We start from the raw sequence: 43,945 nt of genomic DNA on the forward strand, positions 1-43,945 counted from the left end.
CAGGCGCTCATGATTCAAACGATGCTTACTTAGATTTACAATCTGGCTCAGGCGGCACCGAAGCACAAGACTGGTGCAACATGTTGCTGCGTATGTATTTACGCTGGGGTGAAGCAAAAGGCTTTAAAGTCGAGTTAGTAGAAGCCACTGACGGTGATGTTGCTGGTATTAAAGGCGCCACTGTACGCTTTGTTGGTGAATACGCTTATGGTTGGTTGCGCACTGAAACAGGTGTTCATCGCTTGGTACGTAAGAGCCCATTTGATTCAAGTGGCCGCCGTCACACATCTTTTGCTTCAGCATTCGTATACCCAGAGATAGACGATAATATCGAAATTGATATTAACCCATCTGATTTACGAATTGACGTATACCGTGCATCAGGCGCGGGTGGTCAGCACGTAAATACCACAGAATCTGCGGTACGTATTACCCACGTGCCAACAAATACGGTTGTGCAGTGTCAAAATGAACGTTCTCAGCATAAAAATAAAGCGCAAGCGATGAAGCAGTTAAAAGCAAAATTATTTGAGCTTGAACTGCAACAACAAAATGCTGAAAAACAAAGCCAAGAAGACGCTAAATCTGATATCGGTTGGGGTAGTCAAATTCGTTCATACGTACTTGATGACGCCCGTATTAAAGATTTACGTACTGGCGTTGAAAACCGCAATACCCAATCGGTACTTGACGGTAACTTAGACAAATTTATTGAAGCCAGCCTAAAATCTGGTTTATAACCACCAAGCTAAAAAAGAGCTAAAAAATGACTGATCAAATCCAAGACGAAAATAAGTTAATCGCTGAGCGTCGTGGCAAGTTAGACGCTATTCGCGAAAATTGCCCAGCCAACGGTCATCCAAACCAATTCCGTCGTGAGCATTACACGGCAGATTTGCAGGCTGAGTTTGGTGATAAATCGAAAGAAGAGCTAATAGAGCTTCAGCATGTAGTATCAATTGCGGGACGTATCCTTGCTAAGCGTGGTCCGTTTATGTCTATTCAAGATATGAAGGGCCGTGTACAAGCGTATGCATCTAAAGATGTACAAAAAGATTTAAAAGCAAAATACGGTCAACTTGATATCGGTGACATCATTGGTGTTAAAGGTGCACTTAATAAATCAGGTAAAGGCGATTTATACGTAGAAATGACAGAGTATGAATTACTTACTAAGTCATTACGTCCACTTCCTGAAAAATTCCATGGTCTATCGGATCAAGAAACTAAGTACCGCCAACGTTATGTTGATTTGATCACCAACGAAGCAACCCGTGAAACGTTCCGTATTCGCTCACAAGTGGTTGAAGGTATTCGTCGTTTCTTAGCTGACCGTGATTTCATGGAAGTAGAAACACCGATGCTACAGGTTATTCCTGGTGGCGCAACGGCGCGTCCATTTGTGACTCACCACAACGCCCTTGATATCGACATGTACTTACGTATTGCCCCAGAACTTTACTTAAAGCGCTTGGTAGTAGGTGGTTTTGACCGCGTATTTGAAATTAACCGTAACTTCCGTAACGAAGGGTTATCAACGCGTCATAACCCAGAATTCACCATGATTGAGTTCTACCAAGCATACGCTGATTACATCGACTTAATGAATATTACCGAAGACATGTTACGTACAGTGGCAACAAACGTACTTGGCAGCCCAATTGTTGTTAATACAACGAAAGATGAAAACGGTGAAGTGATTGACTCAGTAGAGTACGACTTTGGTCAACCGTTTACTCGTTTAAGCATGGCAGATGCTATCTTGAAGTATAACCCTGAGTTTGATGCTGCGGTATTTAACGACCCAGAAAACCACTTTGAAGAATTAAAAGCGTACGCTAAACAAGTACACGTTAAAATCCCTGAAAACTGTGTTTGGGGTCCTGGTAAATTCCTGTGTGAAATATTTGAAGGAACGGCTGAGCACATGCTTATCCAACCGACATTTATTACTGGCTACCCGTGGGAAGTATCGCCACTTGCACGTCGTAACGATGAAAACCCATTTGTTACTGACCGTTTTGAGTTCTTTGTTGGCGGCCGCGAGCTTGCAAATGGCTTCTCTGAGCTTAACGATGCACAAGACCAAGCAGAGCGTTTCACGCGTCAGGTTGAAGAAAAAGACGCTGGTGATGATGAAGCAATGCATTACGATGAAGACTATATTCGCGCACTAGAGTATGGCCTGCCGCCAACTGCAGGTGAGGGCATTGGTATCGACCGTTTAGTTATGTTGTTTACTGACTCATCAACAATCAAAGACGTTATCTTGTTCCCGCACATGCGCCCGCAAGCTGACTAATACTATTTTATTTAATAGTAGATAAACGCCGCTTTAATGCGGCGTTTTTGTGTACGATATATCTGCAAGGCAAGTGCGCTATATCGGGATGTTAAGCTGAGGGGAGTCAAAAATTACCTTTTCAGTACTGTAATTAACTGATTTTTATTAAGTTAGAGAATTAGTTAGATATAATTTAATAAAAAAACGCAAAGTTATAATTTTAGGCTAGACTATTCAGTGTAAATACAGCGTAAAGTATGTATCTTGATTTAAAAGTTAACCCTAAAGTGTTTATAGATAAATGGATTTAGATATGAAAGATAAAAAACAGCCAAAGCCAAGCTCTTTGGATAGCTTCACAGATGAACAACAAAGACAAAACTACTATCGTGCGTGTATCGCTGAGTTTCAACAATTAGGTTATCAAGATCAGTATTTAGAACAACTAGGTGATGATCTCGTTCCTTTAATGGGTGTAGAAACGGCTCTCAAAAAAAACTAAACTGCTTAATCAACAAGCTTAAAACGCTCTTTTTTTACACTAATGTGTATTCTCTAACCGAACAGCCACTTTTAACAAGAAAAGTGTTTGACATATTTTCTGAAATCTTTATTATACGCCCCACAAGACGGAGAGGTGGCCGAGTGGCCGAAGGCGCTCCCCTGCTAAGGGAGTATAGGGTTTGTAGCTCTATCGAGGGTTCGAATCCCTCCTTCTCCGCCATTTATTTTTATAAATGGTATCTTGTAAAGTAAAGAATGGGCGCATAGCTCAGCTGGATAGAGTACCTGGCTACGAACCAGGCGGTCGGAGGTTCGAATCCTCCTGCGCCCACCATCCTTTACCTGCTTTGTTAAAAGCAAGCTCTGCTTAGAGTCTAAATAAGAAATAAAAAGTGGGCGCATAGCTCAGCTGGATAGAGTACCTGGCTACGAACCAGGCGGTCGGAGGTTCGAATCCTCCTGCGCCCACCACTTTTAAACTAGTTATTGCAAGCTAGCAGGTCAGACAAGACTTTAAAATCAAAATAGAATGTGGGCGCATAGCTCAGCTGGATAGAGTACCTGGCTACGAACCAGGCGGTCGGAGGTTCGAATCCTCCTGCGCCCACCACTTTCTATAGACTAACCTTTATAGAAAAAGTAACCGACGAGTGTCGGTTTTTTTATGCTTCAAAGCAGGTGTAAAAGTCAGATAAGACCTTAAAATCAAAAATAGAATGTGGGCGCATAGCTCAGCTGGATAGAGTACCTGGCTACGAACCAGGCGGTCGGAGGTTCGAATCCTCCTGCGCCCACCACTTTCTATACATTTACAGAACGATGTAAGAAAGCTACAACCGACGAAAGTCGGTTTTTTATGTCTGAAATAAAGTGAAATTAAAAGAGTAGTAGGCTGCGAACCAGACTATCAGAGGTTCACTCTTACAAGCTACGTCCTGCGCCCAGCACTTTCTATTACTATTAAAGTTAATAGAAAAGCAACCGACGAAAGTCGGTTTTTTTATGTCTGAAATAAAGTGAAATTAAAAAGAGTAGTAGGCAGCGAACCAGACTATCAGGGGTTCACTCTTACAAGATACGTCCTGCGCCCACCACTTTCTATACATTTACAGAACGATGTAAGAAAGCTACAACCGACGAGAGTCGGTTTTTTTATGTCTAAAATTTGGTATTTCCATAAATATGCCATACTAGCGGACAGGCAGTCGAAGGTTCACTCTTACAAGATACGTCCTGCGCCCACCACTTTTTATATCATTTAGTTGTTATGGCTTATGTTTAGTGAAGTTAAAACAGCTGATAATGCTCTATGGCTCAATAGATTTGAGCCATATTAAGATTATCAATTAAAACAATAAACTCACATTAAGGCGTATGGTACGCGGTTCAATAGGGTGGAAATGGTTATCCTCAACTCCTTCGCTTGGCTCACCTGCTAACCGAGAGGCATAGTAGTAATCAATGTCATGATCGGTGCTGTCAAACATATTTAATAGCTCCAAGCCAACCTTCCAATGAGTTTGTTGATAGCTAACTAAACCGTTTACGACTGTAAGAGGTTCTGAGCGCTTACTGCCATCATCGTTAAGTGTACGTTTACCAATGTGACGAACGCGAATTGAACTCTGCCATTGCTCATCTAAGTGCCAGTTAATACCTGCACTTGCTACCACTGGCACGGCGCCTTCAACACGATCGTTGTCACCACTAATATCTAATCTTGAATGTGTAAATGACGCCTCTGCATCAAGGCTAACAGCTTCGTCTAACCAATAATAAGCACTTACTTCAAGACCATAGCGGTTAGATGCATCACTGGCTTCTGTATTACCCGCATCGCCGACAAATAATAATTCGGAGTCTAATTGCAGCCACCACAGTGCAGCCGAGATATTAAAACGTTTTTCATCAAAATACCGAACACCCAACTCCCCACCTTCGCTCTGTACAAGAAGATCAACTTTATCGGTTGGTGCAAAGCTAACGGGATCTTGTGTAATAGTTGCGCCGCGAGCATCATTAGAGTGAAATGATTGGCCCCAATTTGCATAACCTGCCAAGTTATCAGTAAACACATAGCTAAGGCTTGCTTTAAAGCTAACTAAGTCGTCATTGGCATCACCTGAGTTTAAGCGGTTATCGCCACTTACTTGGGCATCAAGGTAATCGTAACGAGCACCTAGAGTAGCCTCTAAGCGTTCAGTTAAGCTCAATACGCTTTGCCAATAGGCTGAGTAGCTTGTTTCACTTATATCATCTTCTCTCACTGTTGATAGATACTCCCTCGCTTGGGTATTGTATAAACCAACCTTATCAATATTGTCATTGCGAAGGTCTACGCCTACAGTGTGAGCAACAGGTATTTGGCTAATCTGTTGGGCAAATTGATAACTAATTGCAGCGCCTGAAATAGTACGGCTATCACGCTGTCTAAACTGATCGCCGTTGAGTGGATCATTTAAAAAGTAAGAGAAATTTGAATATAAGCTTAGGTCGTAATCAATCACATAAGCGTTAGCTGAGAGGTTTTGTCCTTGCCAGTTTGCCGATAAGCTATAGCGACTAGAGCTGCCGCCGAGAGTTTTATCGAGTGAACCAAGCTGTGAAATAATGCCTCGATCAACAGCACGCTGCGGAATTTGATCTGCTGAGTTCCATTGATTATCGTAAGCCATGGCCGTGATTGATAAGTTGCCATTTGCCAGGCTACCAGCATAACGCAGAAGTGCATTTTTTTTATTCACATCTTCATCTATATCTTGCCAAGGGCCGTCATAGCCTTGCCATTCTACCGCACCTATCAACTTTCCTTGCCCGACATTGGTGTGGCCCAGTGACATGCCTCTGAGGTAATTGTCTTCACCAAGGGTAAAATCAAGTTGCTGGTGTTTAGGGTTATCGACTAAATTAAAATACGCACTACCAGCGGCAGAAAAATCGCCTTGAGATGCATTGTAACTGCCTTTTTTATAGCTTACTGTTGCAATTGTTTCTGGAATAATAAAGTTTAAATCAGTGTAACCTTGACCATGCCCGTGACTGCGCATGTTAATCGGCATGCCATCAATGTTAGTAGCAAAGTCAGTACCGTGATCAAGATTAAAGCCTCGGATAAAATATTGATTCGCCTTACCAGAGCCGCTGTGCTGGGTAACAGCCATGCCGGGAATAAGTTCCAGCATTTCAGTGCTGCGCAGCATTGGGCGGTCTTCAATTTCACCTTGACCAATAATGCCACTTGATGCGCTTATTGACTCACCAATTAAGCCTGTACGATGACCATAAACAGTTATTTTTTCGATATTTGCCAACGCTTGCTCGTGACAAAAAATGCAGCTAGTTAATAAAAGCAGCTTTTTCATTTTATCAGTCCTTATGTAATTATACTCAAGTAACGATTGGCCAAGCCATTTGGATGCAATAAAATTTAATAAACTCAAGTTTGAATAAACTTTTTGTACCTTTGAGCAGAAAAACCAAAACCTTAAGCAGCTCTTTAAACTGGGCTGTGTTAATTTAAACATCTTGTTTAAAAGGAACTTGTTGTATGTTTCAAGTTAAATTTTTTATCGTACTTTTTATTCTAAATGTCTTGATTACCCTTACCGCTCAGGCTAATGATGGCAAAAATGCTATTTCAGTAGGTGCGCAGCAATTTGCTTTGTACTTACCGCAATTAAAAGATAAACGTGTTGGGTTGGTGGTTAATCAAACTTCTGTGGTGGGGCGCACACATTTAGCTGATAGTTTATTAGCTAAAAATGTAAGCATAACTAAAATTTTTGCACCTGAGCATGGCTTTCGCGGTGATTATGACGCCGGAGCGCATGTTAAAAATACCGTTGACAATAAAACAGGTATCCCACTCATTTCTATTTACGGTAAAAACAAAAAGCCAAGCGCAGCCCAATTAAGCGGCCTAGATGTAATTATTTTTGATATTCAAGATGTTGGTGTACGGTTTTATACGTATATTAGCTCCATGCATTACATGATGGAGGCTGCTGCGGAGCATGGCATAGAGTTTATTGTGCTTGATCGCCCTAACCCAAATATTAGCCATATTGATGGGCCAATTTTAAAGCCACAATTTAAATCCTTTGTGGGTATGCACCCAATTCCTGTTTTACATGGTATGACGGTCGGTGAGCTTGCTAAAATGATAAAGGGCGAGAAGTGGATTAGTAATGCTGCTGATCTAAAATTAAGTATCGTTCCCGTCGCTAATTATACGCGCACCAGCCGGTATAGTTTACCAATTAACCCGAGTCCTAATTTACCAAACGATCAAGCTATTAGGCTGTATCCTTCGTTGTGTTTTTTTGAAGCTACCCCCATTTCAATTGGCCGCGGTACCGATTTCCCGTTTCAAGTACTTGGCTTTTCGCCACTACCACTAGGTGAATTTAATTTTACTCCTCGTTCAATCAAGGGAGCAGCAATGAATCCTAAGTTTAAAGGCATTGAGGTATCTGGATTAGATTTACGCCAAAGTGATATTAAGGGGCTAGAGTTAGGGCTTTTTATCTCGGCTTATAAACAATTAAAAGCTAAAAATATAACTTTTTTTGAACGAGAAAGTTTTATGGATAAGCTTGCAGGCACAGATAAATTACGTTTGGCGATTGCTGCTGGGCACTCAGAGGAGCGAATTAAGCAAAGTTGGCAGCCAGAGCTTAGCCGTTTTAAGTTACAGCGAGCACCTTATTTATTATATCGGTAGGCTAGTTAATCGGCCTCAATAAAAGTACTGAGGCTGCAGAATGCTTAACGAATTGACTGGGTGAGTGATATAAATAACATATCAATCACAAAATCTTGTGCTGTACGCGTCAATATAGACTGAAGCCGAGCCGACTTCTCATCTGCAATAGTATACAGTTGCACATGAGCTGCATTTGCAACGGGGTTACTGCCATACTTAGTTAAAGATATTACATTGCAGTTGTTTTGTTTTGCATGTTTGATGACATTCACAATGTTTGGTGTGCAGCCAGATTCAGTAATCGCAATAACTAAATCTTTGTTATCAAATGTTTTTACAAAAGGAAGTTGCACTGCATGGTCTAATTCTGCGATCGCAGGCATGCCAAGTTGTTGCAGTTTATATGAAAAACCTTTTGCAATGAGTGCTGAATCATCTTCACCGCAAATTAAAATACGTTTAGACCCTTTAATTAACGCAACCGCGTGTTCAAATGCCGCTATTTCATTAAGGTTTTTAGTTTCGCTGAGTACAGCATGTTGGTTGCTAATTAGTTTTTCACTTAATTGTTCAATGGTATCACTACGCGAGATTTTGCCCTGAGGTTTAGGCTCAGACGATTCACCATTTAACGCATCAATAACAGCTAACTTAAACGCTGGGAAGCCTTTGTAACCAAGCTTTTGAGAAAACTTTACAACGCTTGATTGGCTAACACCTACCGCTTTAGCTAGCTCTATTGAGGAAAGGTTCCTAATGGTATTCGCTGAAGTTAATGTGAAGTCTGCTAGTTTTGCTTCACTGCTCGAAAGAGACTGACGTAACGCTTTGATTTTAACAAAAGTGGACATACTACTCACTTATTAAGGTATTTGTCGTATTTATAGCATTAAACAGAATGATTTTGTACTTGTTTTGGGTTCAAATGTTGCCACCTGTAAATTGAAAACACAACCCGATATATAGATTATTCCAGTTTTATCTTAGTAATATGCAGCATTTGTTCTCAGTTATTAGCATTTTACCTGATAAATGTTATTTGAATTAATAATTCTCAATTGTTTATTGAATAAAGTATTTTTTTTACTCATGTTTAATCAGCAGTACTTATGATTTGCTCCTTTTATAGCGTTCTTGATTATTGTGTTTAACGCTGAATTAACTCTCAGTTATAAAAATAGAAAAGCACCTAAATTGGCGTTATGCTTATCGGGCTGTATATATAAAGTCACCACATAAATTAGGTGGTAATTCGTTGTTTTTATAATGAGAAAGCTATGACGTTTGTCTCTTGGTTTAAGAAAATCAGTTTATTTATCATCGTACTTTTTTTGATGAGCTGCGCTTCTTCACTCTATGAGTATTCACAATCTGAAAATTACAGCCATCGCGTTAAGTTTTTGGTAATGCATTACACAGGAACAGATTTCAACTCATCATTGACTCGGTTAACGCAAAAGGGCGAGGAAAGTGCACATTACTTATTACCCGCTCTTAATGATCCAAGTTACCCCAACGACAAACTTAAAATAATTCAGTTAGTTGATGAGCAACATAGAGCCTTGCATGCTGGCCCGAGTTTTTGGCAAGGGCGAAATGAACTCAACGATCATGCCATTGGTATTGAAATTGTGAACACGCCAACATGTCATGCCCCAGAGTTAAATACAGCCCTTCAGCAGCATAACAGTGCATCCAAGCTATGTATTTATCCTGATTATGATGCAGAACAAATTGCCTTATTAATTGAACTTAGTAAGGCAATTTTAGTACGCAACCCTGATATAGGGCCTACACAGGTTGTTGGCCATGCTGATATTGCGCCGAGCAGAGAAAATGACCCAGGCCCTCGCTTTCCATGGTATCAACTATACCAAGCAGGTATTGGTGCTTGGTATGACAACGAGACTGTTGAAAAATATTGGCAGCACTTTAGCGTTGTTAAGCCTTCAATTGTGTTAATGCAAAAAGCGTTACGAGATTATGGCTATAATGTGCAGCCAAGTAACCAATTAACCCCTCAAACGCTCGATACCTTAAACGCGTTTCAAATGCATTTTTTACCTTGGCATGTCAGTGGCGATGCAGATGCGCGCACTGCATCAGTGTTATTTGCTTTGCTTGAGAAGTACTTTCCTGAAAAAGTAGCGCTATTAATGCAGCAATATCACCAAGCGCAAAAGCACAGGACTAAGCCAATAAAGCCTCTAGCGAATGCGCAAGTTATTGCCAGAGTTCCCGCTGTAAACCCAAGCAGTCGAGCATTAGTGAATGACCGAGGGACATTTAAAGCGTATCGCGGGCATGGTGAATTAATCATTGAAAATGATGATGCAATCAGCGCTGATATTTATATCAACGGTGAAAAAATCAATATTGCCAACCCGCTTACTCATCAGCAGCTTTACCGATACAGTTTAGCTAAACGCACGCGCAATGGAGTGAATACCTTTAAAGTTGAAAACGTAATGCCAGAGGGCGCGGGTTTAACGTTGCGTTTCCCTTACCCAACTTTGAGTAATAGGCAAAGCACACACATTAACTTTGATGCTGTTGATGAACTAATAAATGACGAGATAAACAATGGCTTTCCAGGTGCTGTATTAGCAGTGGTAAAACATGGTCAAATAATCAAGTTGAGCGAGTATGGTGATGCTAAAAAGTACCACAGTGATGGCACTTTATTAGCTAGGCCACAAAAAATGCAAGCCGATACGCTATTTGATATTGCCTCTAACTCAAAAATGTTTGCCACTAATTTTGCACTCATGAGGCTAGCAAGTGAAGGCAAGTTAGATGTTGGAAAACCGCTTATTAATTACTTACCAGAGTTTAGAGGAAATGGGCGAGAGCAGCGGACCGTTAAAGATTTGTTGACTCATCGAGCAGGCTACCCTGCTGTGGTTGATTTTCATCGTAAAGATAATAAGTTAGGTGGGCAATTTTTTTCACAAAATAGCACGCGTACTAAAAACTTATTGTTAACGGGTGTGCCGTTTATAGCTGGGCGCAACGTGGCTCATATATACTCAGATATTGATTATATGCTGTTGGGTATACTGGTTGAGCGTTTATCGGGGCAATCATTAGATAGCTACGTTGAAAGTCATATTTATCAACCTTTGGGGTTAATGAATACCGTTTTTAACCCATTGCAAAAAGGGTTTGTTAAACAGCAAATTGCTGCCACTGAACTACAAGGCAATACCCGTGGTGGCCGTATTGAGTTTGATAATATACGCAAAGATGTTCTTCAAGGCCAAGTGCATGATGAAAAAGCCTACTACTCCTTTGATGGCGTAGCAGGGCACGCAGGTTTGTTTAGCACAGCGAATGATTTGAGCGTGCTTGCACAGGTGTTACTAAATGGTGGCGGTTACGCTAATAAGCAACTATTTACCGCCAAAGTGCTTGAGCAGTTTATTGCGCCGCAACCGACCAACCAAACCTATGGTCTTGGTTGGCGCCGGGCAGGCCATCAAGCGCGTAAATGGCACTTTGGCCCTTATGCAAGCCCGCAAGCTTATGGGCACACAGGGTGGACGGGTACGGTTACTGTGATAGACCCGACTTATGATTTAGCCATAATTTTACTCACCAATGTTCGGCATACGCCTGTTGAAGGCGGTGATATCCATTATGAATTTGCCGGGAAAAAGTTTGAAACCGGTAAATATGGCTCCGTGATCTCACTTATCTATGAAGCGATATTAAATCATTAGTCGAATTAAGTTGAGTTTATTACACAACCGATTAAGCTACTGGGTCTGTTGGTCTTTCAAGATTGAAATTTGTTCAATTTGGAGATGCTAAAGCGCGGCGCTAGGTTTTTAAGCTACTGGACTAGGTAAAAATTGGGCCACTAAGAGCTAATCGCCCTTAGGCCTAATAATCCTTCGAGCAACGTAAGTTTGGCGTTAATGCTGCGTTATTGTCTATTTATGCGGTACACCACACTGCATACACTCTGTCTTGTCTAATAACTAAACATGCGGCTGCAAATTTAATCTCAAAGATAAACAGGCCCTAGGTTTGTTCTACCCTTCATCATATAATTGAAGGCACATAACTATAAGAGTGGGCACGACTCACTAATTATTAAGGTTAACGTTTTATGCATTGGTATTCTATTTTACCGCCGCTGATCGCGATTGCTATCGTGTTTTGGCGAAAAGAAGTGATTATGGCATTGCTTGTTGCGGTGGCATCTTCAGAGTTCTTACTCGCTTTGCAAGGCGATGGGAATAGCGTATTTACGACATTTTTAAATACCATTGAGCGTATTATTTCGGTGGCAAGCTCGCCGGGTAACACCCGTATACTCATATTCAGTATTTTAATCGGGGCGTTACTTGCCTATATTCGCGAATCAGGTGGTGTTGCCGCCACAGTAAACATGTTGATGAATAAAGGCATCGCTAAAAACAAACGCCAAGTGGGCTTTTTAACCATGTTTACCGGTGTGGCGGTGTTTATTGAATCAAACTTAAGCGTACTTACCTCGGGTATTGTGTCACGGGGGTTATTTGATAAATTTAAAATGAGCCGCGCGCGTTTGGCTTACATCATTGATAGTACCAGTGCACCTGTCTGTATTTTGATATTGCTTAATGGTTGGGGCGCATTTGTGCTTGGCTTATTAGGCAACTACGAACTGGGTGAGTCAGCCGTTTCTGTGCTGTGGGGCAGTGTTGGGTTTAACTTTTATGCCATCATAACCTTGGTTATCGTATTTTACACGATTGCGTTTGACAAAGTTCACGGCCCAATGAAAGAGGCTGAGCAAAAACTAGAATTACAAAAAAATGAGCTAAAAGAAGAAGTTAAAGGCTCTAAAGCGCGCTTTATGCTAGTGCCTTTGTTAACGTTGATTGTTAGCATGGTTGGCTTTATGCTGTACACGGGTAATGGGGTACTGGCAGAGGGCAGCGGCTCTAAATCGGTATTGTATGCCACGGTACTAGCGATTGTTGTCGCTTATTGCTTAATGATTAGCTCACGCCAATTTACCCACCATCAATTAGTTGATACCGGCTTTAAAGGCATGGGTGAACTGCTGCCATTGGTGAGTATTGTTTTGCTGTCGTTAACACTAGGTGCAAGCCTAAAAGAGCTAGGTACAGGTGTGTTTGTGGCATCACTGGTTGGTGATTACTTGCCTATCTACTTAATTGTGCCGGTGCTGTTTTTAACGGGGGCTGTGATGTCGTTTACCACAGGCACATCATGGGGCACGTTTGCGATATTGATTCCTATCGGCGTACCGCTTATTCAAGCGCTTGGTTTACCGCCATCGCTGGTGGTAGGGGCTATTTTAGGTGGCGGTATTTTTGGTGATCACTGCTCGCCAATATCAGACACCAGTGCAGTATCTGCGCTGGCGTCAGGGTGTGATTTACTGACGCACGTTAAAACACAAATGCCGTATGCACTATTCGCTGGTGGCTTAACGTTTGTGGCTTACCTCATTACCAGTATTATTGTGTTGTAGGTTGGGTAGAGCGTAGCGAAACCCAACACGGTAACAGATAAAAGCCTGCAGTGATGCAGGCTTTTTTGTAGTTTGCGGCCAGCTAAGTGGTTAAATAGCAGTTTATTGATGGCTTGCTCCTTGCTGATAAATCAAAAAATTTTTATCGCAAACAGTGAGCCTTAATCGGATTGTGAGTGTATAACCGTATTAAATCTAACTAGCTCAAGGAAATAAGAATGAAAAAAACAAACCTCATGTTGCCTCTGGCTTTACTTGTAAGCGCAGCGATGCCATTAAGTGCACTGGCTGATGGTCATGGTAAACACCATGTAGATCATAAACACCGCAGTGACGCAAATCAGCAGCGTGATGAATTTCGCAAACCATATCAAACACTCGCATTTTTTGGTGTTAAACCATCAGACAAAGTCATCGAAATCATGCCAGGTGGTGGGTGGTACACGGAAGTTTTAGCGCCAATGCTAAAAGAAAAAGGTGAGTTAGTCGCTGCGCATTACCCGATGAGTACACCTTCAGAATACCGCAAGCGTTCACGCGTGAAGTTTGAAGAAAAGCTCGCTGATAATAAAGGCGTGTATGGCAACGTGACGATGGCAGATTTTGACCCTAAAGCAGCAGTTGATGCCAAAGCGATGAATGCAGACGTCGTGTTAACGTTTAGAGGGCTGCACGGCCTGCAAAATGGTAATGATTTAGCGGCTTCATTTAGCCAGTTCAATCAAATGCTTAAAAAAGGCGGTACCTTGGGTGTGGTGCAACATCAGGCGCCAGAAGGGGTTGACGCTGTTGCAACGGCTAAAAAAGGGTATTTACCTAAATCACACGTGGTTGCTGTTGCAAAAGCGGCTGGTTTTGATTTAGACGCCGAAGCGTATTTTCACAATAATAGCTTAGACCGCATTATTGTAGATGGCGTTGAGCGTGGCGTATGGGCACTACCACCTTCATTAAATGTTGAATCAGACACAGATAAAGAAAAGTTTAAAAAAGTGGGTGAATCAAACCGCATGACGTTGTTATTTAAAAAGCGTTAATACATAAAGTAATTAAAAAAGCCGGGACTTAAAACTAAGTCCCGGCTTTTTTGTTTATATCAGCAAAGTGATGCTGTTGGTTAAATTAGCTTTTTGGCACAATTTTGAAGATACCCATGCCATCAATGCCTAAGTATAAATCACCATTCGGGTGGGTTGAAATACTTCTTACTCGGCCAGCCCCTTCAAATAACTTGCTGTGGCCCGTTATTTTACTGCCATCGAGTTCAAGTAACACTAAGTGAGCAAACTTCATCGAGCCAATCACGATGCTGCCTTGCCATTGTGGGTATTTATCACTGCTAACAAATTCCATACCCGATGGCGCAATAGACGGCACCCAAATCCAATCAGGCTGTTGCATGCCTTCGCGTGATGTTTCATCGGTAATGGTGCTGCCGTTGTAATTAATGCCGTAGGTTATTTCAGGCCAGCCATAGTTTGCACTCGGTTTAATTATATTCACTTCATCGCCCCCACGCGGGCCATGCTCATGAGTCCATATAGCACCTGTTTCTGGGTGCATCGCCATGCCTTGTGGGTTACGGTGGCCGTATGAATAAATACTTTGGCGTGCATCTTTTTTATTATAAAACGGGTTTGATGTTGGAATAGAACCATCTGCATTGATACGGTGAATTTTACCCGCGTCATGGGCTAGATTTTGCGGGTGTACATCGCGGTTACCGCGATCGCCGATTGAAAAATAAAGATACCCGTCTTTATCAAACTCGATACGCGAACCATAATGATAGGTTGTTTTGGTGTTTGGGCCGCCATCGAACAATAATTGCTGATCTATGAGTGCCATGCCTTTTAATCGCGCACGCATAATTGAGGTGTTATAGCCTTCCTCATCGCCTTCATAGCCTGAGTAAGATAAGTAAATCCAGCCATTGTCTTTAAAATTTGGGTCAAGCTCTATATCCAGTAAACCACCTTGTCGCTCAGCATGTACTTTTGGCACACCACTAATAGGCTGTTCTACCAGTTTACCATTGCGGATCAATCTAAGCTCACCGGCACGATCTGTCACTAACAGGTCTTGTTCGTTAAGCCACACCATACCCCATGGAATTTGAACTCCCTTGGCAACTAATTCAAGTTCATACTTATCTGCGCTTTTAGCAACAGGAATCGGTTGCTCAGGCTGCGCGCTGACAAACATAGAACCCAGCCCCAGCAGGCTCAAAACCACACTAGTGCACAAAGACTTTTTCATATTAACTCCATCAATTAAATCGGCTGAAACTACAATAGCGTGATACGCATCAAATTGTCACTAGGATTCAACAAAGTGCGATTAGCTGTATAAAAAATGAGATAGGTGGAGGTCTTGGTTACTCCTTATGCTTTGTCTTGTACTAGGGGTGTAATGACGTTAGAAATAGAATATATTAACTGTTTTTACAAGCGTATAAGGACTTACCGTGTCAGCTCAGGGCAACGTTCAAAATAATGTACTAGAAAAAATAACAAAACAAAATGCATTGGCAGCCGCACTCGGCGCTGTCTTTTGGTGTATACCAATTTTAGTGTTATGGATGTTTGTTTATGAGTTAAAGCCAGCAGCAGCGACTGTTATGCTATGGCTAAGCGGCGCGTTAATAGGTTTGGCTGTTCGGTTTCATGGCCGTGGCTATGAACGATTATTTGCTGTAATCGGTTTTGTGTCTCACGCGTGTATTGTTTTAATTGCCTGGGATGTGCAAATAGTGATTGGTGGCAATGTGCTGTCAGTTATTTTGATTGGCGTTTATGTACTCGGCGCTTGGAGCGCGGCCTACCTTTCACGTATCAACATTTCAATGCATGATTACAAAGCATTTGATGCGTTTTTTGCGTGCCCCGATTACCTACAACAAAAAAAGTTTAAAAACAGGTGGTTTGTTGTTCTACCTTTGGTGCTGGTACTGACTTTTGTTGTTGGCTACCTTGTTGCCATTGCAATGCTCATTTTTCAAGAAGTTCAGTACATAGAACATGAAAATAATCAGCAAGCAAAGCATGCAGCCGAATTTCGTGATAAACACATTGATACCAGTGATGAAGCGCTTGCTGCAATAAATGAGCATAAAGCACTCACTTATGCTTTTGCTTACTATTCAGGTAGGCAGTTTGATGTTCACGGGCGCTACTTAGGTAAATACCCGCAAGATAGTTACCAAGCACAATTAATTCTGCGTTATTTAGCAGAGCAAAAAAGTAACCCGCGCGCTCAATTTATACTAGGCAAAATACTCGATAGTAAAAAAGGCGCCGCACTCATCAAGCAAGCAGAAGAGGGCGGCGATAGCTTTGCAAGACTTTACAGCATTTACGAATTTGGCTGCTATTTCGATGCTAAAAAAGGCAGACAGTTACTCAGCAGCTTTGCCAAAAATATTGAAGAACAATCAGTAAAAATTGATATCCATGGCATGCTCAGTGATGACTTTAACGAGCACTGCCAAGTGTTAGACGACACTGAATTTGATTATCGTTATATAAAAGATTACCAGCTTAAAAAGTCTTTGTAGGTTGGGTAGAGTGCAACGAAACCCAACGGGGTTTAAATTGTAGGTCGTCCTTTAGGGCGAGAAAAGTGAATGTCACCACAGAGGGCAAAGAGGCGTCTCGCTGCACAGAGGTTAAATAGTGTTTGCAGGGCAAGACTTTAACATCAATGTTAAGTGAGCCAACGTAGGCGCTAAGCTTGCTGGCGCGAAAGGTTTATCGATATGGCTAACTGTTTTACTCGTTAACTCCGTACTTATTTTATCGGGATAAATCCTCGACCTAAATTAGAAACCTTATTCAAGGTTTTTTGCCAGATTGCTGGCGGCAACCAAGGGGCGGCTGCCGCCGGTCGCCCCTTGGAACCCCACGGCGCCCCGAGCATCACGCTTAATCCTTCAATGCGTAATTGGTGTGAACGTAAACGGCGTAGATAGGCCATCCATGGCCTAGTTTCGCCTTACCGCGCATCCATGCGCGATATTACTCATCAATTACTTATTTTCAGGGCGTGATGACGGGGGAAGGGGGTTAAACTTGAGATCGCTTTTCGTTCTTGGCAAAATACTAGGTTTGGCCCTGCATAATTCTTTTATGAAGTAAGTTATTTGGCGCCTACCTGCTTGGATCTAAATATTGTTAAGTAATCAGCAAAGACGTAAGCTATTCAAAAGATGATCTAATATTTAAATTGGGAAGTTAATTTGTTACCTGCTTTAGAAGTACTTAGAGAATATCTACCCTATATGCCATTAGTTACTTTTGCAGTTTCAATAATTGGGTTGAGTGTTGCATTCGTTGCCTTAACTGTGGCAATTATAAATGTTAGGCGAAAGTCTGGAATGAATGTCAAGGGGCGTGTATGTATTAGAAGTAGTGCGAATGCTGAGGACGATTACGTAAGCGATATAGCTATAGAGAATTGTAAAGACAAAGCAGTCATTATCTTTAAAATATATTTAATGTTAGGTAGAAATTACTATGTCGAATTAAAGAGCTTTAGTGAGCCACACATACTCAAAGCTTATGAATCATATGTAGCTACATTCCCTCCTGTAGAGTTCTATGCTGCGGGTTTACAATCTATTGACCTAAATGATTTATTAAAAGATTCAAAAGCAAAAAAAAGAATCGTTTTATCTACTTCTCAAGGTAGGTATATAGTTAAAGATTGGATTGAACAATGGGATCCAATTATAGATCAGTTGCAAGGGGAGATGGCATTAGGCATACATCCAGTTAGGTATGATAATAATCTTGGTCACTACGGTCTTAATATTAAATACATAGTTAGGATAATAAATGAAAATGGAAGAAGTGTAAGCAAACCAATTCGTTTAATAGATTTAGAACGAGCAAGGTTTAATGAATTTAGATTGACTGAAAAAGCTCTATCATCAAAGGATGACCTAGAGGCATTCATAACTGGTAAAATTGATGAAGGTATAGCTAAATTCACCTTGGTCGAAGTAATAGATGTTGAAGCTATTAGGAGTGAGTCAATCCACAGTGGATATTGTTTGAATAGGGAGAAGCTACATTATTACAATTGGTTTGAACATATAGTTAATTGGAGAGTTGAAAATTTACTAGTTAAATTAACAAAAGTTGATATCACTACTTATAAGAAGGTTGGTAGTACAACTATAGCTGCAATCTTAACTATGCTCGTAGGTAGTTTTTTTATATAGGTATACCCAGACAACCTCACCCTAGGACAGACCTTTCTTTTTGACTTGTGCTTGAAAAAATTATACCTAAAAAATAAAATAGAAAGAGTACCTCGATTTATTAGGTATAATTTTACTGTACGAAAAACAAACGTCACTCAAACAAAGCAAAGGGTCTAATTAGCTGAGCATGCACCGTCAGTACTACCGTAGTTATTATAGATAATCTTTACATAGAAGCATGAAGCAAGTGATCACCCCCTACACACCTTAACCCCATCTCCCGCATGTTTAAGCGCGATAATTTGCCCTTGGCTGTTGTGAGCCATGGCGAGCATGTCGCCCATGGTGATGCCGCTTTCAATAGCGTGTTTGGTGTTTAGGTCATCCAATAATGAGTTTTTTATTTGAATGAGTACTTCGTTGTGGCAGCTGGCGATGTACCAGTCGTCATCTACGCTAACTAATTTACCGTATTCAATGTAGCGCTGCTGGTGCAAGCGTAGGTCGGCGGCGAGTTTATCGTCGAGCTGTTGTTTTTGTGTTGTTAATTCACTTAAATAGCTACCAGCGCTGTCGACTTGGTGAACTTCTATAAAATGATAGTTACTTTGCTGCACGGCATAGGTGTTAAGTGCCGTTTGCTTTTCATTGGTGTTAAACATGGTAAAGCCGAGCACGACCAGCGCGCAGGCAAGGCCGGTCATTTGGAGCGGGAGTAAAAAGCGGGTGGGCTTTTTGTTTGCTGCGCTTTGTGAGAGTTGCGTTAATGCGTCGCGTTGCTCTGCACTGAGCGTATGGCGTTTTTTACGCTCGCTAAAATGCTTATCAAGTTGCTCTTTAAATTGCTCGTTATGCTTGGTCATTGTTAGCTCCTAATATGATTTTTAAGTTTTGTTTTGCATAACGTAGCCGTGTTTTTACGGTTTCATGATTGCTTTGCGTAATATGTTGTATGTCGTCAAGTGAAAAGCCTTCTTGTTGTAGGCTGAGGGCTTCGCGTTGGACAAAGCTTAATTGCATTAAAGCCGCATTAAACTTGTCGTAATCAAAAGATTGCTCTGTGCTTTTTGCTGCAATCACGGTGCTGTCTTCAAGCTCTACGAAGCGCTGTTGCTTACGGTACTCATCAATTAATGCATTGCGGGCTAAACGAAATAGCCAGGCTTTTGGGTTTGCCTGAGGTTGATAGTGATGGCGTTTTTCCATCACTTTTAACCACGTTTGCTGGCTTATATCAAAGGCGAGTTGCTCATTACTTTGCGTTACTAAATAATGATATAAGTCGTTACCGAACAAGGTGACGAGCTTGGTTAAGTGGCGAGTGTCGCCACTTTTTGCGTAGTCAGCTAAGTGATCGTCACTTGGCTGACTAATAAACCATGATTTTAAACTTGTAAGCATAGGCACCATCAATTTGTATTCGCGCTACTGGGTTTGGTCTAATTTAAAATCAAGCTGCACGCTTTGGCCTGTTTGCACCTGTGCTACGCCATCAATCACTTTAGGGCGATATTTCCACCGTTTGATTGCTCTTAACGCTTCTTTGTTGAAGATGCGCTTTGGCTCTGCATCAATCACTTGCGCATCAATCACTTCCCCTGTTGGAGATACATTAAAGCTTAATTGTACCCAACCTTCAATGCCTTCACGTGCTGCAATGGTTGGGTACTTAGGGTTTATACGCACAATAGGCGTGGCATCGCCCGTTGGGCGCGTTAGGTTTGTATTAAAATCATTGCCTATTTTATCAATGCTAATGTCAGGCGTAATTGCGGTAGTAACGACGTTCGTATCTGTGCTTGGCGGTGTACGCGGGGGCACTTTGGGTGGCGTTTGCATTTTTGGTGGCGGTGGCAATGTTTGCTTTTGTTGTACTTTAGTGTCTTCGGGTACTTTGAATATCTCAACAACCACAGTGTCGCCGTTAAAGTTGGTTGCACGTTGCTCACCGGTTATTAAGTACTGCATAAAGGCAAAGGCGACAAAGGTCATGGCTGCACCGCCCACAATCGCGGTGGTTGTTTTTAATGTGCTATTAGTTTGGGGGAAGTCTACTGTTTGCATAAGCAAATCCTCGGTCATTAATGATGTATTTATCACTAAAACGTGCGGTAAATTAAAAAGGGGTGAAATAGTTTTAAAAAGTTTCGTTTTTGTTTGCGGGCTTGGGTATAGTATTTTTTTTTAAATTTATTGGGCAGTTATGAAACTAATTCAAATTGATAAAGCGCGTTATCGTAAGCATTTAAACCGCGTAATTATTGGCTGCGGCTTGGGGTTAGCTGCGGGCAGTTTAGCTATTTCACAAACCTTAATTTTATTGTTTCCGGATGAAAGCGGCAGCCATTTTCATTGGAACTTATTGGGTGTGGTGGTAACCAGTTTAGCCATTGCGTATGCGTTAAATAAATACCGCACCCATGACTACATGACCGAAGTTGTTTATGTATGGGAGCTTAAACAAGCGCTTAATAAAATAACTCGTAAAATGCCAAAGCTTAAAGCCGCAGGTCGTGAAGGTAATGCGGATGCGCTGCTTGCCATTCATTATAGTTATGCGGGGTCACGTTTGTTGTGGCAGCTCGATGACAACACCATCACCATGGATGAATTAGCTATTAAGCAAGCTGAACTCGATAGCGTTGCTGAAAAATTTAACTTAACGCTCAACGCCGATGATTATGATGACGCTATTTTGAAAGCATTTTAATAATGTGATTAGGTAAACCATTAATCAATAAAAAGCTCGGCAATTGCCGAGCTCTTTTATATTTACCCTTAGGTAATTAACTTTGTAGTTCACCAGTTGATGATTCAATGTGGGCTCTTACAAACCACTGGAATTGTTCAAGCTCAGCAAGCTGTCCGATGATCATATCCTCTGATACAGGGTCTAGTTCAGCTAGTTTATCAACTGCTTTACGGTGATCAGCGTTAACCCCGTTATATACTTTATCTAGTGCGACTAGGTGATCTTTCACCAGCCCCTTACCAATTGAATAATCTTCCCAAGAGCGACGGTCAACGATTGATTTAGGAGTACCTACAGGTACGCCACCTAATGTTGCGATTCGCTCAGCAATGGTGTCGGTCATTTCACGAATAGTTTCAACTTGTGGGTCCAGCATTTCGTGAACACCAATAAAGTTGGGGCCAACCACATTCCAATGAATGTGCTTTAAAGTAAGTTGTAAATCAATTAGCGCTACCATGCGATTGTCGAGTTGAGATATTGCTTGCTCTGCAGATTCGCTCGTCATACCTGGTGCTGTAAATTCTGCTACTTTTGAAGTGTTACTCATCACTACTCCTCGTTTTAGATAATTATCAAACCTGATTTACGGCTTGTATTTTGTGTTGTATGAATAGGAGCAAGCACTATGCCTAGTTGTTGTTTATCATTAAGTTGCTGTTATTTTAGTATTTTTATTTTTTTTAGAGAGGGGAAATAAAATCGTGCCCAACATCATATGAAAATTATGCACGAGGAGTGTAAATTATTCAGTGTATAAAATAGGAATTTGGATCTTTATATAATTTGTTTTAGATGTTGGTGAGGTCATGTATTACCACTTAATACAGAACTCTAAAAAGCATTAACTATACTTCTACTTTGTTTCGCCCGCTCTCTTTGGCAACATACAAGCGGTCGTCTGCTTTTTGAATTAATAGCTCTAGGGAGTCATCACTTAGTGAACTTGCAGACACACCAAAGCTGGCACTGATAGTGATGTGTTTATCTTTGACTGATAGCGGGTTTTCATTAATTTTTATGCGAATTTTTTCAGCTAAAGTAACTGCGCCATTAGCATTTGTTTCAGGCAGCAAAATTACAAACTCTTCACCGCCAAACCTTGCTAGAACATCCGAACTTCTAATATTTTCTTTTGTGATACGCGCAACATGCTGAATGGCAACATCGCCCGCAGCATGGCCATAGTTATCGTTAACAACTTTAAACTTATCAATATCAATCATGATGATACTGGATGGTTTTTTATTGCGTTTACTACTATGCAGTAGTTTTTCACCAATCATAAAAAAGGCACGTCTGTTATAAATACCCGAAAGGTGATCATGGGTTGCTTCCCACTGCAATCTGCGTGCAAATGAGCTGATTTTTGAAACCATGGGCCTAAACACAAAAACGGCTTCAATTAAAATAGTAAAAATGGTGATTATAAGCACGACTTGCTGAGCTGAACGCAGGTTATCTACTTCATCTAGGCTTTCTTTTTCGTAAAGGCTAACAACATCATTAAATGCAGTTAATAATGGCTCTTTTGCCATCTGTTTGAATTCTAAATTTTCAGAACTAAAAACGTCTATATTGCGAGGCGGCGACGCGAGAGTATCTGATATTAGGCTGACAAAGCGTGCAAGTTGTTTATCTACATTGTTATCTTTATTGAAGTAGAGGTTGATCATGTCGTTTGAAAGCCCTGAAGACTGATTATTTGATAAGGCTTTAAAATGATCTGTTAGTAATTCGTCATGATTTTGAAGCATCTGACTAATGGCTTTTTCTGCAATGCGTTTAGCATCACTGGAGCCTGTATCTAGATAGTCGAGTGTGAATAACGTTGCGCGCTGAGATAACATGCGCTGTTGACCACTGAGATTAATGATTTTTCCGGTTTGCAGCTGTTGCTCAATTACCGAGTTTAACAACATGTGAGCTACAATAGCGAGTAAGGCAATAATAGACAAAGAGACAACGTAAATTTTTGTCATCATCTTTCGAGGATTATGAATAGTGTCGCACGTTTGCTCGTCGTTCAATGTGGTTATGCCTTAAAACGTACTAAGTAAAATAAGCATGATGATATTATGAGCCATGCTGTTGCTTTCCCTATAGCTTTAATATAGCGCTAGTATTTAAATTTGCACAATAAAGTAAATAATTAGTCGTTTAAGGCAACCATAGCTAAAACTAAACCATTATGATAATAACGCGGCGGCTAAACGCACAAAGTCTGACGATGTCAAAATACCGATTAAATCGTTATCTTCATCTACCACCGGCATACAGCCATGTCGATTTTCGACGAAGAAGTTAGCAACCTCATGTAAAGGTTGTTTAGGTTCAATGCTAGTAAAGTCTGTTGCCATAATATCGTGGATTTTGATTTGTTTTTCTTTTCGTTCAAGGGCTGTGGAGCTGTAGTTCGCCATGATCCCCATGACCTGAGCAATTAAAATCTTTTGCGTTAACATGCCCACTAAACCACCACTTTCATTGATTACAGGAATGTGACGGATGTTTTTTTCTTTCATTAAATTGTGCGCATCGTGCAATGTATTATCTGCGTTAATAGCAAAGGGAGCAGGAGTCATTAAATCAGCTACGTGGTGAATCATAGTTCAATCCTTCTTAAATGAGTTTGTAATAAGTGTAGCTTTAATGTGGCTGATTACACCTTAGTGAGATCAATGTTTAGTTAAAAAACAGGTGACTCTAAGGCTTTACTAAAACAATGATTACCATAATAAACATTTATTTTGAAATGGATTTTATAAAATGGCGGTCTGCAGGGGAGGGTTAAATCGTAAATAAAAGGCTATTTAGAGATGACAAAAACAACACGCAGTAACAAGTCTACTATTAGTGTTTTTCGCGTATGTGCTTTGGCAGTATCAATGGGTGTATTTGCAACAGCTACGTTGTATTTTGCCGGGGCTTTTAATGGCGATAAAGTCACTGCAAAAGCATTTGTTGATTTACAGCAGGGCAGTACAGTACATGCCGGGTTTCGTAGGGCACATGCTAAAGGGATATGTGTTTCGGGCAATTTTGAATCTACGGGGTTGTTGTCAGCGTATTCAACCGCAAATGTATTTGAATCAGGTAATACACCATTTGTCGGGCGTTTTTCTATTGCAGGTAATAACCCAACGGCACCCGATCTAAAAGCACCCGTGCGTAGTTTAGCGTTTGTGGTTAATACCTCCACCGATGATGAATGGCGAGTTGCTATGAATACACCACCGGTTATGGCAGTGGCCACGCCCGATGCGTTTTATAAGCAGCTTCAAGCTCTTGCACCTAACCCTGATACTGGTAAGCGAGATGCAAAAAAAATTAGTGCATTCTTTAAAGCTCATCCAGAGAGTAAGGCGTTCAACGAGTGGAAAGCCAGCTATACGCCAGCCAACAGTTTTGCTACGGAACAATATAACAGCATAAATGCATTTTATTTGCATGATGCACAAGGGAAAAGGCAAGCCGTGCGTTGGCAGGCTGTGCCCAGTATGAGTGACCAAGAGGTCGCTGTGCTTGATAAGCAATCACCTGATGCCTTACAACTCCAACTAATTTCTCAGATAGAAGAACAACCTGTTAGGTTTGATTTGATGTTTACCCTGGCAGATAGCAATGACGATGAAAATAATCCAACTATTCCATGGCCTTCATCGCGCGAAGTAATTAACGCGGGCTCTTTAGTTATTACTGATTGGAGCTTTCAAAATGAAGTGGGATGTGGTGCACAAAACTTTGATCCACTCGTTTTACCTAAAGGGATGAGTGCAACTGCAGATCCTATTTTACGTGCTAGAGGTGCAGCGTATGCGCAATCATTTCGTCGCAGAGCAACAGAGACATTACTCAATCTGCATATAACAGATCAAGAAGGAGCGGGTGATGCAAGCAACTAAGCACTATTCAGCAACGAGCAGATTATTACACTGGACGATGGCAATACTGCTGATTTCGATGCTTTTTCTGGGTTTATCCATGGTGCAAAGTTTAGCCGTGTGGCAAGTTGAAGCAATCGCTTTGCATAAATCGTTTGGTGTTGTCGCGCTTATATTGGTGATTGTTAGGCTTATCAATACATGGCGTAATGTATCGCCTGTTCTTCCCAGTGAAGTTAGCCCATTACAGCGTATTGCGGCCTCTGTAACGCATGTAGGGCTGTATATTGCGATGTTGTTAATGCCTTTATCGGGTTTGCTTATGCAAAATGCAGATGGTCGGGTTGTTAATGTATTTGGGTTGTTTAGTTTGCCAAATTTGATTGCGGTTGATATTCGTTATTTTGCGTTTTTTCGTGAATTGCATGCGTTGGTAGCGTGGGTATTTTTAATACTGATATTCATGCATATAAGCGCCGCGCTTTATCATGGGTTAATAAAGCGCGACGGCGTTTTTTTATCTATGTTTAAAGGTAAGTAAAGGCATACACCAATAGGATATAAGCGTAAGCCCACACTCACTTTGTGCAGGCTTACGCTTTGAATTTATTCGTAGCCTCTGGATTTCTTAGTTTTGATAATGGCGATATAGCCATGCCAACTGGCATAACTAAGCAGTGGCATGAGCACAATAAACCCTGTGCCGCCAGTTACAAAACCTAAAGCAACAAACACAAATATACAGACCGACCATACAATCATTGCTGCAAAGTTATTTTTAACCGCGTTCATTGATGACATAACAGCGGTCATGATATCAACGCGTCGTTCCATCATAATTTGTGGCGTAAAGGCTGATATGGCAAATACAGTAACCAGTAGGATGCCACCTATAATACTACCGAGTGTTAAAAATGCAGACATTTCTTCAAAAGTGGGGTTGGCATGGCTTGGATATAACGCATGCACTAAAGCGGCTAGGCGCATCCAGATAATCATTATAACCATTAAAAGTATGGCAAACCCCCATTCACCAACCGGATTTCTAAACATCGATTTTAACGAATGCATTAACGTTGGTTTATGTCCTTTTTCAAGCTCCCACGCCACATCATATAAACCTACCGCAAACGCTGGGCCAATTAATGCAAATGCAACAGTGGCAGGTAAAATAACAAGGTGAGTACCTGCATACAGGGCGCTATAAATAATTGCTAGTGGAATAATTGTAAAAATTAATCCGTATATAAGACTAAGTAAGGGAGCGCGAGTCATGTCTTTTACTGCTAGTGCAAGCCAGTGAAAGGCTGCAAATGTATCGACTTTGTTGCACTCTAAACAACGTGCAAACTGGGCGTTCTTATCAATTGTGTTCGTTGACGGCATAAATGAGTCTCCTATTGGGCTACTCTTTAGGTTTAGAACACAAGGGTATTATTTACAAATTATTAAGGATATTTTTGTGTATAGCCTGCTTGTTAATTAAAAAGTTGGTGGCTTTTGAACAATGAATCTAGCGCGACTTTGTAGCATCATTTTGCTGCTCTTTTATAAGTAAAAGTAACTCTGCGGTTGCGGTTGCATCAGCAAGTGCACGGTGATGATTAGTGAGCGCTAACTCAAAGTGCTTAGATAAGTTACCTAAAGAATATGATTTAAGACCGGCAAATGCTTTACGTGACTCTACTACCGTACACAGCTTTGGCATTTTAAAGTAGTGACCTGCCATTTCGCACTCTTTGCGGATAAAGCCATAATCAAAATTGACATTATGAGCAACAAAAATGCTACCTTTTAACTTATGTATCAGGATGTCAGCTATTCCACAAAAGCGTGGTGCAGTGGCAACCATGGTATCTGTGATACCGGTGAGAGACACTATAAATTTTGGAATCCGCATTTGTGGATTTATCAGTGTTGACCAAGTCTCGATAACCCTGCCATGTTGTACTTTAACTATGCCGATTTCAGTAATTCGATTGCCGCCTTTTAGGCTGCCAGTTGTTTCAATATCGACTACGCTGTAAATGCGATTGGGATCATTCACCCAATTAACCGCTGCAATGTGTACATCGAATCCTGAGCTTTTAAGGTTATCGATGGTGGTTAGCTGGTTACGCCTGAGTTTATCACCGGGTGCTTTTACTTCTTCAAAATAAATAGTGCCGTCTTTTAAAATCATTAAATCTGGGTAGCCATCTTTAAGTTCTAAAAAACGTTGGGCCATGTTTTTTAAGTGGCTTTTAAGTGCTGTAATAGAGCTATTTAAAATCAATACTTCTAATGGTTTTAACAGCTCACTGTGCCAACGAAATAAGCCATTTGGTTGATCAAAATAGCGTGCTGCGTTTTTGCATACATGCTTTAATAAATCTTCAGGTGTTTGCCACTGTTCAAATAAAACATCAATCTGTTGCTGTTGTGTGTGATAAAAACTGTTAGTGCGTAATACGTGTGGGAACAAATCAAATTCGTTACACGGTGGGTGAGGAGTCTCAACGTAAAGTTCATGCCAAAACACCAGACCAAATAAACTTTGCCAAAGCGTGTTCTCGGTATTAAATGCTCGCAGACCTTGGTTTTCATAATACTGTGCTACTCCTTGTTCTACATCGCCGCGATAAATTTCATCTACTTCAATAACACACTGTGTATCCGCAAGCATTGCACTTAAACGAGAACGAGTTTGTTTATTAAATTTGCGCATTAAGAAATCATCGGCAAAATAGAGTAGATCATCTGTCAGTGGATCTTCAATAATGGCTTCAAGCTCGGCTTTAACCCAGTCTTTATTGCCTTGGCGATATTGCTCGCGTATTTGTATTTCAATCGCTTCAGGGCTGTTTTCACAGGCATTTAAAATACTAAAGCTCAGCGGTGGATCTACTTTTTTAAGTTGCTGATAAAGCCTCAGTAAAAGCTTGTTTTTAAGGTTTATTGCCAGTGTGCCTTGTGCGTGTTGCGCAATAACTTCGTGAGCTAAACCTTGGTATTGCTGGTCAGTTGTTATATTTTTAAATGCCAAGCGAGCTCGGTTTAACGCATAGTTCGACTTTGCCTCAGCTAAAGTATCAAAGCGTGCCAAGCTTTGAGTGTGGCTTTGGCGCGTAGCTCTAACGCCTAAATCACGCAGTACAAAACTGTTTTGATGATTTATATCTCCTTCGCTTAAACGGCCAATGTATAAAAACTCAAAATACTCATACACATCACTGCGATTATTTAAAATAAATTGACTGTAAATAGGTGTTAAATATTCTCGATTTTCTTTAAATATATTTATGGCTTGAGTAACAAGTGCTGTTTTTGAAGCGCTTTTTTTTATCGCAAGATCAGTATCAAAAGAAGCTAATAGTTCAATTAATGCAGGTTTGGTCAAGTGATGTAAAAGAGCGTCGTAGTCGTTATCTGTTGGGTGTGCAATTAGCCCCGTTTGGATTAACTGTTTAATTGCCAGTGGTGCGTTATCTATTTCGGCGTAATTAAGGCTACTGATCGCAACAAAGCGAGGCTTGCGAGAATAAATACGCGCGAGCATGCATTGAGCCTGCTCGCCAAGTGTATTTACCTTATTGATAAAATCAGTATGTGTTTGCTCTAATAATTGCCCACATTGCTCATTTATGAAGTCAATGAGTTCTTTAAAATGAGCTAAATAGTATTTTGCGGGTAGTTCTTTTTTCATTAGTCGGTCACACAATGTAACTGTATATAAAAACAGTATCCTGTATTTTTTTTGAGTAATCAACCTCAATGAATTGTTTATACAGCATTAGCCATAATTTATTTTGTCTTAATGTGCGTTTAGTATTCCTGTGATATTGGCTTTTATTTAGAAGGCTATTAATTGGTGTGATGACAATACAAGTCACTTTCTTACAGTTCGTTTTGTGACACTTTTTAGGTTAGATAAGAATGAGCCGCTTTTATGCTTATCATTATTTAATTATCCACCCTAAATACGTTTAAATCACCTTCAATCCCAGTAAATATCTATTCTTAGGCCATCTGAGTTTATAATTGGCAGGGCTGAATTAATAAACTAAACTTGTATAATGGCTTTTTTAAGAGCACATTTTGTGAAGTATTTTATTATTATTGTGTTGTTCTGCTTGATGTTTAGTAGTGTAAGTTATTCCTCTCAGAGCAATTGCCATCTTATAGTTCGCTTTGAAAATTACGCTGTACAGTCGTATCAAGATGAAGATTTAACATGGCATGGTCAGGATGTTGATTTTGCGAAAGCATTACTTGATGAAGCAGGTTGTACGTATCAGTTTGTCAGTGTTCCTTGGGGACGTTCATTAAAAATGCTCGAAACTGGCGAGGTTGATCTAATGCTTAGTGTGTCGAAAACGACACAGCGAATGCGCTTTGCTTATTTTATTGGGCCTCAAAGGCAAGAAAATATTGTATTTGCAATGGATACCGAGCGTATCTACTCTCTAGACTCTATAAGCAGCCTTTTTCAGCTTGATGCACCGATAGCCATTCAACGTGGTGCATACTATGGTAGTACATTTGAACAGCGTTTCATGGAAGAGCGAGATACCGATGAGCGATTTATTTACGTGCCAGACAACCAATTAAAGCTCGATTTGTTACGTAACGGGCGTATTTCTGGATTCTTTGAAGAAAAATATAACATCATTTATCAAGTGCAAAACAACCCTGACTTTATGAAGGTTGCCATTAGTCCACTAGTCATTAATTCTGAAGATGTTTATTTTGCGTTTAGCAAAGCGTCGGTGTCAAAATCGCAGCTAAAAATATTTGAAAAAGCCTTTTCATCAATCAAAAAATCAGGAAAGTTGACCGCTATTTTAAAAAAATACGACTTAGAATAAACATATACTTATTTTTCTGAGTCTTAAGGGGTGGCTATACGCTTTTATTTGGATTTTCCCCCCACACAAGAGCATCAAACGATCCTACTAAGTTTCCCGCGTTTTCTTCTTGAGTCAGCCTTAAATGTGCCTCTGGTGAGTGTAATAGCCATAGTCCCTTTTACTGTCTATGATTTTTTTAAAAGCGGTCTCATCCTCACTGTGTATCAGTGCTTAATAGTTTATAGTGCAAGTATCTGCATTGTTTTTATTACAATAGTGGAAATCTAGGTAGTAAAAAGGCTGTTCAGGTTTCTTATTATTGGCAATGTAGTTATACATTAATTCTGCACTTAGGCTGCCCATTTCAAATGGGTTTTGCCCTATATTTGAAGATGACAGCCCCTTGCTCAATGCTTTTAACTGAATTGTCTCTGTATCCGCAGACACGATAATAACCTCTTTTGATGCTATTGCATCTTTGAATGGGGTTAGTGACTTAATGTAGTGTGGGTTAAACTGGGCAAATCCTGCAACGGCTAAAAAAGCAGGCGGCTGTTTTAGTTTCAATAAATTGGTAACTTGTTCAAGAGAAGTGTCTCTTTTCCCTAAGCTATAAAGGGGGCAGCGGCTATATTCAACCCAGCCATTTTCACCCGACAAACGTCGTTCACTCTGCCCCGAAAGGGCAAACCTTACGCCAGCGATTCTTTCGTTTAAGTTGGGCGCAGTAAGATGACCTGATTGAATGCATATATTTTTATTGTTTTTATCAATTACTGTTTTTAGTTGGTTTCCCAGAGCAACACCAAAATCGAAGTTATTTGTGCCAACATAAGCCAGTCGGTAACGGTTATCTTTGGGCAGTAAATCAGAGTCAAATGTAATAACAGGAATGTTTTTTTCATACAGGTTTTTAAGTGCGCGATCCACTAAGTAATCAGAGTCGGTTGTTGCAACTAATAAACCATCAATACCACTTTTGACCATATCATTAATAATCAAAGCTTGTGTGCGAATGTCTTGATAGTCATCAGGTCCATCATATTGGCAAGTGACTTCGGGGTGAGACTTAGCAAAAGCCAAACAACCTTTATAAGATTGAATGTAAAAACTGTCGTTTTTAGTTTTTCCTACAATACCAATGACAAATTTTGCTTGTAAGAACAGCGGTGCGCAAGCGATTAAACATATGAGCCTAATAGATACGAGGGTTTTATAGCGGCCTTTAGTTTTAGTTAACAACAAAGTGAAATACTCCTTAATTATCGCTTTTTTAAACATAAAAGCATGTCTACGCTGCTTTAGATTAGCACGGAGTTACTCTTTTGTTAACAGTTTGGTTACATTGGTTGTGCGTGATTAGCGCCTTACTCAGTTTGATCTGTAGCATGCTTCACGCCATGCAAAAAGTTTGCTGCCAAGAGCTTGAGAGTGGATCCAAGAGTGATTGGTAAACGTATGGTTTCTATTGAGACATTTATTAGGTGAACCAAACTTATGTTAAAAAAATTCGTTGCTATTTTATTTGTGATGTTATTAGCTGGATGTTCAAGCCAGTACCCTAATCAAAACCCCATGGGAAAGCAGTTCCCAAGTGTTAGTGGTGAAAGCTTATCTAAACAAAAGATTGTGATACCAGATGACTTTAATAATGAGCATTCTTTGTTGTTAATTGGCTACAAACAAGATAGCCAGTTTGATATTGACCGCTGGCTTATCGGTTTAGATATGACGGGAGTGACCATTCCTGCATATGAGTTACCGACAATTCAAGGTATGGCACCACGCATGTTTAGTACCTTCATTGATAACGGTATGCGCAAAGGTATACCCAAAGAATTATGGGCAGGGGTTATCACAATCTACAAAGACGGCGACAAAGTACAAGCCTTTACAGGTAATGAAAATCCAAACAACTGCCGGGTTGTACTGATTAATAAAGCAGGAAAAATTTTGTACTTTTATGACCGAGGCTTTTCAGTGGCAGCACTTAATAATCTAAAAGCGGTGTTGGCTAAAAATAAATAAACCCATTGGTTGAAATCATCGCCTTACCTAAACCGCTTTTAATTCCAACGCTGCTCGCATCTTCAGGTGGCTTGGGTATATAAGTTACCCGAGCCAAATCTTTGCCGCACAACACCTCTTCTAAATATGTTTAAATGTTTTTTTATTCTAGTAATTTACCCGAAAATGCACGCATTTATAAACATTTCATAGAAAAACGACACTTTTAATAATTTTTTTAATCTATTTTTCATATCCGTTTTAGCTGCATTATTACAGGTACTTAGCGGCACTTTAGCCTGCTTGGTTTAGGTTCTTCACAGTTTGTCAACCTTGAATTATCAGTTCTATTACTCTAACATTTATTTTTATTGAACGATCAATTAATAAAAATTATGCCTAAAGTTGGAATGGAACCCGTCCGTCGTCAGCAGCTAATTGACGCCACTATTGAGTCGGTTGCTGAGCTTGGTTTGCAAGGTACCACCATTAACAGTATTAGCAAAAAAGCTGGCTTATCATCAGGCATTATTAGCCACTATTTTGGTGGTAAACAAGGTTTGATAGAAGCAACAGTACGCTATTTACTGTCTAACCTAAAACGCGAATTAATTGATCGAGTTACCGCCACTACAACGCCTGAGCAAAGGTTGATGTTTATAGTTGAGGCAAACTTTGCGCGCTTACAATTGCAAAGCGATACCACTAAAACGTGGTTAAGTTTTTGGGCGCAATCAATGCATGATGCGCAATTACATCGCTTGCAAAATGTTAATAGCCGCCGTCTTTTTAGCAATTTAATGAGCTCATTTAAGTTATTAATGAGCAAAGCCGACGCCAAGCTTGCCGCACAACTATGTGCAGCGATGATCGACGGGCTCTGGCTTAGAGCGGTTTTGAGTAAGTCAGATGAAGATCAATTTGAACATTGCGAGCGCTTAGCCAAAGGCTATGTAAATTCACTTATCAAACAGTACGGAGCTTAATGTGACAACGCCTGTTTATCAAAATTTTATCAACGGTCATTTTTTAAAAAATCAAAGTGGTGAGAAATTCGCAGTTAAGAATCCTGCCACCGATGAAGTTATTTATCATGTAGAAGTCGCCGATGCGTTTGTTCAAAATGCAGCTATTGAAAGTGCTAAACAAGGGTTTGCAACGTGGTCAGCAATGGCACCTATCGAACGTAGCCGTATTTTATTAAAAGCGGTTGAGTTACTGCGCGCACGAAACGATGAATTAGCAAAAATTGAAGTGTTAGATACAGGTAAACCTTGGCAAGAAGCTGAGTGTGTTGATGTACAAACTGGCGCAGATGTTATTGAATATTTTGCAGGCCTAGCCCCTGCGCAAGTTGGCCAACAACAAATGGTTGGTGAAGACTTTTACTACACGCGCAAAGAACCATTAGGAATTTGCGCAGGTATTGGCGCGTGGAATTACCCGTTACAAATAGCCTGTTGGAAGTCAGGCCCAGCGCTTGCGGCAGGTAACGCACTTATTTTTAAACCTTCAGAAGAAACACCCCTTGGCGCAATTAAACTAGCACAAATATTTATTGAAGCGGGCGTACCTGCTGGTGTGTTTAACGTTGTGCAAGGCGCGGCTAAAGTTGGTCAGTGGTTAACACAAAGCGATGATATCGAGAAAGTATCATTCACAGGTGAAGTAGGTACAGGTAAAAAAGTTGTAGCCAGTGCCGCAGGCTCGCTTAAAGATGTGACCATGGAGCTGGGTGGAAAATCACCACTATTAGTATTTGATGATGCTGATATTTCCCAAGCGGTAAGCGCAGCTATGTTAGGTAATTTTTATACCCAAGGTGAAATTTGCACTAACTGCACCCGTATTTATGTGCATAAAAATGTATACCAGCAATTTATTGATGAGCTTAAAACGCGCACTGAGCAAAACATTATTGCTGGCGACCCGATGAATCCTGAGGTTAACTTAGGCGCGCTTATTTCAAAAAATCATCATGACTTAGTAATGGGCTACATTGATAAGGGCATTAGTGAAGGCGCAACGCTGCTTACTGGTGGTAAAGCACTAAAACCTGACTCTGCACCAAATGGTTACTTTGTCGCGCCTACGGTATTTACTGATTGCACCGACGAAATGACGATTGTTAAAGAAGAGATTTTTGGCCCAGTGATGAGCGTATTGGTGTTTGATGATGAAGATGACGCAATTCGCCGTGCTAATGACACCCATTTAGGCTTAGCTGCCGGTGTATTTACCAAAGATATTAAACGCGCACACCGTGTTATTCATCAGTTACAAGCCGGTATTTGTTGGATCAACAGTTATGGTAACTCACCGGCCGAAATGCCTGTAGGCGGTTATAAGCAATCGGGTATTGGTCGTGAAAACGGTATCGAAACACTTGATCACTATACTCAAACTAAATCAATTTATGTTGGTATGACTGATATAGAGAGCCCATTTTAATGACTGCACAAACATATGATTACATCATAGTCGGTGCGGGCTCTGCAGGGTGTGTACTGGCGAATCGACTATCAGAAGACAGTAATAATCGCGTATTGCTATTAGAAACTGGCGGCAGTGATAAAAGCATTTTTATTAAGATGCCAACAGCGCTGTCTATTCCAATGAACACTGATAAATACGCATGGCAGTTTCATACTCAAGCTGAACCATTTTTAGATAACCGTAAAATGCATTGTCCACGAGGCAAAGTATTAGGCGGGTCGTCGTCAATTAATGGCATGGTTTATGTGCGTGGTCATGCAAAAGATTTTGACGAATGGCAACACCATGGCGCACAAGGCTGGGATTACCAATCATGCTTGCCGTATTTTCAAAAAGCCGAAACCTTTTATTTAGGCAAAGATGAATACCGTGGCGGTAACGGCCCGCTGGGCGTTAATAACGGTAATAAAATGGCCAACCCTTTGTATAAAGCCTTTATCAATGCAGGTCAGCAGGCCGGTTATGCCGCTACCGATGATTACAACGCCGGGCAACAGGAAGGTTTTGGGCCAATGCACATGACTGTTAAAGATGGTGTGCGTAGCTCGGCAAGTCGTGAATATTTAGACCCTGTTAAGTCACGCAGTAACTTAACGGTTGTGACCGGTGCTTTAGCTGAAAAGGTATTGCTTGAAGGCAAAAAAGCCACGGGCGTTGAGTACAGTATCAAAGGTCAAACAAAGCAAGTATTTGCCGCTAAAGAAGTGGTATTGAGTGCCGGACCTATTGGTTCACCGCATTTACTGCAGCTTTCAGGTATTGGTGATAGCGAAACACTTACAGCTGCTGGCATTGAAGTTAAACACCATTTACCGGGTGTCGGTCAAAACCTGCAAGATCACTTGGAATTTTATTTTCAATACAAGTGTAAGCAACCCATTACCTTAAACGGCAAACTTGGCCTTATTTCCAAAGGGCTTATTGGCGCACGTTGGTTATTAAATCGCAGCGGCCTTGGTGCTACAAACCACTTTGAATCGTGTGCGTTTATTCGTTCAAAACCGGGTGTTGAATGGCCTGATCTGCAATATCACTTTTTACCTGCGGCAATTCGTTATGACGGTAAAAGTGCCTTTGCTGGCCATGGCTTCCAAGTGCATGTTGGTCACAACAAACCAAAAAGCCGTGGGTCGGTCGCTATTCAATCGGCAGATCCTGAAGTTGCGCCAAAAATTCAGTTTAACTACTTACAGCATCAAGACGATATTGAAGGGTTTAGAGCGTGCGTACGTTTAACCCGTGAAATTATTGAGCAAAGCGCGTTTGATGACTATCGCGATGATGAAATTCAGCCGGGTAAAGATATTCAAACCGACGAGCAAATAGATGCGTTTGTACGCCAAGCGGTTGAGAGTGCTTACCATCCGTCATGTTCATGCAAGATGGGGGAAGATGAGCTGGCAGTGGTGAACTCTAATACACAAGTACATGGTATCAAAGGCTTGAGAGTAGTGGATTCGTCAATCTTCCCAACGATACCAAACGGTAATTTAAATGCGCCAACCATTATGGTGGCAGAAAAAGCGGCTGACTTAATTTTAGGTAAGCCACCACTTAGTAAATCGCATGCAGCGGTTGTCATCGATACACAATGGCAAACAAAGCAGCGTAGCTCGGAGATCTAATAAAGTCACCTGAGACACATGTTATGTCTCGGGGCTTGCAGTGGCGCGCACCATAAGTTGTTTGTGGTGCGTTAATGCGAGATAAAACACACGGAGAAAAAATGACATATTATCATTTATTTTGGGGGGCAAATTATGACCTTATGGCTTAGTGCTGGCATTATTTTTACCCTACTGGCAATTATCGCAATATTAGTAAAATGGGGAAATGTAAAGTGTGTAGGCGTCACACCGGTTAGAACATTCACCTTTATCGCAATCTTATTTACATCAGGCTTAGACGTTGGCTTGATCATGTTTCCACTGACTGAGTTTGCAGGTTATGCAGACATAAAAGCAAGCCCAGAGTATACGTTTGCCAATCCACTGGCCATTGAGTTTGGTTATTGGGGCTTTCTGATCTGGGGATTTTACTTCCTTACGTGCTTTTATTTCTGTGTAATAGAACCCAAAGTGAAATTTTTTGAAATTCCATGGGTTAAATTAATCAATAATGTAGTAATTATTGGTACTTGTGCTTTTACTGCTTTTTTACTTTTATCTAATTTACCTTGGTACTTGCCGAGTCTCGGTGATGGTGAGTCAATTATCCCTTCGTTTTATTTAATCGTATTTGCCGCTATATGCTTCGCTGTTTATTCAAGCACTGATATTAAATATGTACGTTTTTTAAGTATCTCAACAACATGGTTGTTTATCGCGTTAATTGGCTTTATGTGGTTTGGTGCGTTTATGGGTGACAACGGGCAGGTTTCTGATTTTACAAATAACTTAGCGCTTATTGGTAACTATTTTGGCAATATTAATGAGTTTATTTTACCGCTTAATGACTATCATGAGTTTTACTTATTTTGGTGGTTTGCGTGGAGCATTATGATTGGTCAGTTTACATCGCGTTTTGTCGGTGGATTAAAGACCTATCAAGTACTTGGTGCAATGCTTATTTTCCCTTCAATCCCAATTGCGATCTGGTTTAGTGTGCTTTATCACTACCATGAAGCAGGCATACCAACGCAAGGCATTAAAAATATTGCGATGGTGTTTGTCGGGGTGGTATTTGTGATCAACTCGCTAGATTCACTCATTCGATTGTATACCGATAACTTAAATATGACCGTTAAGCGATTGGGTAAGTTTAATTATATTGCACTAAATATTGTTGCTCTATCATTGTTAACCCTGCTATTTAAACTAAACTTTTTACAAATACAGTGGGTCGGGGCGCTAGTAATAGGCTTGTTTTTTGGTTGCGCTGCATTTATTGCATACAGCAAGTTTAAGACGGTGAGCAATATCGATAGCTCGCCAAAAGATAACAAAATTGACTATACAAAAATTGAATCAGTAAGCTAAGGAATAAACATGACAACACAAAAAACACTACTTGCAGTTGCACTACCATTCGCCCTTTTTTCAGCATCAGCTTTGGCTGATTGGTCAACAACTATTACTGGTGTATCAGATTATACGTTTAATGGTGTGAGCCAAACGCAAAACGATCCTGCAATTCAAGGAAGCCTTGATTATTCATTTGGTGAGTCGGGCATGTATGCTGGAACGTGGGCATCAAACGTGGACTTTGGTGACGATACCAACATTGAGTGGGATGCTTATTTTGGTCGTTATGCACAACTAAATGATGCACTAAGCGTTGATTATGGTTTAGCGTACTACAGCTACCATGGGCAAAGCAATTCAAGCGATGGTAACTACTTTGAAGCATACACTAAGTTTGGTTATGCCAGCGACTTAGGTCAAACAGAACTTAACTTTTGGTACAGCTGGGACTACTTTGGTACTGGTGCTGGGCATGTGATCTCTATGGTTGCACACACAGTGGAACTTGCGCCTAACCATGCACTACGTGCTAGTTTTGATATTTCCAACTCGCTTGATGGCGATAAGTTTGCGTGGGATACCGATGGTAAATCTTACAATCACTATCGCTTAGCCTATCAGACTAGCTTTGAAGGATTTGATATTGAGGTGGCTGCGGAAAACACTAGCCTAGATATCAATACTGCTGATGAGCGCATTGTGCTTTCAATAGGTCGCACTTTCTCACTATAAACGTTTTAAATTATTTTGTTTAAGCACCAAAACGGCCATATTATATGGCCGTTTTTTTATCTTTCCCCACTCATTTAAACGCGAGTTATTGGCTATATAAATCTAACAGTAAAGCGGTTTAAGCCAGCCATGAAGACCGTATAGGTGCTTATTAAAGCAAGCATAACTATGCTATCAGCATGATCAAACATGTAGTTTGCCAGTCCCATATTTAAGCCAAACGATAAGCACAGAAATACACTTAATAAATTAATGTTTTTACATACATTGCCAATTGCAAAGCTAAACAGCACACCAGCAGTACAGGCTAAGGCATAGCCCAGCGTGTTAAATAATAGTAACTCCTGATAAGGTATAACGAGAGCCAACACGGTTATAAAAAATAGGGTAGAGACCATTAAAGCTAACTTCAATACACTGTAGCTAAAGGCTATTTTTGTGCCGTAGCTGGAGTTATAAAGTGGCAGAGTAAATAATAGCTCCCACGAATTTTGCTTTTGAATTTTACTCCATAAACTTAATGTTACTATGGTGAATAAAAGCAAGGTTAATATGAATATGGCATGCTCGATAATATTAATAAATAAGTTTGCAGTGACAGCGGCTGCGCAAAAAAGTGCGATGAGTATCAAATACTGCGATAAGCTTGCGCCAACAAAGTAGCTGAGAGGGAATAATTGTTTGTTTATTTCGTTACCGTAATTGGATAAAAAGCCACTGGGTATAGGTGACCAACCAGATTGAAGACCTTGGCGGTAGTTAGCCAAAGAACTTGAGTGCCAACGGTATGAATTAGGAAACGTTTTATTCGCCAAAACAATACCGATAAACATAACAGCACTATTGGGTGCTAACCACAGTGGTAGCTGGTCAGTCAACACACAAATAAGTATGCTTACTAGAAAGCCTATATAACAACCCGCTGTAAACAGGTGGCTGTTAGAGCGGTTTATAAACCAAATTATTATACCAAGCAGATTCGCAATACATAGTGTTGATAGTAGCTCTAGGCTACCAGCAAGAACAATACTCACTAGGGCAACTAAGTTAACAAATATAAGAAATAGTTTCCCTTGAAGCATAATGTGTTCGCGATAGCCTGTTACTAAAAACTGCCACTCAGTGGCTTGCAATCGAATACTTTGCCATGCAACAGCACTATACATACAGACAAGTGAAAACATGATCATTAATTCGAGCAATTCTTCAATACCTGTTGCAACTAAACACAAAGCAGTGGTTATCAAGGCTGAAATAAAGTAACTGGCACAGCCAGCCTCTTTTAGCCATAGATTGATTAATCCTTGATGCCAAGGTCGTTTAACTACTTGCACTTGCATCATCCATGCAGCTCCACAAATAACTGCTCTAATGACAGTGTATTAGTTGCAATAGCGCCAGGAATTTTATCGCCTGTGTATCCATAGATGATGGCACTGTTTTTTTGTAAATTAAGTATGTTATAAGCGCTTAAATCAATATCTGAATCAGCAAAGGTGACCTTTCTGACAGTATCTCGTATTACATCAAGCTCATCGAGTAACAAAAGTTTACCCTCTTTTATTAATGCAATATGACTAGCAACGCGCTCGATATCAGATGTGATGTGAGATGAAAATAAAATACCAGTGTCAGAATCGAGTGCTAAGTCAAATAAATCGCCCATAAACTCACGACGTGCGATGGGGTCTAAGCTCGCGACAGGTTCATCTAGTATTAGTAATTTTGGGCGATAGGCCATAGCCATGATAAGCGCCAATGTTTGACGTTGGCCTATAGATAAGTTGTTTATGGCAGCGCTGGGGTCAAGATCAAACCGTGTAAGCCATTTATTTTCAAGTTCACAATCCCAATCAGGATAAAAACTGCGGTGTAAGGCGAGGGCGTCTGCGATTTTAAAGCCTTCATAGCCGAAGGTTTGCTGCGCAACATAGCCAATCTTTGCTTTACTCTGGGCGCTAAGTTGATCACTTTTTTCGCCAAAAACGTAAACGCTGCCTTGCTCAGGCGTTAAAAGTCCTAGCGCTGAACGTAATAAAGTTGTTTTACCAGCTCCATTTTTACCCAATAAACCGACCACCATACCTGATTCTATTTCAAGGTTTACATCATTTAATATTTGGCGTTGCTGGTAGCTTTTACAGACATTCTTATAGCTAAGAAGTGGTTGTGTCATTGTTCTAATTCCCACCGTTTTTTTATTAGTTCGGATAATGTTGATTGCGGTACATCGAGCTGCTTGGTTTGTTGGATCAGCTGATCAATAGCTTTGAAAAGTAAGGCTTCTTGTTGATCTGATTGTTGGGCTATATTTTGCGCAACGCGAGTGGCTTGGCCACGGCGACGTTCAAGCCAACCTTGATCAACTAATTGGCCGATTGCTCTTGATACTGTCATGGGATTGACAGCGAAATGATCTGCTATTTTTCTCACTGAAGGTAACTCGTCCCCAGTCGATAATTGGCCACCCACAATTAACCGCACAACTTGCTCGTGCAATTGTTTGTAAATTGGATCGCCACTATTGGGGTTGACATTAATAAATTCTAGCATTACTCTTTCTCTACTGTATTAATACATTAATACACTGATACACTAAGTAATAAGTTATCACATTAGGTGTAAAATGCAAATAAGGGAAAGAGTGATGAAAAGTACATTCAAATATCGTAATGGTCTGATAAAACTGGCAATTTTACCTTTTTTAATCGTCAATTCAGCAATGATACAGGGACAAGAAAACAACAATAATCCTGTAAAATTAACGCCGTGTTACATGGAGGGCCTATCGGATAGATTAATGTGCGGCAGTATTGCTCAGCCTTTATCAGATAATCCAGCAGATGGTGAAGTTGATATTCACTTTGCTGTTATACCAGCAATAAAACCAAGTAACACTGATGAGGCTGTGTTGGGTTTTGCCGGTGGACCTGGTCAAGGAGCGGTTGATTTAGCGCGAATCTTTAATCGTAATTTACGCTTTGCCCGTGAAACACGTGACATTGTACTTGTGGATCAGCGTGGTACTGGCTATTCAAAGCAGCTGCAATGTGACAGCGATGATTTAAAAACACAGTTTGCATTTAATGATGCTATAACCGATTTACAAACCATGAGTAAGCAAGACACCGAGGAATGTAAAGCGAAGCTCAATGTTGATTTAAGCCACTTTACTACCTCTGCTGCAGCAAAAGACTTTGAAGCTGTACGTGTTGCTCTAGGCTATAAAGGCTTTCATTTATATGGCGTGTCATACGGTACACGTATAGCGCAAGAATACACCCGTCAATTTCCTGCTTCTGTTATTACAAGCACCTTAGATGGTGTGGTCCCCATGCAGCAAAGCTTTGCAGCTATCGGCGAGGCAATAGACGCCTCATTACTTGCTTTGTTCGAACGCTGCAAGAATGATGTTGCTTGCAATGAGCAGTTTCCGTCTTTAGAAACGGGTTTTAATGAGCTCCTAGCTAAACTTGAGCGACAACCCATTGAAGCGCAAGTCAGGCACCCTCGCACTTATGAACTAATCCCTTTTACTATTACCAAGATGAAGTTTTACAGTGCGATTCGTTTAGCGCTTTATAGCCACACAACCCGTTCGATTTTGCCACTAGTGATTACTAAAGCGGCTCAAGATGATTTTTCCCCATTGGCAGGTTTAATGGCAAACGCAGATTTAACCCAATCGCTCGCAATGGGCATGCATAACGCTATTGTATGTTCAGAAGATTGGCCCCAACTGACACCTCAACTTCGCAGTAAATACAGTAATACATACATGGGTAAAACCATGATTGAAGGGCTTGATATTGTCTGTCCAATTTTAGATGTTAAGCCTGCAGATAAAGCGTTTTATAAGCCATTACACAGTGATAAACCAACCTTATTGTTATCTGGATCGCGTGACCCTGCAACGCCACCAAGCTGGGCAGAACTAGCAATGGTTGATATGGCCGATGCAACACACTTAGTAGCCCCAACTGCTACACATGGCATTGGTTCGCAAACATGTGCGCCAAAAATTATTGCCCAGTTTATAAAGCAAGAATCGATGCAAGATATTGATACCGATTGCATCAAAGAAGCAAATGATAAACAGTTTTTTATGAACATTAATGGGGTTGCAAACACGCATTCAACACCTGCAGCGAACAAGGAGTAAGTTATGATAAACGTATCGAATTTGACCAAAAAGATTGGCGATGTTAATGCATTAAACGGATTAAGCTTTAGTGCAGAGAATGGCAAAATTACTGGCTTGTTAGGCCCTAATGGTGCAGGTAAAACCACCTGTTTACGCACTGTTTTTGGCTTATTAAAAGCAGACAGCGGATTTGCTGAAATTGATGGTATTGATGTTGCAAAACAGCCTATGCAAGCAAAACAAAACTTGGGGTTATTTCCTGATCCATGTGGTTTGTATGAGCGACTTACACCGCGGGAATATATTAGCTTTTTTGCACAACTTAGCGGCCTTAGTACTGCGCAAGCAAAGGAAGCCACTACACAAGTAATTAATAAGTTGAGCATGAATGATATTGCGGATCGCCGTTGCCAAGGTTTTTCGCAAGGCCAACGAATGAAAACGGCATTAGCACAAGCCGTTGTTCATAACCCAACGAACGTTATTTTGGATGAGCCAACACGTGGCCTCGATGTAATGAGTACACGTATTTTAAGAGAGCTGTTATTGCTACTTAAAGCACAAGGGCATTGTGTTTTGTTTTCATCACATGTGATGCAAGAAGTAGCGGCTTTGTGTGACCACGTTGTCATTATGGCAAAAGGGCAGGTAATTGCTCAGGGTTCTATTGAACAGCTGTGTGAACAAGCAGGTAAAAATACACTAGAAGAAGCATTTATTGCGCTAATCGGTAGCGATGAGGGGATTGCAGCATGATCAATTTATTAAAAGTACTCTTTAAAAAAGAGGTCATGGATGCAAGTCGTGATAAACGCTCTGTTATGGCGGGGCTTTATTATGCGATTGGTGCGCCAATTGGTATGTGCTTGCTAATGAGTATTTTATTACAGCAATTAGCTTCTCCTGAAGCGCTTAAAATTACCATCGAAAACGCCGATAATGCACCGGGTTTAGTCGCTCATTTAGCCAGTAGTGATATTAAAGTAGCCGACGATAAAAACGATCCTCTACTTAAACCTATAACGCTGGCGATCAGTGATGATTATAAGCAAAACTTGAGTGAGGGTCGCCCAGCGACAGTGACGCTTATTGCTGATAAGTCAGATGATAAACTGGGTAAACATATTAATCGCGTTGAAAAAGCGATGGCCGTATATAGCTCAGAAATTGCCAGTTTACGCTTGGTATCTCGCGGTATAGACCCAAACCTAATGCGTGCACTCGCGATTGAAGTTAATGATCAAGCAACCCCTGATTCTAAAGGTGGGATGATCTTAGGGCTTGTAACATTTTCTATTATTCTAACGTTATTTTATGCGGCAATGAGCCTAGCTATCGATACCAGTGCGGGCGAACGAGAGCGTAATTCTTTAAGTTTATTGTTAAGCCACCCGTTAAGTAGTTTGCATATAGTACTTGCCAAAGTGGGCGCAATAGCGGCGTTTTCAATGTTAGGCTTGATTGTTATTTTGGTTGTGTCTAAGGTTGTTTACCCCATGGTTGCATGGGAACAATTAGGATTTAGCATAACGATTACATCAGAGTTTATGCTGTTTTGTATTGCGATATGTTTCCCAATTGCGTTGATGTCGTCAAGCTTGCAGGTGTTTGTCTCTTTTATGGCAAAATCTTTTAAAGAAGCACAGTCTTACGTCACCATGGTGTTATTTATTCCAATGGCATTAAGTATGGTCACAACTTATGATATTGCGACAGATGTAGTGCAATGGCTGCCTATAGCCGCGCAACAGTTTGCTCTGATGGAGTTTATCAAAGGTAATCCAATCCCTGTTCCACAGCTAATATTGTCAACAGGAATAACGGTTGTACTATTTGCTTTGTTTAGCTTTTTAAGTGCACGAATGCTTAAAAGTGAAAAAGTGGTATTTGGCTTATAAAAGCACTGATTAAAAAAGCGGCCCGTTGGCCGCTTTTTGTGGTTTAGTGG

General features: G+C 40.7%; 37 protein-coding genes and 5 tRNA genes (1 of these 42 cut by a window edge). 27 read left to right on the forward strand and 15 right to left on the reverse strand.

Features of this window, described 5'->3' with window-relative positions:
• The 8 genes from prfB to ACFI4Z_RS07140 all read left to right on the forward strand — a co-directional run.
• Nucleotides 1–740 (forward strand): peptide chain release factor 2 gene (prfB, locus tag ACFI4Z_RS07105; RefSeq protein ID WP_462669972.1) (it extends 359 nt beyond the left edge of the window). Within the gene, nt 1–740 belong to an annotated coding region that runs on past the window's edge; the region does not span the whole gene.
• Nucleotides 741–766: 26 nt separating this feature from the next.
• Entirely contained in the window at nt 767–2,302 is a 1,536-nt protein-coding gene (lysS, locus tag ACFI4Z_RS07110) for a lysine--tRNA ligase (protein ID WP_462669973.1), read from the forward strand.
• Nucleotides 2,303–2,597: 295 nt separating this feature from the next.
• A complete protein-coding gene (locus ACFI4Z_RS07115; protein ID WP_462669974.1) occupies nt 2,598–2,786 on the forward strand; it encodes a hypothetical protein in 189 nt (62 codons plus the stop codon).
• A gap of 129 nt (nt 2,787–2,915) precedes the next feature.
• Nucleotides 2,916–3,008: transfer RNA gene (locus ACFI4Z_RS07120), tRNA-Ser, on the forward strand.
• Between the two features lie 37 nt (nt 3,009–3,045).
• Nucleotides 3,046–3,122 (forward strand) — tRNA-Arg (locus ACFI4Z_RS07125).
• Between the two features lie 60 nt (nt 3,123–3,182).
• Nucleotides 3,183–3,259, forward strand: a tRNA-Arg gene (locus ACFI4Z_RS07130).
• 62 nt (nt 3,260–3,321) lie between these two features.
• Nucleotides 3,322–3,398 (forward strand) — tRNA-Arg (locus tag ACFI4Z_RS07135).
• A 110-nt stretch (nt 3,399–3,508) separates the two neighbouring features.
• A tRNA-Arg gene (locus ACFI4Z_RS07140) sits at nt 3,509–3,585 on the forward strand.
• A gap of 549 nt (nt 3,586–4,134) precedes the next feature.
• Here the strand turns inward: ACFI4Z_RS07140 and ACFI4Z_RS07145 are convergent.
• A complete protein-coding gene (locus ACFI4Z_RS07145; protein WP_462669975.1) occupies nt 4,135–6,150 on the reverse strand; it encodes a TonB-dependent receptor in 2,016 nt (671 codons plus the stop codon).
• 185 nt (nt 6,151–6,335) lie between these two features.
• On the opposite strand from ACFI4Z_RS07145, the gene ACFI4Z_RS07150 reads away from it, so the two are divergent.
• A complete protein-coding gene (locus ACFI4Z_RS07150; RefSeq protein ID WP_462669976.1) occupies nt 6,336–7,511 on the forward strand; it encodes an exo-beta-N-acetylmuramidase NamZ family protein in 1,176 nt (391 codons plus the stop codon).
• A gap of 44 nt (nt 7,512–7,555) precedes the next feature.
• Here the strand turns inward: ACFI4Z_RS07150 and ACFI4Z_RS07155 are convergent, their stop codons facing one another.
• The gene (locus tag ACFI4Z_RS07155) at nt 7,556–8,344 is read right to left on the reverse strand and encodes a MurR/RpiR family transcriptional regulator (protein WP_462669977.1); all 789 of its coding nucleotides are present in this window, start codon (nt 8,342–8,344) and stop codon (nt 7,556–7,558) included.
• A 426-nt stretch (nt 8,345–8,770) separates the two neighbouring features.
• Between ACFI4Z_RS07155 and pbp4b the strand changes: the two genes are divergently transcribed.
• The 3 genes from pbp4b (at nt 8,771) to ACFI4Z_RS07170 (ending at nt 14,021) form a co-directional block, all read left to right on the forward strand.
• Nucleotides 8,771–11,215, forward strand: a complete 2,445-nt coding sequence (gene pbp4b, locus ACFI4Z_RS07160; RefSeq protein ID WP_462669978.1) for a penicillin binding protein PBP4B — start codon at nt 8,771–8,773, stop codon at nt 11,213–11,215.
• A gap of 392 nt (nt 11,216–11,607) precedes the next feature.
• Nucleotides 11,608–12,984, forward strand: a complete 1,377-nt coding sequence (locus tag ACFI4Z_RS07165) for a Na+/H+ antiporter NhaC family protein (protein ID WP_462669979.1) — start codon at nt 11,608–11,610, stop codon at nt 12,982–12,984.
• A gap of 218 nt (nt 12,985–13,202) precedes the next feature.
• Nucleotides 13,203–14,021, forward strand: coding sequence for a class I SAM-dependent methyltransferase (locus ACFI4Z_RS07170; RefSeq protein WP_462669980.1), 819 nt, complete (start codon nt 13,203–13,205; stop codon nt 14,019–14,021).
• Nucleotides 14,022–14,106: 85 nt separating this feature from the next.
• Here the strand turns inward: ACFI4Z_RS07170 and ACFI4Z_RS07175 are convergent, their stop codons facing one another.
• Nucleotides 14,107–15,243, reverse strand: coding sequence for a PQQ-dependent sugar dehydrogenase (locus tag ACFI4Z_RS07175; RefSeq protein WP_462669981.1), 1,137 nt, complete (start codon nt 15,241–15,243; stop codon nt 14,107–14,109).
• Between the two features lie 208 nt (nt 15,244–15,451).
• Between ACFI4Z_RS07175 and ACFI4Z_RS07180 the strand changes: the two genes are divergently transcribed.
• Nucleotides 15,452–16,540, forward strand: a complete 1,089-nt coding sequence (locus tag ACFI4Z_RS07180) for a hypothetical protein (protein ID WP_462669982.1) — start codon at nt 15,452–15,454, stop codon at nt 16,538–16,540.
• A gap of 681 nt (nt 16,541–17,221) precedes the next feature.
• Nucleotides 17,222–18,208: a hypothetical protein gene (locus ACFI4Z_RS07185; RefSeq protein WP_462669983.1), complete on the forward strand. Its 987-nt coding sequence runs from the start codon at nt 17,222–17,224 to the stop codon at nt 18,206–18,208.
• Between the two features lie 233 nt (nt 18,209–18,441).
• On the opposite strand, the gene ACFI4Z_RS07190 is transcribed toward ACFI4Z_RS07185, so the two are convergent.
• From ACFI4Z_RS07190 to ACFI4Z_RS07200, 3 genes are read right to left on the reverse strand one after another with little or no spacing between them, the layout of a single operon-like run.
• On the reverse strand, nt 18,442–19,053 hold the full coding sequence (locus tag ACFI4Z_RS07190; protein ID WP_462669984.1) for a hypothetical protein: 612 nt from the start codon (nt 19,051–19,053) through the stop codon (nt 18,442–18,444).
• On the reverse strand, nt 19,040–19,591 hold the full coding sequence (locus ACFI4Z_RS07195; RefSeq protein ID WP_462669985.1) for an RNA polymerase sigma factor: 552 nt from the start codon (nt 19,589–19,591) through the stop codon (nt 19,040–19,042). Before ACFI4Z_RS07195 ends, ACFI4Z_RS07190 begins: the two co-directional genes overlap by 14 nt.
• Before the next feature lie 24 nt (nt 19,592–19,615).
• On the reverse strand, nt 19,616–20,254 hold the full coding sequence (locus ACFI4Z_RS07200) for an energy transducer TonB (protein WP_462669986.1): 639 nt from the start codon (nt 20,252–20,254) through the stop codon (nt 19,616–19,618).
• Between the two features lie 139 nt (nt 20,255–20,393).
• On the opposite strand from ACFI4Z_RS07200, the gene ACFI4Z_RS07205 reads away from it, so the two are divergent.
• Nucleotides 20,394–20,900 (forward strand): DUF3087 domain-containing protein, encoded by a 507-nt coding sequence (locus tag ACFI4Z_RS07205; protein ID WP_462669987.1) that lies wholly within the window; start codon nt 20,394–20,396, stop codon nt 20,898–20,900.
• Between the two features lie 76 nt (nt 20,901–20,976).
• Here the strand turns inward: ACFI4Z_RS07205 and dps are convergent, their stop codons facing one another.
• From dps to ACFI4Z_RS07220, 3 genes are all read right to left on the reverse strand, one after another.
• Complete coding sequence (dps, locus tag ACFI4Z_RS07210; protein WP_462669988.1) at nt 20,977–21,492, reverse strand: DNA starvation/stationary phase protection protein Dps; 516 nt, start codon at nt 21,490–21,492, stop codon at nt 20,977–20,979.
• 298 nt (nt 21,493–21,790) lie between these two features.
• The gene (locus ACFI4Z_RS07215) at nt 21,791–22,972 is read right to left on the reverse strand and encodes a diguanylate cyclase (protein WP_462669989.1); all 1,182 of its coding nucleotides are present in this window, start codon (nt 22,970–22,972) and stop codon (nt 21,791–21,793) included.
• 159 nt (nt 22,973–23,131) lie between these two features.
• Nucleotides 23,132–23,551 (reverse strand): CBS domain-containing protein, encoded by a 420-nt coding sequence (locus ACFI4Z_RS07220; protein ID WP_135473173.1) that lies wholly within the window; start codon nt 23,549–23,551, stop codon nt 23,132–23,134.
• Nucleotides 23,552–23,830: 279 nt separating this feature from the next.
• Between ACFI4Z_RS07220 and ACFI4Z_RS07225 the strand changes: the two genes are divergently transcribed.
• Together ACFI4Z_RS07225 and ACFI4Z_RS07230 are read left to right on the forward strand one after the other, a co-directional pair.
• A complete protein-coding gene (locus tag ACFI4Z_RS07225) occupies nt 23,831–24,847 on the forward strand; it encodes a catalase family peroxidase (RefSeq protein ID WP_462670017.1) in 1,017 nt (338 codons plus the stop codon).
• Nucleotides 24,834–25,367 carry a cytochrome b gene (locus ACFI4Z_RS07230; protein ID WP_462669990.1) on the forward strand — a complete coding sequence of 178 codons (534 nt, stop codon included), beginning with the start codon at nt 24,834–24,836 and terminating at the stop codon, nt 25,365–25,367. The genes ACFI4Z_RS07225 and ACFI4Z_RS07230 overlap by 14 nt, the downstream gene beginning before the upstream one ends.
• Before the next feature lie 65 nt (nt 25,368–25,432).
• On the opposite strand, the gene ACFI4Z_RS07235 is transcribed toward ACFI4Z_RS07230, so the two are convergent.
• Nucleotides 25,433–26,212 carry a DUF2189 domain-containing protein gene (locus tag ACFI4Z_RS07235; protein ID WP_462669991.1) on the reverse strand — a complete coding sequence of 260 codons (780 nt, stop codon included), beginning with the start codon at nt 26,210–26,212 and terminating at the stop codon, nt 25,433–25,435.
• Between the two features lie 127 nt (nt 26,213–26,339).
• On the reverse strand, nt 26,340–28,511 hold the full coding sequence (locus ACFI4Z_RS07240; RefSeq protein WP_462669992.1) for an exonuclease domain-containing protein: 2,172 nt from the start codon (nt 28,509–28,511) through the stop codon (nt 26,340–26,342).
• 394 nt (nt 28,512–28,905) lie between these two features.
• Here ACFI4Z_RS07240 and ACFI4Z_RS07245 point away from each other — a divergent pair, with 394 nt between their 5' ends.
• Nucleotides 28,906–29,673: a substrate-binding periplasmic protein gene (locus ACFI4Z_RS07245; protein WP_462669993.1), complete on the forward strand. Its 768-nt coding sequence runs from the start codon at nt 28,906–28,908 to the stop codon at nt 29,671–29,673.
• Nucleotides 29,674–29,886: 213 nt separating this feature from the next.
• Here ACFI4Z_RS07245 and ACFI4Z_RS07250 read toward each other — a convergent pair whose 3' ends face one another.
• Nucleotides 29,887–30,900, reverse strand: coding sequence for a substrate-binding domain-containing protein (locus ACFI4Z_RS07250; RefSeq protein ID WP_462669994.1), 1,014 nt, complete (start codon nt 30,898–30,900; stop codon nt 29,887–29,889).
• Between the two features lie 252 nt (nt 30,901–31,152).
• Between ACFI4Z_RS07250 and ACFI4Z_RS07255 the strand changes: the two genes are divergently transcribed.
• The 6 genes from ACFI4Z_RS07255 (at nt 31,153) to ACFI4Z_RS07280 (ending at nt 37,853) form a co-directional block, all read left to right on the forward strand.
• Nucleotides 31,153–31,683 (forward strand): putative periplasmic lipoprotein, encoded by a 531-nt coding sequence (locus ACFI4Z_RS07255; RefSeq protein WP_462669995.1) that lies wholly within the window; start codon nt 31,153–31,155, stop codon nt 31,681–31,683.
• Between the two features lie 374 nt (nt 31,684–32,057).
• Nucleotides 32,058–32,648 carry a transcriptional regulator BetI gene (betI, locus tag ACFI4Z_RS07260; RefSeq protein WP_462669996.1) on the forward strand — a complete coding sequence of 197 codons (591 nt, stop codon included), beginning with the start codon at nt 32,058–32,060 and terminating at the stop codon, nt 32,646–32,648.
• 1 nt (nt 32,649) lies between these two features.
• The gene (betB, locus tag ACFI4Z_RS07265) at nt 32,650–34,113 is read left to right on the forward strand and encodes a betaine-aldehyde dehydrogenase (RefSeq protein WP_462669997.1); all 1,464 of its coding nucleotides are present in this window, start codon (nt 32,650–32,652) and stop codon (nt 34,111–34,113) included.
• A complete protein-coding gene (betA, locus tag ACFI4Z_RS07270; protein ID WP_462669998.1) occupies nt 34,113–35,783 on the forward strand; it encodes a choline dehydrogenase in 1,671 nt (556 codons plus the stop codon). Before betB ends, betA begins: the two co-directional genes overlap by 1 nt.
• A gap of 135 nt (nt 35,784–35,918) precedes the next feature.
• Nucleotides 35,919–37,136, forward strand: coding sequence for a BCCT family transporter (locus ACFI4Z_RS07275; RefSeq protein ID WP_462669999.1), 1,218 nt, complete (start codon nt 35,919–35,921; stop codon nt 37,134–37,136).
• A gap of 9 nt (nt 37,137–37,145) precedes the next feature.
• Nucleotides 37,146–37,853, forward strand: a complete 708-nt coding sequence (locus ACFI4Z_RS07280) for a TorF family putative porin (RefSeq protein ID WP_462670000.1) — start codon at nt 37,146–37,148, stop codon at nt 37,851–37,853.
• Nucleotides 37,854–37,945: 92 nt separating this feature from the next.
• Here the strand turns inward: ACFI4Z_RS07280 and ACFI4Z_RS07285 are convergent, their stop codons facing one another.
• The 3 genes from ACFI4Z_RS07285 to ACFI4Z_RS07295 are packed head-to-tail and all read right to left on the reverse strand — an operon-like array spanning nt 37,946 to nt 40,406.
• Nucleotides 37,946–39,196, reverse strand: a complete 1,251-nt coding sequence (locus ACFI4Z_RS07285) for a hypothetical protein (protein WP_462670001.1) — start codon at nt 39,194–39,196, stop codon at nt 37,946–37,948.
• Nucleotides 39,193–40,029, reverse strand: a complete 837-nt coding sequence (locus tag ACFI4Z_RS07290) for an ABC transporter ATP-binding protein (protein ID WP_462670002.1) — start codon at nt 40,027–40,029, stop codon at nt 39,193–39,195. The genes ACFI4Z_RS07285 and ACFI4Z_RS07290 overlap by 4 nt, the downstream gene beginning before the upstream one ends.
• Nucleotides 40,026–40,406: a GntR family transcriptional regulator gene (locus tag ACFI4Z_RS07295; protein ID WP_462670003.1), complete on the reverse strand. Its 381-nt coding sequence runs from the start codon at nt 40,404–40,406 to the stop codon at nt 40,026–40,028. Before ACFI4Z_RS07295 ends, ACFI4Z_RS07290 begins: the two co-directional genes overlap by 4 nt.
• A gap of 94 nt (nt 40,407–40,500) precedes the next feature.
• Here ACFI4Z_RS07295 and ACFI4Z_RS07300 point away from each other — a divergent pair, with 94 nt between their 5' ends.
• The 3 genes from ACFI4Z_RS07300 to ACFI4Z_RS07310 are packed head-to-tail and all read left to right on the forward strand — an operon-like array spanning nt 40,501 to nt 43,895.
• The gene (locus tag ACFI4Z_RS07300; protein WP_462670004.1) at nt 40,501–42,015 is read left to right on the forward strand and encodes an alpha/beta fold hydrolase; all 1,515 of its coding nucleotides are present in this window, start codon (nt 40,501–40,503) and stop codon (nt 42,013–42,015) included.
• A gap of 3 nt (nt 42,016–42,018) precedes the next feature.
• Entirely contained in the window at nt 42,019–42,753 is a 735-nt protein-coding gene (locus tag ACFI4Z_RS07305; protein WP_462670005.1) for an ABC transporter ATP-binding protein, read from the forward strand.
• Complete coding sequence (locus ACFI4Z_RS07310; protein ID WP_462670006.1) at nt 42,750–43,895, forward strand: ABC transporter permease; 1,146 nt, start codon at nt 42,750–42,752, stop codon at nt 43,893–43,895. The genes ACFI4Z_RS07305 and ACFI4Z_RS07310 overlap by 4 nt, the downstream gene beginning before the upstream one ends.
• Nucleotides 43,896–43,945 lie beyond the last annotated feature (50 nt).

It is taken from the genome of Pseudoalteromonas sp. RWi3, assembly GCF_054960735.1.

Coding starts and splice junctions, on each gene's coding strand:
- lysS (WP_462669973.1), top strand. CDS start 767: ATGACTGATCAAATCCAAGACGAAAATAAGTTAATCGCTGAGCGTCGT.
- ACFI4Z_RS07115 (WP_462669974.1), top strand. CDS start 2,598: ATGAAAGATAAAAAACAGCCAAAGCCAAGCTCTTTGGATAGCTTCACA.
- ACFI4Z_RS07145 (WP_462669975.1), bottom strand. CDS start 6,150: ATGAAAAAGCTGCTTTTATTAACTAGCTGCATTTTTTGTCACGAGCAA.
- ACFI4Z_RS07150 (WP_462669976.1), top strand. CDS start 6,336: ATGTTTCAAGTTAAATTTTTTATCGTACTTTTTATTCTAAATGTCTTG.
- ACFI4Z_RS07155 (WP_462669977.1), bottom strand. CDS start 8,344: ATGTCCACTTTTGTTAAAATCAAAGCGTTACGTCAGTCTCTTTCGAGC.
- pbp4b (WP_462669978.1), top strand. CDS start 8,771: ATGACGTTTGTCTCTTGGTTTAAGAAAATCAGTTTATTTATCATCGTA.
- ACFI4Z_RS07165 (WP_462669979.1), top strand. CDS start 11,608: ATGCATTGGTATTCTATTTTACCGCCGCTGATCGCGATTGCTATCGTG.
- ACFI4Z_RS07170 (WP_462669980.1), top strand. CDS start 13,203: ATGAAAAAAACAAACCTCATGTTGCCTCTGGCTTTACTTGTAAGCGCA.
- ACFI4Z_RS07175 (WP_462669981.1), bottom strand. CDS start 15,243: ATGAAAAAGTCTTTGTGCACTAGTGTGGTTTTGAGCCTGCTGGGGCTG.
- ACFI4Z_RS07190 (WP_462669984.1), bottom strand. CDS start 19,053: ATGACCAAGCATAACGAGCAATTTAAAGAGCAACTTGATAAGCATTTT.
- ACFI4Z_RS07195 (WP_462669985.1), bottom strand. CDS start 19,591: ATGCTTACAAGTTTAAAATCATGGTTTATTAGTCAGCCAAGTGACGAT.
- ACFI4Z_RS07200 (WP_462669986.1), bottom strand. CDS start 20,254: ATGCAAACAGTAGACTTCCCCCAAACTAATAGCACATTAAAAACAACC.
- ACFI4Z_RS07205 (WP_462669987.1), top strand. CDS start 20,394: ATGAAACTAATTCAAATTGATAAAGCGCGTTATCGTAAGCATTTAAAC.
- dps (WP_462669988.1), bottom strand. CDS start 21,492: ATGAGTAACACTTCAAAAGTAGCAGAATTTACAGCACCAGGTATGACG.
- ACFI4Z_RS07220 (WP_135473173.1), bottom strand. CDS start 23,551: ATGATTCACCACGTAGCTGATTTAATGACTCCTGCTCCCTTTGCTATT.
- ACFI4Z_RS07225 (WP_462670017.1), top strand. CDS start 23,831: ATGGGTGTATTTGCAACAGCTACGTTGTATTTTGCCGGGGCTTTTAAT.
- ACFI4Z_RS07230 (WP_462669990.1), top strand. CDS start 24,834: ATGCAAGCAACTAAGCACTATTCAGCAACGAGCAGATTATTACACTGG.
- ACFI4Z_RS07235 (WP_462669991.1), bottom strand. CDS start 26,212: ATGCCGTCAACGAACACAATTGATAAGAACGCCCAGTTTGCACGTTGT.
- ACFI4Z_RS07240 (WP_462669992.1), bottom strand. CDS start 28,511: ATGAAAAAAGAACTACCCGCAAAATACTATTTAGCTCATTTTAAAGAA.
- ACFI4Z_RS07255 (WP_462669995.1), top strand. CDS start 31,153: ATGTTAAAAAAATTCGTTGCTATTTTATTTGTGATGTTATTAGCTGGA.
- betI (WP_462669996.1), top strand. CDS start 32,058: ATGCCTAAAGTTGGAATGGAACCCGTCCGTCGTCAGCAGCTAATTGAC.
- betA (WP_462669998.1), top strand. CDS start 34,113: ATGACTGCACAAACATATGATTACATCATAGTCGGTGCGGGCTCTGCA.
- ACFI4Z_RS07275 (WP_462669999.1), top strand. CDS start 35,919: ATGACCTTATGGCTTAGTGCTGGCATTATTTTTACCCTACTGGCAATT.
- ACFI4Z_RS07280 (WP_462670000.1), top strand. CDS start 37,146: ATGACAACACAAAAAACACTACTTGCAGTTGCACTACCATTCGCCCTT.
- ACFI4Z_RS07285 (WP_462670001.1), bottom strand. CDS start 39,196: ATGATGCAAGTGCAAGTAGTTAAACGACCTTGGCATCAAGGATTAATC.
- ACFI4Z_RS07290 (WP_462670002.1), bottom strand. CDS start 40,029: ATGACACAACCACTTCTTAGCTATAAGAATGTCTGTAAAAGCTACCAG.
- ACFI4Z_RS07295 (WP_462670003.1), bottom strand. CDS start 40,406: ATGCTAGAATTTATTAATGTCAACCCCAATAGTGGCGATCCAATTTAC.
- ACFI4Z_RS07300 (WP_462670004.1), top strand. CDS start 40,501: ATGAAAAGTACATTCAAATATCGTAATGGTCTGATAAAACTGGCAATT.
- ACFI4Z_RS07305 (WP_462670005.1), top strand. CDS start 42,019: ATGATAAACGTATCGAATTTGACCAAAAAGATTGGCGATGTTAATGCA.
- ACFI4Z_RS07310 (WP_462670006.1), top strand. CDS start 42,750: ATGATCAATTTATTAAAAGTACTCTTTAAAAAAGAGGTCATGGATGCA.